This is a genomic window from Limnohabitans sp. (assembly GCF_036804465.1).
In the GTDB taxonomy this organism is placed as follows: domain Bacteria; phylum Pseudomonadota; class Gammaproteobacteria; order Burkholderiales; family Burkholderiaceae_C; genus Limnohabitans.
On record NZ_DAIRSK010000006.1, the window covers coordinates 1 to 53,734 of the forward strand.

Annotated in this window: 67 protein-coding genes and 1 tRNA gene (1 of these 68 cut by a window edge); 22 read left to right on the forward strand and 46 right to left on the reverse strand. The window is 54.8% G+C overall.

The annotated features are described in order from the left end of the window. On the forward strand, positions 1-1,029 hold a 1,029-nt coding region (locus V7Q41_RS04155), incomplete at its 5' end, for a hypothetical protein (RefSeq protein ID WP_333843164.1). Positions 1,030-1,087: 58 nt separating this feature from the next. Here V7Q41_RS04155 and V7Q41_RS04160 read toward each other — a convergent pair. Beyond that, positions 1,088-1,417, reverse strand: a complete 330-nt coding sequence (locus V7Q41_RS04160) for a helix-turn-helix domain-containing protein (protein WP_333843166.1) — start codon at positions 1,415-1,417, stop codon at positions 1,088-1,090. Between V7Q41_RS04160 and V7Q41_RS04165 the strand changes: the two genes are divergently transcribed. The 4 genes from V7Q41_RS04165 (at position 1,348) to V7Q41_RS04180 (ending at position 3,007) form a co-directional block, all read left to right on the forward strand. Then, positions 1,348-1,638 (forward strand): BrnT family toxin, encoded by a 291-nt coding sequence (locus V7Q41_RS04165; RefSeq protein ID WP_333843169.1) that lies wholly within the window; start codon positions 1,348-1,350, stop codon positions 1,636-1,638. The genes V7Q41_RS04160 and V7Q41_RS04165 overlap by 70 nt on opposite strands. Continuing rightward, the gene (locus tag V7Q41_RS04170; RefSeq protein ID WP_333843172.1) at positions 1,610-1,888 is read left to right on the forward strand and encodes a hypothetical protein; all 279 of its coding nucleotides are present in this window, start codon (positions 1,610-1,612) and stop codon (positions 1,886-1,888) included. Before V7Q41_RS04165 ends, V7Q41_RS04170 begins: the two co-directional genes overlap by 29 nt. Before the next feature lie 297 nt (positions 1,889-2,185). Beyond that, entirely contained in the window at positions 2,186-2,440 is a 255-nt protein-coding gene (locus V7Q41_RS04175; protein ID WP_333843174.1) for an antitoxin, read from the forward strand. After that, positions 2,441-3,007 (forward strand): ATP-binding cassette domain-containing protein, encoded by a 567-nt coding sequence (locus V7Q41_RS04180; RefSeq protein WP_333843177.1) that lies wholly within the window; start codon positions 2,441-2,443, stop codon positions 3,005-3,007. Here V7Q41_RS04180 and aspS read toward each other — a convergent pair. The 11 genes from aspS to V7Q41_RS04235 all read right to left on the reverse strand — a co-directional run bounded on the left by aspS (position 3,004) and on the right by V7Q41_RS04235 (position 16,144). Continuing rightward, entirely contained in the window at positions 3,004-4,815 is a 1,812-nt protein-coding gene (aspS, locus tag V7Q41_RS04185; RefSeq protein WP_333843180.1) for an aspartate--tRNA ligase, read from the reverse strand. The genes V7Q41_RS04180 and aspS overlap by 4 nt on opposite strands. 3 nt (positions 4,816-4,818) lie before the next feature. Further along, the gene (locus V7Q41_RS04190) at positions 4,819-5,454 is read right to left on the reverse strand and encodes a DUF502 domain-containing protein (protein WP_333843183.1); all 636 of its coding nucleotides are present in this window, start codon (positions 5,452-5,454) and stop codon (positions 4,819-4,821) included. Between the two features lie 29 nt (positions 5,455-5,483). Further along, positions 5,484-5,849: an FmdB family zinc ribbon protein gene (locus V7Q41_RS04195; RefSeq protein WP_333843185.1), complete on the reverse strand. Its 366-nt coding sequence runs from the start codon at positions 5,847-5,849 to the stop codon at positions 5,484-5,486. 45 nt (positions 5,850-5,894) lie between these two features. After that, positions 5,895-7,364 (reverse strand): sodium:solute symporter family protein, encoded by a 1,470-nt coding sequence (locus V7Q41_RS04200; protein WP_333843187.1) that lies wholly within the window; start codon positions 7,362-7,364, stop codon positions 5,895-5,897. Positions 7,365-7,384: 20 nt separating this feature from the next. Continuing rightward, entirely contained in the window at positions 7,385-8,953 is a 1,569-nt protein-coding gene (gene ubiB, locus V7Q41_RS04205; RefSeq protein ID WP_333843189.1) for a ubiquinone biosynthesis regulatory protein kinase UbiB, read from the reverse strand. Next, positions 8,950-9,522, reverse strand: a complete 573-nt coding sequence (locus V7Q41_RS04210; RefSeq protein WP_333843191.1) for a hypothetical protein — start codon at positions 9,520-9,522, stop codon at positions 8,950-8,952. Before V7Q41_RS04210 ends, ubiB begins: the two co-directional genes overlap by 4 nt. A gap of 60 nt (positions 9,523-9,582) precedes the next feature. Continuing rightward, the gene (locus tag V7Q41_RS04215; protein WP_333843193.1) at positions 9,583-10,533 is read right to left on the reverse strand and encodes a Tim44 domain-containing protein; all 951 of its coding nucleotides are present in this window, start codon (positions 10,531-10,533) and stop codon (positions 9,583-9,585) included. Positions 10,534-10,560: 27 nt separating this feature from the next. Further along, positions 10,561-11,292 carry a bifunctional demethylmenaquinone methyltransferase/2-methoxy-6-polyprenyl-1,4-benzoquinol methylase UbiE gene (gene ubiE, locus V7Q41_RS04220; RefSeq protein ID WP_333843195.1) on the reverse strand — a complete coding sequence of 244 codons (732 nt, stop codon included), beginning with the start codon at positions 11,290-11,292 and terminating at the stop codon, positions 10,561-10,563. Between the two features lie 13 nt (positions 11,293-11,305). After that, entirely contained in the window at positions 11,306-11,725 is a 420-nt protein-coding gene (locus tag V7Q41_RS04225) for a DUF971 domain-containing protein (RefSeq protein WP_333843197.1), read from the reverse strand. A 13-nt stretch (positions 11,726-11,738) separates the two neighbouring features. Next, a complete protein-coding gene (locus tag V7Q41_RS04230) occupies positions 11,739-15,611 on the reverse strand; it encodes an FAD/FMN-binding oxidoreductase (RefSeq protein WP_333843201.1) in 3,873 nt (1,290 codons plus the stop codon). Between the two features lie 248 nt (positions 15,612-15,859). Beyond that, complete coding sequence (locus V7Q41_RS04235) at positions 15,860-16,144, reverse strand: hypothetical protein (protein WP_333843204.1); 285 nt, start codon at positions 16,142-16,144, stop codon at positions 15,860-15,862. Positions 16,145-16,169: 25 nt separating this feature from the next. Here V7Q41_RS04235 and hemA point away from each other — a divergent pair, with 25 nt between their 5' ends. The 4 genes from hemA to grxD are packed head-to-tail and all read left to right on the forward strand — an operon-like array spanning position 16,170 to position 19,726. Further along, positions 16,170-17,429 (forward strand): glutamyl-tRNA reductase, encoded by a 1,260-nt coding sequence (gene hemA, locus V7Q41_RS04240; protein WP_333843206.1) that lies wholly within the window; start codon positions 16,170-16,172, stop codon positions 17,427-17,429. 11 nt (positions 17,430-17,440) lie between these two features. Beyond that, entirely contained in the window at positions 17,441-18,547 is a 1,107-nt protein-coding gene (gene prfA, locus V7Q41_RS04245) for a peptide chain release factor 1 (RefSeq protein WP_333843208.1), read from the forward strand. Next, complete coding sequence (gene prmC / locus V7Q41_RS04250) at positions 18,544-19,383, forward strand: peptide chain release factor N(5)-glutamine methyltransferase (RefSeq protein ID WP_333843210.1); 840 nt, start codon at positions 18,544-18,546, stop codon at positions 19,381-19,383. Before prfA ends, prmC begins: the two co-directional genes overlap by 4 nt. A gap of 25 nt (positions 19,384-19,408) precedes the next feature. Next, positions 19,409-19,726 (forward strand): Grx4 family monothiol glutaredoxin, encoded by a 318-nt coding sequence (grxD, locus tag V7Q41_RS04255; RefSeq protein WP_333843214.1) that lies wholly within the window; start codon positions 19,409-19,411, stop codon positions 19,724-19,726. Positions 19,727-19,785: 59 nt separating this feature from the next. On the opposite strand, the gene V7Q41_RS04260 is transcribed toward grxD, so the two are convergent. The 3 genes from V7Q41_RS04260 to V7Q41_RS04270 are packed head-to-tail and all read right to left on the reverse strand — an operon-like array spanning position 19,786 to position 22,729. After that, positions 19,786-20,232 carry a hypothetical protein gene (locus V7Q41_RS04260; protein WP_333843217.1) on the reverse strand — a complete coding sequence of 149 codons (447 nt, stop codon included), beginning with the start codon at positions 20,230-20,232 and terminating at the stop codon, positions 19,786-19,788. Continuing rightward, on the reverse strand, positions 20,229-20,924 hold the full coding sequence (locus V7Q41_RS04265) for a lytic transglycosylase domain-containing protein (protein WP_442918796.1): 696 nt from the start codon (positions 20,922-20,924) through the stop codon (positions 20,229-20,231). Before V7Q41_RS04265 ends, V7Q41_RS04260 begins: the two co-directional genes overlap by 4 nt. Before the next feature lie 59 nt (positions 20,925-20,983). Further along, positions 20,984-22,729 carry a proline--tRNA ligase gene (locus tag V7Q41_RS04270; RefSeq protein ID WP_333843219.1) on the reverse strand — a complete coding sequence of 582 codons (1,746 nt, stop codon included), beginning with the start codon at positions 22,727-22,729 and terminating at the stop codon, positions 20,984-20,986. 107 nt (positions 22,730-22,836) lie between these two features. Between V7Q41_RS04270 and V7Q41_RS04275 the strand changes: the two genes are divergently transcribed. Continuing rightward, positions 22,837-23,457 (forward strand): RNA pyrophosphohydrolase, encoded by a 621-nt coding sequence (locus V7Q41_RS04275; protein ID WP_333843223.1) that lies wholly within the window; start codon positions 22,837-22,839, stop codon positions 23,455-23,457. A 42-nt stretch (positions 23,458-23,499) separates the two neighbouring features. On the opposite strand, the gene proB is transcribed toward V7Q41_RS04275, so the two are convergent. From proB to rplU, 4 genes are all read right to left on the reverse strand, one after another. Further along, the gene (gene proB, locus V7Q41_RS04280; protein WP_333843226.1) at positions 23,500-24,633 is read right to left on the reverse strand and encodes a glutamate 5-kinase; all 1,134 of its coding nucleotides are present in this window, start codon (positions 24,631-24,633) and stop codon (positions 23,500-23,502) included. 6 nt (positions 24,634-24,639) lie between these two features. Continuing rightward, a complete protein-coding gene (gene cgtA / locus V7Q41_RS04285; protein WP_333843228.1) occupies positions 24,640-25,710 on the reverse strand; it encodes an Obg family GTPase CgtA in 1,071 nt (356 codons plus the stop codon). A gap of 63 nt (positions 25,711-25,773) precedes the next feature. Continuing rightward, positions 25,774-26,031: a 50S ribosomal protein L27 gene (rpmA, locus tag V7Q41_RS04290; protein WP_333843231.1), complete on the reverse strand. Its 258-nt coding sequence runs from the start codon at positions 26,029-26,031 to the stop codon at positions 25,774-25,776. Positions 26,032-26,043: 12 nt separating this feature from the next. Then, complete coding sequence (gene rplU, locus V7Q41_RS04295) at positions 26,044-26,355, reverse strand: 50S ribosomal protein L21 (protein WP_333843233.1); 312 nt, start codon at positions 26,353-26,355, stop codon at positions 26,044-26,046. A 191-nt stretch (positions 26,356-26,546) separates the two neighbouring features. Here rplU and V7Q41_RS04300 point away from each other — a divergent pair, with 191 nt between their 5' ends. Further along, positions 26,547-27,476, forward strand: coding sequence for a polyprenyl synthetase family protein (locus V7Q41_RS04300; protein WP_333843533.1), 930 nt, complete (start codon positions 26,547-26,549; stop codon positions 27,474-27,476). A 17-nt stretch (positions 27,477-27,493) separates the two neighbouring features. Then, positions 27,494-27,895, forward strand: a complete 402-nt coding sequence (locus V7Q41_RS04305) for a hypothetical protein (protein WP_333843236.1) — start codon at positions 27,494-27,496, stop codon at positions 27,893-27,895. An 18-nt stretch (positions 27,896-27,913) separates the two neighbouring features. Here the strand turns inward: V7Q41_RS04305 and V7Q41_RS04310 are convergent, their stop codons facing one another. Both V7Q41_RS04310 and V7Q41_RS04315 read right to left on the reverse strand, forming a co-directional pair. Further along, positions 27,914-28,210 (reverse strand): hypothetical protein, encoded by a 297-nt coding sequence (locus tag V7Q41_RS04310; protein ID WP_333843238.1) that lies wholly within the window; start codon positions 28,208-28,210, stop codon positions 27,914-27,916. Positions 28,211-28,264: 54 nt separating this feature from the next. Continuing rightward, a complete protein-coding gene (locus V7Q41_RS04315; RefSeq protein ID WP_333843241.1) occupies positions 28,265-28,648 on the reverse strand; it encodes an H-NS histone family protein in 384 nt (127 codons plus the stop codon). Between the two features lie 392 nt (positions 28,649-29,040). On the opposite strand from V7Q41_RS04315, the gene V7Q41_RS04320 reads away from it, so the two are divergent. The 6 genes from V7Q41_RS04320 (at position 29,041) to V7Q41_RS04345 (ending at position 33,918) form a co-directional block, all read left to right on the forward strand. Then, positions 29,041-30,237, forward strand: coding sequence for a GspE/PulE family protein (locus V7Q41_RS04320; RefSeq protein WP_333843243.1), 1,197 nt, complete (start codon positions 29,041-29,043; stop codon positions 30,235-30,237). Beyond that, positions 30,230-31,444 carry a type II secretion system F family protein gene (locus tag V7Q41_RS04325; RefSeq protein ID WP_333843246.1) on the forward strand — a complete coding sequence of 405 codons (1,215 nt, stop codon included), beginning with the start codon at positions 30,230-30,232 and terminating at the stop codon, positions 31,442-31,444. The genes V7Q41_RS04320 and V7Q41_RS04325 overlap by 8 nt, the downstream gene beginning before the upstream one ends. An 8-nt stretch (positions 31,445-31,452) precedes the next feature. After that, positions 31,453-32,256, forward strand: coding sequence for a prepilin peptidase (locus V7Q41_RS04330; protein WP_333843249.1), 804 nt, complete (start codon positions 31,453-31,455; stop codon positions 32,254-32,256). Positions 32,257-32,266: 10 nt separating this feature from the next. Next, positions 32,267-32,875: a dephospho-CoA kinase gene (gene coaE / locus V7Q41_RS04335; RefSeq protein WP_333843252.1), complete on the forward strand. Its 609-nt coding sequence runs from the start codon at positions 32,267-32,269 to the stop codon at positions 32,873-32,875. 86 nt (positions 32,876-32,961) lie between these two features. Next, the gene (gene zapD / locus V7Q41_RS04340) at positions 32,962-33,714 is read left to right on the forward strand and encodes a cell division protein ZapD (protein WP_333843255.1); all 753 of its coding nucleotides are present in this window, start codon (positions 32,962-32,964) and stop codon (positions 33,712-33,714) included. A 3-nt stretch (positions 33,715-33,717) separates the two neighbouring features. Then, positions 33,718-33,918, forward strand: a complete 201-nt coding sequence (locus tag V7Q41_RS04345) for a DNA gyrase inhibitor YacG (RefSeq protein WP_333843257.1) — start codon at positions 33,718-33,720, stop codon at positions 33,916-33,918. A 6-nt stretch (positions 33,919-33,924) separates the two neighbouring features. Here the strand turns inward: V7Q41_RS04345 and V7Q41_RS04350 are convergent, their stop codons facing one another. The 4 genes from V7Q41_RS04350 to secA are packed head-to-tail and all read right to left on the reverse strand — an operon-like array spanning position 33,925 to position 39,280. After that, complete coding sequence (locus V7Q41_RS04350; RefSeq protein WP_333843536.1) at positions 33,925-34,395, reverse strand: NUDIX domain-containing protein; 471 nt, start codon at positions 34,393-34,395, stop codon at positions 33,925-33,927. 13 nt (positions 34,396-34,408) lie between these two features. Then, complete coding sequence (locus V7Q41_RS04355; RefSeq protein ID WP_333843260.1) at positions 34,409-35,290, reverse strand: ATP-binding protein; 882 nt, start codon at positions 35,288-35,290, stop codon at positions 34,409-34,411. Then, positions 35,290-36,531 (reverse strand): bifunctional glutamate N-acetyltransferase/amino-acid acetyltransferase ArgJ, encoded by a 1,242-nt coding sequence (argJ, locus tag V7Q41_RS04360; RefSeq protein WP_333843263.1) that lies wholly within the window; start codon positions 36,529-36,531, stop codon positions 35,290-35,292. Before argJ ends, V7Q41_RS04355 begins: the two co-directional genes overlap by 1 nt. Positions 36,532-36,535: 4 nt before the next feature. Further along, complete coding sequence (secA, locus tag V7Q41_RS04365) at positions 36,536-39,280, reverse strand: preprotein translocase subunit SecA (RefSeq protein ID WP_333843266.1); 2,745 nt, start codon at positions 39,278-39,280, stop codon at positions 36,536-36,538. Positions 39,281-39,509: 229 nt separating this feature from the next. Here secA and V7Q41_RS04370 point away from each other — a divergent pair, with 229 nt between their 5' ends. Continuing rightward, positions 39,510-39,779 (forward strand): hypothetical protein, encoded by a 270-nt coding sequence (locus V7Q41_RS04370; RefSeq protein WP_442918802.1) that lies wholly within the window; start codon positions 39,510-39,512, stop codon positions 39,777-39,779. A gap of 44 nt (positions 39,780-39,823) precedes the next feature. Here the strand turns inward: V7Q41_RS04370 and V7Q41_RS04375 are convergent. From V7Q41_RS04375 to petA, 6 genes are all read right to left on the reverse strand, one after another. Beyond that, a tRNA-Thr gene (locus V7Q41_RS04375) sits at positions 39,824-39,899 on the reverse strand. A gap of 30 nt (positions 39,900-39,929) precedes the next feature. Further along, positions 39,930-40,406: a ClpXP protease specificity-enhancing factor gene (locus V7Q41_RS04380; RefSeq protein WP_333843271.1), complete on the reverse strand. Its 477-nt coding sequence runs from the start codon at positions 40,404-40,406 to the stop codon at positions 39,930-39,932. A gap of 5 nt (positions 40,407-40,411) precedes the next feature. Then, positions 40,412-41,023: a glutathione S-transferase N-terminal domain-containing protein gene (locus V7Q41_RS04385; RefSeq protein WP_333843273.1), complete on the reverse strand. Its 612-nt coding sequence runs from the start codon at positions 41,021-41,023 to the stop codon at positions 40,412-40,414. Between the two features lie 96 nt (positions 41,024-41,119). Then, entirely contained in the window at positions 41,120-41,875 is a 756-nt protein-coding gene (locus V7Q41_RS04390; RefSeq protein WP_333843275.1) for a cytochrome c1, read from the reverse strand. 20 nt (positions 41,876-41,895) lie between these two features. Further along, on the reverse strand, positions 41,896-43,305 hold the full coding sequence (locus V7Q41_RS04395; RefSeq protein ID WP_333843278.1) for a cytochrome b: 1,410 nt from the start codon (positions 43,303-43,305) through the stop codon (positions 41,896-41,898). Between the two features lie 11 nt (positions 43,306-43,316). Continuing rightward, positions 43,317-43,916: a ubiquinol-cytochrome c reductase iron-sulfur subunit gene (petA, locus tag V7Q41_RS04400; RefSeq protein WP_333843280.1), complete on the reverse strand. Its 600-nt coding sequence runs from the start codon at positions 43,914-43,916 to the stop codon at positions 43,317-43,319. A gap of 148 nt (positions 43,917-44,064) precedes the next feature. On the opposite strand from petA, the gene mscL reads away from it, so the two are divergent. Continuing rightward, positions 44,065-44,478, forward strand: coding sequence for a large conductance mechanosensitive channel protein MscL (gene mscL, locus V7Q41_RS04405; protein WP_333843283.1), 414 nt, complete (start codon positions 44,065-44,067; stop codon positions 44,476-44,478). Positions 44,479-44,492: 14 nt separating this feature from the next. Here mscL and pdxA read toward each other — a convergent pair whose 3' ends face one another. The 9 genes from pdxA to hisI are packed head-to-tail and all read right to left on the reverse strand — an operon-like array spanning position 44,493 to position 50,160. Beyond that, positions 44,493-45,551 (reverse strand): 4-hydroxythreonine-4-phosphate dehydrogenase PdxA, encoded by a 1,059-nt coding sequence (gene pdxA / locus V7Q41_RS04410; protein ID WP_333843285.1) that lies wholly within the window; start codon positions 45,549-45,551, stop codon positions 44,493-44,495. Between the two features lie 13 nt (positions 45,552-45,564). After that, positions 45,565-46,332: a Nif3-like dinuclear metal center hexameric protein gene (locus V7Q41_RS04415; RefSeq protein WP_333843288.1), complete on the reverse strand. Its 768-nt coding sequence runs from the start codon at positions 46,330-46,332 to the stop codon at positions 45,565-45,567. Positions 46,333-46,342: 10 nt separating this feature from the next. Beyond that, positions 46,343-47,488 carry a S1C family serine protease gene (locus tag V7Q41_RS04420; protein WP_333843291.1) on the reverse strand — a complete coding sequence of 382 codons (1,146 nt, stop codon included), beginning with the start codon at positions 47,486-47,488 and terminating at the stop codon, positions 46,343-46,345. Between the two features lie 18 nt (positions 47,489-47,506). After that, a complete protein-coding gene (gene tatC / locus V7Q41_RS04425) occupies positions 47,507-48,277 on the reverse strand; it encodes a twin-arginine translocase subunit TatC (RefSeq protein WP_333843294.1) in 771 nt (256 codons plus the stop codon). Then, positions 48,270-48,743, reverse strand: coding sequence for a Sec-independent protein translocase protein TatB (tatB, locus tag V7Q41_RS04430; protein WP_333843296.1), 474 nt, complete (start codon positions 48,741-48,743; stop codon positions 48,270-48,272). Before tatB ends, tatC begins: the two co-directional genes overlap by 8 nt. 19 nt (positions 48,744-48,762) lie before the next feature. Continuing rightward, positions 48,763-48,993, reverse strand: a complete 231-nt coding sequence (tatA, locus tag V7Q41_RS04435; RefSeq protein ID WP_333843298.1) for a Sec-independent protein translocase subunit TatA — start codon at positions 48,991-48,993, stop codon at positions 48,763-48,765. Positions 48,994-49,025: 32 nt separating this feature from the next. Next, the gene (locus tag V7Q41_RS04440; RefSeq protein WP_333843301.1) at positions 49,026-49,382 is read right to left on the reverse strand and encodes a histidine triad nucleotide-binding protein; all 357 of its coding nucleotides are present in this window, start codon (positions 49,380-49,382) and stop codon (positions 49,026-49,028) included. 5 nt (positions 49,383-49,387) lie between these two features. Next, entirely contained in the window at positions 49,388-49,765 is a 378-nt protein-coding gene (locus V7Q41_RS04445; RefSeq protein ID WP_333843304.1) for a phosphoribosyl-ATP diphosphatase, read from the reverse strand. A gap of 5 nt (positions 49,766-49,770) precedes the next feature. After that, positions 49,771-50,160 (reverse strand): phosphoribosyl-AMP cyclohydrolase, encoded by a 390-nt coding sequence (gene hisI, locus V7Q41_RS04450; protein WP_333843307.1) that lies wholly within the window; start codon positions 50,158-50,160, stop codon positions 49,771-49,773. 115 nt (positions 50,161-50,275) lie between these two features. On the opposite strand from hisI, the gene V7Q41_RS04455 reads away from it, so the two are divergent. Both V7Q41_RS04455 and V7Q41_RS04460 read left to right on the forward strand, forming a co-directional pair. Then, on the forward strand, positions 50,276-50,560 hold the full coding sequence (locus tag V7Q41_RS04455) for an antitoxin (RefSeq protein WP_333843310.1): 285 nt from the start codon (positions 50,276-50,278) through the stop codon (positions 50,558-50,560). A gap of 8 nt (positions 50,561-50,568) precedes the next feature. Next, complete coding sequence (locus V7Q41_RS04460) at positions 50,569-50,991, forward strand: type II toxin-antitoxin system VapC family toxin (RefSeq protein WP_333843313.1); 423 nt, start codon at positions 50,569-50,571, stop codon at positions 50,989-50,991. Here the strand turns inward: V7Q41_RS04460 and V7Q41_RS04465 are convergent. From V7Q41_RS04465 to hisA, 6 genes are all read right to left on the reverse strand, one after another. Then, positions 50,985-51,239 (reverse strand): Txe/YoeB family addiction module toxin, encoded by a 255-nt coding sequence (locus V7Q41_RS04465; RefSeq protein ID WP_333843315.1) that lies wholly within the window; start codon positions 51,237-51,239, stop codon positions 50,985-50,987. The genes V7Q41_RS04460 and V7Q41_RS04465 overlap by 7 nt on opposite strands. Next, positions 51,236-51,487: a type II toxin-antitoxin system Phd/YefM family antitoxin gene (locus tag V7Q41_RS04470; protein ID WP_333843316.1), complete on the reverse strand. Its 252-nt coding sequence runs from the start codon at positions 51,485-51,487 to the stop codon at positions 51,236-51,238. The genes V7Q41_RS04465 and V7Q41_RS04470 overlap by 4 nt, the downstream gene beginning before the upstream one ends. 71 nt (positions 51,488-51,558) lie before the next feature. Beyond that, on the reverse strand, positions 51,559-51,855 hold the full coding sequence (locus V7Q41_RS04475) for a putative quinol monooxygenase (RefSeq protein ID WP_333843320.1): 297 nt from the start codon (positions 51,853-51,855) through the stop codon (positions 51,559-51,561). An 86-nt stretch (positions 51,856-51,941) separates the two neighbouring features. After that, positions 51,942-52,742 carry an imidazole glycerol phosphate synthase subunit HisF gene (hisF, locus tag V7Q41_RS04480; protein ID WP_333843323.1) on the reverse strand — a complete coding sequence of 267 codons (801 nt, stop codon included), beginning with the start codon at positions 52,740-52,742 and terminating at the stop codon, positions 51,942-51,944. A gap of 18 nt (positions 52,743-52,760) precedes the next feature. Further along, positions 52,761-53,642 carry a D-hexose-6-phosphate mutarotase gene (locus V7Q41_RS04485; protein ID WP_333843325.1) on the reverse strand — a complete coding sequence of 294 codons (882 nt, stop codon included), beginning with the start codon at positions 53,640-53,642 and terminating at the stop codon, positions 52,761-52,763. After that, a protein-coding gene (gene hisA / locus V7Q41_RS04490) for a 1-(5-phosphoribosyl)-5-[(5-phosphoribosylamino)methylideneamino]imidazole-4-carboxamide isomerase (protein ID WP_333843330.1) crosses the window boundary here: on the reverse strand, positions 53,635-53,734 show its 3' portion. It continues 641 nt past the right edge of the window; 100 of the gene's 741 nt are visible here — the last part of the coding sequence; its start codon lies beyond the right edge, outside the window — the gene reads right to left on this strand; its stop codon occupies positions 53,635-53,637. Before hisA ends, V7Q41_RS04485 begins: the two co-directional genes overlap by 8 nt.

Genomic DNA, 53,734 nt, shown 5'->3' on the forward strand with positions numbered 1-53,734 from the left:
ATCTTATTACAGGAGTTTCAAATGCCAACAATTGAGCAAAACCAACAGGCACTTTCATCGTTGCTGGACATCTTAAAGTGGTTTAAAGAAGCGGACGCTGAAAAACTAAAAAGGTCAGACCTAGGGCCACTTTCTTTTGATGCCTTTAGTGACACGGTTACTAGAACCCTCGGTCTGTACCGTTCGCTTCTTGATTGCGATCTTTTAAATGTTTCATACGCAAAACTATCAGAGATAACTTCAGCAGGTAATGCCGCGAAGACAATTCTAGAAAACATACGGTTGTTTGAGGTCACTCAGCAAAATCCAGCAGGAGAGAGACAGTCCATCATTCAACGGCTGGTAGATCAATGGGAAGTTGACTTTGCAGCTGTAACACCCGTGCTGGCATATGCGACGAAAAGCAGTGCTGATTTTCAAAGGCTTGAACGAGAAGCACGTGGGGCGCTAAGTGAATTAAACGCATCAAAGGGCACATTCCAAAATCAAACGAATGGAATTCTTGGCCAAATGAACACAGCATTGGTGCAGGTTCAAGACGCTGCAAAAAAAGCAGGAGTTTCAAAACATACCGTGCACTTTAAAGAGGAAGCAAACACTGCAAAATTGGTAGCTCTAGCTTGGTTATCAGTTGCCGTATTACTTGCGACTGCAATTGTGTGCTACGTGATATTACATGTTGAGCCAAGATTAGTCACTTTAGTTAACCCTACTGCGATAGAACTGGTTAAGGAATCACTCCCGCGATTACTGGTTGTCTTTGTACTCAGTTTTGGAATGATTTGGGCAGCCAGGAACGTTTCCGCAAGCACTCATAACTTTGTAGTAAATCGCCATCGCCAAAACGCCCTTGCATCTTTCGAGACATTTGTGGAAGGTGCATCAGGAAAAGAAGTGAAGGATGCAGTCCTAATTCAAGCAACCAGCGCTATTTTTTCTCCGCAAGATACAGGCTATGCGAAGGGCGAACTTCCGCATCCGGTTAGTCAAGTATTTGAGGTGTTGAAGTCAGGCGCAAAAGATTCATAACTCGCAACTAATGCAAGCAGCTGTGGGAGAGGGACAGGGACAGGCAAATGCGACACCTTTATACAGCCGTCAAAGGCTCCATGCGCACCATGGCACGCACTCCCACGGCACTGGCAAAGCGTTGGACTGTTCGCATGGAAGGCATGCCCCTGGCACTTTCGATGCGTGCCACCACGCTTTGGGTCGTGCCCATGCTTGCAGCCACAACGCCCTGAGTTAGGCCTGCTTGGGTGCGTGCTGCAATCAGTTCACGGGTCAGCTCAAACTTCGTCCATACGAACGTATGGCTTTTTATATGGTTAAATGCTACGAAAAGCCATGACCGCAGCGCAATTCGAATGGGATGACAACAAGGATGCTGAAAACCAGGCCAAGCATCACGTGTCATTCATGGACGCTCAGGCGGCATTCGCTGATCCGCACCGCGTGATCGCGAAAGACTTGGCGCACAGTGAATCCGAAGAGCGCTTTTACTGCATTGGCAAAGCGGGTGGCGGCATCTTGACGGTGCGCTTTACCTTCAGGCGCAAGGTCATTCGAATCATTGGGGCAGGCTATTGGGGCAAAGGAAAGGCAATTTATGAAAAAGAAGATCGTTTACACGGATGAGCCCATGGGCGATGTTGAGGTGGTCGCAGATTTTCTGCCGTCACCTGCCGAGCTGGCGTTCCGCGAGGATGGCGTGAAGGTCACACTGTCCTTGAGCAAAAGCAGCGTGGCGTTTTTCAAGTCCGAGGCATCGAAGCACCAGACCCAGTACCAGCGCATGATCCGCCGCTTGCTGGATTCATACGTTGAAGCGCAGGGAACCGCTGCGAGCAAACCAAAACCCACCGTGCGCAAGCGCGCACCGATTTAGGTCTAATTCGGCTACTGAGGCGCGAAATTCTCGAATACCTACTTTGGTAGCTCCATTTTTTTACTTTGCAGCCAAAGCCATATTGCGTATCTAGGTGTACACAATATTTGAGTTGATGTTTCAGACTTGATGCGATGGCCTGTTTCATTACCCCATCACGGATACAGCGCTACTTGCCCTTCTTTTGCGGCGTGCGTTAGCCCTGCCACTCCCTTTACACAAGCCAACATATCCACAAAATACTTGCTGAGTGATAAGGTAGCTACGTTTTAAAAGATACAAACCAAGGAGCCCGCCATGCTCGCTACCGCCAAAGTTTTTACCCACGGCAACAGCCAGGCTATTCGCTTGCCCATGGCATTTCGCGTGGATGTCGATGAAATGTGGATTGTCCGCAACGAGGTGACGGGGGAGATCACGCTCAAGCCCAAGGACACGAAAACCTTGGGTCAGCAGCGGTTGGATGCGCTGATGGCTGCCATTACCGAAAACCCATTGCCCGACCACTTTTTGTCGGATGCCAGCCGGCAAAAAGTTGGACTATTCGCATAGATGGCGACAATCGAAGCACAAAGCCTCACCCACGGCCCCATCCACAATTTATCCTTCACTTGGCCCGCAGGGGTGAGCTGGGTGTGTGGCGACGAGGGCACGGGCAAAACCTTGCTGCTGCGCTTGCTGGCGGGCGATGTGCAGCCCACGGCGGGCCAGGTGGTGGTACCCAAAGGCGGTGTGTTTTGGGTAGACCTGCAAGACGCCGCGCACGACAACAGCACGGTGCAAGCTTGCTGGGATGCGCTGCGCGCACGCTGGCCCCACTGGAACGATGCGTTGCTGCAAGATTTAGCGCACGCACTGGATATGAATCAACACCGTGAGAAGCGCCTCAACATGCTGTCCACAGGCAGTCGCCGCAAGGTGATGGTGCTGGCGGCCCTGGCATCAGGTGCTGCGGTGACGCTGCTCGACCAACCGTTTGCCGCGCTCGACTGGGTGTCAATTCGCCAGATCAAAGATTTTTTGCAAGAGGCGGCCGAGCACCCCTCACGCGCATGGATCGTGGCTGATTTTGAAGTGCCGCACGACTTGCCGTTGGCAAGCGTGCTGAACTTAGATTAGGCCTTGACCGCGTCCACGTTGCGCAAGCGGATGTGCAGCTCGCGCAACTGCTTTTCGTCCACAGGACTTGGCGCGTGTGTGAGCAAGCACTGGGCGCGTTGGGTCTTGGGAAAGGCAATCACGTCGCGGATGGATTCGGCACCGGTCATGAGGGTGACGATGCGGTCCAAACCAAAGGCCAAGCCGCCGTGGGGCGGTGCGCCGTATTGCAGGGCGTCGAGCAAGAAGCCAAACTTGAGTTGCGCTTCTTCGGGCGTGATCTTGAGTGCATCAAACACTTTTTGCTGCACGTCGGCGCGGTGGATACGCACCGAGCCGCCGCCCATTTCCCAGCCGTTCAACACCATGTCGTAGCCCTTGGAGATGCACTTCTCGGGCGCGGTGACCATCCAGTCTTCGTGGCCGTCTTTGGGCGCGGTGAAGGGGTGGTGCACCGCGGTGTAGCGCTGGTTCTCGTCGTCGTACTCGAACATTGGGAAGTCGACCACCCACATCGGCGCCCAACGGTCTTCAAACAAGCCGTTTTTCTTGCCAAACTCGCTGTGGCCGATCTTGATGCGCAAGGCGCCAATGGCGTCGTTGACAATTTTTGCCTTGTCTGCACCAAAGAAAATCAAGTCGCCGTCTTGTGCGCCTGTGCGCTCGAGCACCGCAGCCAAAGCGGCGTCGTGGATGTTTTTGACGATGGGGCTTTGCAAACCATCACGGCCTTTGGCCAACTCATTGACGCGGATATAAGCCAAGCCTTTGGCGCCGTAGATCTTGACGAACTCGGTATAAGCGTCAATCTCGCCACGGCTGATGCCGCCGCCTTCGACCGAGCCATGGGGCACGCGCAAGGCCACCACGCGGCCGCCCAACATGTTGGCCGCGCCTGAGAACACCTTGAAGTCCACATCGCCCATCACGTCGGTCAGCTCAGTGAACTGCAGTTTCACGCGCAGGTCTGGCTTGTCTGAGCCGTAGATGTGCATGGCGTCTTGGTAGGTCATGACGGGGAACTCGCCCAAGTCCACGCCGATGGTGTGGGCAAAGACGCGCTTGATCATGCCTTGGAACATGTCGCGAATTTCTTCCTCGCTCAAGAACGAGGTTTCAATATCAATCTGGGTGAATTCAGGTTGACGGTCTGCACGCAAGTCTTCATCGCGAAAGCACTTGGTGATTTGGTAGTAACGGTCATAGCCTGCCACCATCAACAGTTGTTTGAACAACTGAGGCGATTGAGGCAAGGCAAAAAACTGCCCTTCGTGAACGCGGCTGGGCACCAAATAGTCGCGCGCGCCTTCGGGCGTGCTTTTGGTGAGCATGGGGGTTTCGATGTCAACGAAACCATTTTCATCCAAGTACTTGCGCACTTCCATGGACACTTTGTAGCGCAGCATCAGGTTGTTTTGCATGTAGGGTCGGCGCAGATCCAGCACGCGGTGGGTGAGACGGGTGGTCTCGGACAAGTTGTCATCGTCAATCTGGAACGGGGGCGTGACCGACTCGTTCAACACGATGAGCTCGTGGCACAGCACTTCAATCTTGCCGCTCTTGAGGCCCTCGTTGGTGGTGCCCTCAGGACGGGCGCGCACCAAGCCTTTGACTTGGATACAAAACTCGTTGCGCACGTTCTCAGCCACTTGGAACATCTCAGGACGGTCTGGGTCGCACACCACTTGCACGTAGCCTTCGCGGTCACGCAGATCAATGAAGATCACGCCGCCGTGGTCACGGCGACGGTTGACCCAGCCGCACAGGCTGACAGATTCGCCGATCAAGGATTCGGTCACCAGACCGCAGTAGTGGGAACGCATGGCCATTTTTTAGATTCTCTTTTCGTTGAGTGCTGGAGCGCTAGGAGACACGGCGCCCATGGAGATAACATACGTGAGCGCTTCGTCGACGCTCAAATCGAGCTCGATCACCTCGCTGCGTGGCACCAGCAAGAAAAATCCGCTGGTGGGGTTGGGGGTGGTGGGGACATAGACGCTGAGGTGTTCGCCGCTTAATTTGCTGGCCACTTCTCCGACAGGGGTACCGGTTTGAAACGCAATGGTCCACATGCCGGCATGGGGGTATTGCACCAGAAGAGCTTGGCGAAAGGCATTGCCGTTGCTGGAGAACAAGGTGTCCGATACTTTTTTGACGCTGGCGTAAATCGACTTGACGATGGGAATGTTGGTGAACAACTTGTCCCATTGACGCACCAACCATTTGCCCAGCACGTTAGAAGCCAAAGCGCCCGTGACCAGCAACACCAGCAACACCAAGATCACGCCCAAGCCTGTCATGTCACGCATCGATGTGACTGTGTCTTGTGACACCAAGGGACGGAACTTGGAAAGGGTGTCGATGAAGATGCCGTCCATGATGCCGACCAACCAAGTCAGCACCCAGACGGTGATGGCCAAGGGCGTCCAGACCAAGAGGCCTGCGAGCAGGTATTTTTTAATCGGCATGAGAGACCTTTGGGTTTTGATTTGAAGAATCAGTGGCAAGCACAACCGGTGGCACAACCGCTTGAGGCGGTCGACGAAGCGGGGCTGCTGGTGGCGCTCACAGCGTTGCTGCCAGCGCTGTCACTCGTTGTTTGAGCGGGCGATGGGCCATCGCTGCCGGTGGCTGGGGCGCTTGCGCCGGCTGCAGCGGGCTGGTCTGGGGTGCTGCTCGTGCCACCTTTGAAGTCGGTGGCGTACCAGCCAGAGCCTTTGAGCTGAAAGCCCGCGGCGGTGAGTTGCTTGGAAAACGTGGGTTTGCCGCATTCGGGGCAGTCGGTCAGTGGCGCATCTGCAATTTTCTGCAAGACGTCCTTGGCATGGCCGCAGGAACCACATTTGTAGGCGTAAATTGGCATGACGAGGAGGGTTCGGTAAAACCCTGAATTATAGGCGCGTGGGCCCTATTTCAAGGGCGCCGCGTGACCCTCGGCCGTGCCCACCAACTTGTGATGCGCGCTATGAACGTTGCGAATGACTTGCGGACCCAGGGAGCCCAGCACCATGCCTGCCAAACTGGCCAACACACCCGCCAATTGCGCTGGAAACTCGAGGCCGGCAGGGGTGAACAAAAACAGGACCCATGTGAGTAAGCCAAAAGCCAAGGCAAAGAGCGCTCCTTGGGTGGTGGCACGCTTCCAATACAGGCCGAAGGTAAGCGGTACAAAGGCGCCCACCAGCGGCACCTGATAGGCGCCCGAGACCATTTCGTAAATCGAGGTGCCTTGCATGCGAATGGCATAGCCCAACACCAAGAGGCTAAACACCAAGACGGTCACGCGCATGGCGCGCAGCTCTTGTTGGTCGGTTTGATGCGGGTGAAATTGACGCCAAATGTTTTCAGTGAAGGTCACACTGGGTGCCAACAAGGTGGCTGAAGCGCAGGACTTGATGGCCGACAGCAAGGCGCCAAAGAACAGCACCTGCATGACAAACGGCATTTGCGTCATCACCAAGGTGGGCAGCACTTTTTGTGGGTCGTCTGCGATGAGTGCCGCCGCTTGCTCGGGCATGATGATCATGGCGCTGACCACCAAAAACATGGGCACAAACGCAAACAAGATGTAGCAAATGCCGCCTATCACCGGGCCATGCGTGGCAGCTTTGAGGCTGTTGGCCGACATGACGCGTTGAAACACGTCTTGCTGCGGAATAGAGCCCAACATGATGGTGATGGCCGAGGCAAAGAAAAACAAAATGTCTTTCATGTGGGGCTCGGGCCAAAATTTGAACATGTCTTGGCTGATGGCCAAATCCAACACTTTGTCTGCCCCGCCAGCTTGATCAGAGGCAAAGACGGCAAGCACCGACAAGCCCACCACCAACACAATCATTTGAATGAAGTCGGTGATCGCGACCGACCACATGCCGCCATACAAGGTGTAGGCCAAGATGGACGCCACACCAATGACCATGCCAAGCTCCATGCTGATCACGCCATTGGACAACACATTAAACACAAGGCCCAAGGCCGTGACTTGCGCAGACACCCAACCCAAATAGCTGACCATGATGATGAGCGAACACAGCACTTCCACCACGCGGCCATAGCGCTCACGAAAGTAGTCGCTGATGGTGAGCAGGGTCATTCGGTAGAGCTTGGCGGCAAAGAACAAGCCTACAAAGATGAGGCAAAAACCTGCACCAAACGGATCCTCGACCACGCCGTTCAATCCGCTGTTCACAAACTTGGCGGGAATGCCCAGCACCGTCTCAGAACCAAACCAAGTGGCAAAGGTGGTGGTGACGATCATGGCCATCGGCAGGTGGCGGCCTGCGATGGCAAAGTCAGCTGAGTTGTGAACACGCCTGGCCGCCATTAAACCAATGGCGATGGTGACCAGTAAATAGATGAAGACGAGTGTGAGCAGCACGGGTCAACTCCGTAAAGTGGTTAAAAGAAATGATGCAGACGCACGAACACCTGCATGGCAAGTAGCCCCAATAAAAACCCAGCGCCCGTCCACATCAAGCGTTGCAACAAGCGGTTGGTACGGCGCTGCTCTTCGATGAGCAATTGCAACTCTGGGTTGGAGTTGCCTTGGCGATCCTTCAAATAATCATGCATCAAGCGGGGCAACTCGGGCAGCAGCTTGGCATAACGCGGGGCTTCGGCCAGCAGTTGTTGCCACAGCTTTTTGGGGCCCACTTGATCGATCATCCATTTTTCCAAAAAGGGTTTGGCCGTGTTCCAAAGGTCCAAATCGGGGTCCAGCTGTCGTCCCAGCCCTTCAATGTTGAGCAGCGTTTTTTGCAGCAGCACGAGCTGCGGCTGAATTTCGACATTGAAGCGGCGTGAGGTTTGAAACAAGCGCATGAGCACCAAGCCGAGAGAAATTTCTTTCAGCGGGCGGTCAAAGTAGGGTTCACACACGGCTCGCACGGCAGATTCAAGCTCATCCACCCGCGTGTCAGCAGGCACCCAGCCAGACTCCACATGCAGCTCAGCCACGCGTTTGTAGTCGCGGCGAAAGAAGGCTGTGAAGTTTTGCGCCAAATACTCTTTGTCATGCTCAGTGAGCGTGCCCACGATGCCAAAGTCCAGCGAGATGTAGCGGCCAAAAGTGGCTGGGTCCAAGCTCACTTGGATGTTGCCAGGGTGCATGTCCGCATGAAAAAAACCATCGCGAAACACTTGCGTAAAGAAAATGGTCACCCCGTCACGGGCCAGCTTGGGGATGTCCACGCCCTGCGCACGCAACAAGTCGATTTGACTGATAGGCACGCCCTTCATGCGTTCCATCACGATCACTTCCGTGTGGCAAAAGTCCCAAATCATTTCGGGAATCAACACCAGGTTGAGGCCTTCCATGTTGCGACGCAGCTGCGCAGCGTTTGCGGCTTCTCGAACGAAGTCAAGTTCGTCGTGCAGGTATTTGTCAAACTCGGCCACCACTTCGCGGGGCTTCAGACGCTTGCCATCGGCGCTGAGGCGCTCTACCCAACCCGCGAGCATGCGCATCAAGCTCAGGTCTTTGTCGATCACGTTCAACATGCCTGGTCGCAGCACCTTGACGGCCACTTCGCGCGTCAGCCCGTTGCGGTCACGGATGACAGCAAAGTGCACTTGCGCGATAGAGGCGCTGGCAACGGGCTTGTGGGTGAAGTCGACAAACACGTCTTGCAAGGGGCGGCCAAAAACCCGCTCGATGATGGCCACGGCCGCATCCGACGAAAACGGTGGTACACGCTCTTGCAGATGTGCCAACTCATCGGCGATATCGGCCGGTAGCAAATCGCGGCGGGTGGACAGCACTTGGCCGAACTTCACAAAAATGGGGCCCAGGTGCTCCAACGCTTCACGCAAACGCTGGCCGCGCGGTGCCGACAAGTCGCGCCCAATCGACACGATGCGCGCCAACAAACGCAGGCCTGGCTTTTGGAAACTGGTGAGCACCAGCTCGTCCAAGCCATAACGCAAAACGATAAAGACGATGTAGATACCCCGCATCAAACGGGTCATGATGGGGAGACTTTCGAGGCTTGTTGCTTCACAAAGCTGCGCAGCGCGTCGACCGCACGCTTGGCGTTTTGCATCAGGGTGTGGGCGGGCACGTCGCCAATGAGGCGGGCTAAGTCTTCTTCGGGATCCCATCGCACATGGTCGATGAGCCAATTGACTTCGGCAGCCAGTTGCACATCGCCTTCGATCCGAATGGTGGGTTTGTCACCTTGCAGAACAGTTTTGGCCAGCGCGAATGGCGAAGACTCATTCACACGCAAAACAAGGTCTGCAGCCTTGGTGCTGGCATCGGGGGTGATGAACTCAATCAAGCCAGCAGGGGTAAAGGCGCAGCGAAAGACTTGATCACGCCAGCACACTTGTAATTGACGGCCACGTTGGCGTTGCAAGCGATCGCGCGCAGCCGGCTCTTGCATGAGCACATGGTTGAAGAAGAGGACCGCGCGCTGCTGCACCTCGGTCACCGCCCAAGGGGGCGGGGTGAGTGACTGCGGGAAATCTGCGGGAAGTTTGGCGCGCAGCATGTTTGCTGCGTCGGCCAACCAAGAAAAAGGGGACTGTGTTGCCATAGTCCCCAATTATTCCTTGTTTGGAAGCTCCACTTAAAGCGTCCTGATTTTTTAGCAGGTTTATTGCAGGGCTTGCACCCCTGCCACCAACCAGCCCAAGCTGCCATCTTTGGGCTTGGTCATGTTCCATACTTCGCGGAAAGGTGTAGGACCAGAAGATGGCTCTTCACGGATCAAGCCTGAGAACTCCACGCTGGCCATGTAAGTGCTGCCTACATCTTCGATGCCCAACAGGTGTGCATCCAGCATGACGACTTCGGTGTGGTTGAGTTGGCCGTTGGAGGTGGCTTCGCGTTCGGCCAATTGGGTTTTGATTTCGTTCAGCATGCTGTCGGTCATCATGACACGCAAGGCGCTGATGTCAGAACGGTCCCAAGCGTTTTGCAAAGTCATGAAGTTTTGCTTGGCTGCGTTGACAAAGCCCACGGTGTCAAAGTCAGCAGGCACATCCCAAGTGGGGTTGGCACCCAAAGCAGCGCCAATCATGGAGCCGCCCGCCGCAGGCGTGAAGTTGGTTTGGGTGTCCACCGGTCTGGCTGACGAATCATTGCCCACATTTTTGGGGTTGTATTGCGGCAAGTTGGTGGGGTTAGCAGGTGCGCCCGCGCCTTCAAAGGCGAAGGGGCTGGGGTTGGCCGCTGCAGGCTGCTGGCGGCGACGCATGATCATGCCGATCACCACCATGACCACCAAGGCCAACAAGCCAAACATCATGAATTGACCAAATTCAGCGCCAAATCCCATCGAGTTGGCCAACCAAGCCAGGCCCAAACCGGCGGCCAAGCCACCGAGCATGCCGCCCATGCCACCAAAACGGCTGGGTGCAGCAGCGGGAGCTGCAGGTGCAGCGTTGGGTGTGGCGGCAGGAGCAGGCTTGGCAGCTTCACGCTGCGTCACGTTGCTGGACTGTTGGCCAGACGATTTGCCACCGCCCAAGCGTTTTGCCGCCTCGGCGTGCATGGTGGCCATTCCCATGGCGACCACAAAAAGAGCTGTCAAAAGTTTTTTCATCGCGTCATCTCCTGTTGTCACAATCATTCAGCACTTGATTCCAACATGAAGTGCGACCACGCCCGCGCTCATGTTGTGAAAGTCCACATGACCAAAGCCATTATTTTTCATAAGGGCTTTAAGCTCCTCTTGGCCGGGGTGCATGCGAATGGACTCGGCCAAATACTGATAACTAGAGGCGTCACCCGCAATCATCTGCCCCAACTTGGGCAAGATGTTGAAGGAATACCAGTCGTAGGCCTTCTCGAGCGGCTTGGCCACTTTGGAAAACTCAAGCACCAGCAGCTTGCCTTGGGGCTTGAGCACGCGGCACATTTCTTGGAGGGCCAGGTCTTTGTGCGTCATGTTGCGCAGACCAAAGGCCACGCTGACCACATCAAAGTGGTTGTCGGGGAAAGGCAGTTTTTCAGCATCACACACCACGGTGGGCAAAACCATGCCGTGGTCCAGCAAACGGTCGCGGCCCGTGCGCAACATGGCTTCATTGATGTCGGTGTGCACCACACAACCCGTGTGACCCACTTTCTTGGCAAAGGCCATGGCCAGATCACCCGTGCCGCCAGCAATGTCAAGCACTTGCGAACCCTCGCGCAAGTCAGCCACCATGACGGTGTAGCGCTTCCATACGCGGTGCAGACCTGCAGACATGAGGTCGTTCATCACGTCGTATTTGGATGCGACCGAGTCAAACACGCCACGCACGTGCTTGGCTTTTTCTTTTTCGTCGACGGTTTTGAAACCGAAATGGGTGCTGCTCATGTGCGTGATGGTATCAATGCGCGTGGGTGCTACAGCCTGCACCAGCTTTTTCGGGCATGGGGGCGTCGCGCTCGGTACCAGCGGCTTGCAAGCGGCGTTCGTAGTCAGCCCACAGTTGGTCTTGTTCAGAGCCTAAAAAATACAAATATTCCCATGTAAAGAGGCCGCTGTCGTGGCCATCGCTGAAGCTGGGCTTGATGGCGTAGTTGCCAATGGGCTCTAAACCTTCAAGGTCGACCAAGCGCTTGCCAGTTTGCAACACCTCTTGGCCAGGGCCATGGCCCTGCACTTCAGCCGAGGGACTGTAGACGCGCATCAACTCAAACGGAATACGAAAACTCGCGCCATCGGCAAAGCTCACTTCCAGCACGCGCGATGCGCCATGCACCGTGATGTCTTGGGGTGCAGGGGTGTTTTTTTGCAAACCAGCCATGAGATTTTCCTAGTTAGACCAACACGCGCTCAATGCCACCGTCATTGGCTTGGGCCACGTAGTTGGGCATCCACTGCTCGCCCAAAATCTTGCGCGCCATCTCGACCACGATGTAGTCGGCTTCGAGCAAACCGTTTTGCAAGTCATCCCCATAGCGCGTCAGGCCTTGCAAACAGCTGGGGCAGCTGGTGAGGATTTTCATGTCGCCCTTGGCTTCACCGGTCATGGCACGCAAAGCAGCTTCGTCTTTTTGCAACTCTTCTTCTTTGCGAAAGCGCACTTGGGTGGCAATGTCTGGGCGGGTCACGCCCAAAGTGCCAGACTCGCCGCAGCAGCGGCTGCTTTTGACCACCTGCTCGCCCACCAGTGACTTGACCGTTTTCATCGGGTCTTGTTGCTTCATGGGGCTGTGGCAAGGGTCATGGAACAAATAGCCCGCCTGTTGATCAACGCTGAGTTTGATGTCCTTTTCCAACAAGTATTCGTGGATGTCGACAATGCGGCAGCCAGGAAAAATCTTGTCAAACTCGTAGCCTTGCAACTGGTCAAAACACGTGCCACAGCTCACCACCACGGTTTTGATGTCGAGGTAGTTGAGCGTGTTGGCCACGCGGTGGAACAACACGCGGTTGTCGGTGATGATTTTGTCGGCCTTGTCGAACTGGCCCGAGCCTTTTTGCGGATAGCCGCAACACAAGTAGCCAGGGGGCAGCACGGTTTGTACGCCCGCGTGCCACAACATGGCTTGCGTGGCCAAGCCCACTTGGCTGAACAAACGTTCAGAGCCGCAACCAGGGAAATAGAACACGGCTTCCGTCTCAGACGTGGTGGTTTTGGGGTCGCGGATGATGGGCACGTAGTCGTTGTTCTCGATGTCGAGCAAGGCACGCGCCGTTTTCTTGGGCAAGTTGCCCGGCATCTTTTTGTTGATGAAGTGAATCACCTGTTCTTTGATGGGCGCCGTGCCCACAGTGGCAGGAGGTGCCTTGGTTTGTTTGCGCGCCACAACCTTGAGCACATCGTGCGCGATGCGTTGCAACTTCATGCCCACGCCGACCATGGCGCCACGGGCGAACTTGATGGTCTCGGGGTTGGTGGCGTTGAGCATGAACATCGCCGCAGCATTGCCAGGACGGAAGGATTTTTGGCCCATCTTGCGCAACAGGTTGCGCATGTTCATGGTGACGTCACCAAAGTCAATCTTGACGGGGCAAGGCGTGTAGCACTTGTGGCACACCGTACAGTGGTCAGCCACGTCTTCAAACTCTTGCCAGTGCTTGATGGACACACCACGGCGTGTTTGCTCTTCGTACAAGAAGGCTTCGACCAACAATGAGGTGGCCAATATTTTGTCGCGGGGGCTATAGAGCAAATTGGCGCGGGGCACATGGGTGGCACACACGGGTTTGCACTTGCCGCAGCGCAAACAGTCTTTCACGCTACTGGCAATTGCACCTATTTCGCTTTGTTGCATGATGAGTGATTCGTGGCTCATCAAGCCAAAGCTCGGCGTGTAGGCTTGGCTGAGGTCAGCGTGGCGCAAGGACAGGTCGGCGTCTTGGTTGCGCAACAAATGGCCTTTGTTGAAACGGCCTTGTGGGTCGACCTTGGCTTTGTAGTCTGCGAAAGGCTGCAACTCAGCATCCGTCAAAAAGCCCATTTTGGTGATGCCAATGCCGTGTTCGCCAGAGATGACACCATCGAGTGAGCGCGCCAGCACCATGATGCGCGCCACCACTTCATGCGCGGTTTGCAGCATGGCGTAGTTGTCACTGTTGACTGGAATGTTGGTGTGCACGTTGCCGTCACCGGCGTGCATGTGCAGGGCCACCCAGACGCGGCCTTTGAGCACGCGTTGGTGAATGGCGTTGCATTCGTCCAAGATGGGCGTGAGTTGCGCACCCGTGAAAATGTTTTGCAACACCGCACGAATTTGTGTTTTCCAACTTGCACGCAATGTGTGATCTTGCAACTGCGGAAACAACGCATCGCAGTCGTTGAGCCACTGTTGCCACAACCCACGCACCTCGGCCACGAGGGAGCGCGCTTGTTGCACACGGTCTTCTAGCAACTCGGGGGTGGAAATATCGGCTGCGTCGTCTGACTTGCCTAGGGGCAAATTGCCTTTGGCGAGGAAGTCGTCGAGTGCATCGCACAACGCCAATTTGTTGCGCAGGCTCAACTCAATGTTGATGCGGTCAATGCCATCGGTGTACTCGGCCATGCGGGGCAAGGGAATCACCACATCTTCGTTGATTTTGAAGGCGTTGGTGTGGCGACTGATGGCCGCGGTGCGCTTGCGGTCAAGCCAAAACTTTTTGCGCGCCTCAGGGCTGACCGCCACAAAACATTCGCCGCTGCGGGTGTTGGCCATGCGCGAGACTTCGGAGGTGACGCGAGCCACCTCGTCTGCATCGTCACCAGCAATATCGCCCACCAACAACATCTTGGGCAAGCCGCCGCGTTTGCTTTTGGTCGCGTAGCCGACAGCGCGCAAATACCGATCGTCTAGATGCTCAAGTCCCGCCAGCAAAACGCCGCTGCGTTTTTGCTCAGCAAACATGTAGTCTTTGATTTCCACAATGCTGGGCACCGCGTCTTTGGCGTTGCCAAAAAACTCCATGCACACCGTGCGCGTGTGGGCTGGCATGCGGTGCAACACCCAACGCGCGCTGGTGATCAAGCCGTCGCAACCTTCTTTTTGAATGCCGGGCAGACCGCTCAAGAACTTGTCGGTCACGTCTTTGCCCAAGCCAGCTTTGCGAAAGGATTGGCCGGGAATGTCCAAACGCTCTTGGCGGATGAAGGTTTTGCCGTCTGCTTGGTAGTAGTTCAGCTCGAAGCTGGCCACCTCGGCATCATGGATCTTGCCAAGGTTGTGGTCGACACGAATGACATCAAGCCACTCAGCATCTGGGGTGACCATGCGCCAGCTGGCTAAGTTGTCAAGGGCTGTGCCCCACAACACGGCTTTTTTGCCGCCCGCGTTCATGGCAATGTTGCCGCCAATGCAAGAGGCTTCGGCGGACGTCGGGTCCACCGCAAATACAAAACCGCCGCGCTCGGCCGCATCGGCCACGCGCTGGGTGACCACACCGGCTTCGGTGTAAATCGTGGGGACTTTGTGGGCCACGCCTGGCAAGTCGACCATTTCGACCTCGGTCAATGCTTCGAGCTTTTCGGTGTTGATGACCGCGCTCTTCCAAGTGAGCGGAATCGCACCACCTGTATAGCCCGTGCCGCCGCCGCGTGGGACGATGGTCAGGCCTAAATCGATACAGCCTTTGACCAAGCCCGCCATTTCGGCTTCGGTGTCAGGGGTCAACACGACAAAGGGGTATTCCACGCGCCAGTCGGTGGCGTCGGTGACATGGCTCACGCGTGAGAGGCCATCAAACTTGATGTTGTCTTGGGCGGTGTGCTTTTTGAGCAAACGCGCAGTTTTTTTGCGCAATGCAGCAATCGCATCAAATTGAGTGCTGAAATTTGCCACCGCATGACTGGCAGCCTCTAACAACTGACCCACCATGACATCGCGCTCGGTGTCTGTATCTGGGATGCGGCGCTGTTGCACTTCGCCTAAGCGGTGATGCAAAGCCTCGACCAACAAAAGGCGACGCTTGGGCGAGTCGAGCAAATCGTCTTGCAAATATGGGTTGCGCTGCACCACCCAGATGTCGCCCAACACCTCGTACAACATGCGCGCCGAGCGACCCGTGCGGCGCTCTTGACGCAAACGCAGCAGCAGCTCCCATGCCTCAGTGCCCAGCAAACGCAGCACGATTTCTCGGTCAGAGAATGAGGTGTAGTTGTAGGGGATTTCGCGCAGTCGCGGACTTTCTTCAGCCGTGGCGAGCAAGTGGTTGAGCGAGGTTGGAGCATTCATGGTGTGGTGTGCGCGCTGAGGCGCGTGGGGCGCGAATCGAGCAGCCGATTTTACCGCAGGGGGCTTGGGGCTTGGGTGCTAGGGGCTTAGAGCACTTACTGGGGTTGGGGGTGAACGACATCGACTTTTAAGGTTATTCGACAACCCAAAGCTCAAGGTGAGTTGCCTGTGTGCGTGTTGAGCGACATTCTGAGCGTAGCGAAGAGGAGCCAACGTGCATACAGGCAGCACGCCTTGAGCGCTTCACATCAACGCTGCCAGCCCTTACACATCAACCACTGGGCCGTGCCGCAGGCAATCACCAAGGCCGAATAGGTGGCCATTTTTCCGTCGACGCCCCACAAAATTAAGCCGCCTACTAAGACAGCTGTACCCAAAACACCGCTCACCACGGTTTGTTTCATCAGGCTCCAACTGGCCAGAGGCAGCCACCAGCGGGCGCTCAGGCGGGCCACCAGCACGCAAAACAGGGCCACAGCCCATGCGGGTGCAATGAAGTTAAAAGTATGAATGATTTGTTCTAGAGCGCCCATGTGAGTAAATTTTATAATGTGCGTTATGGCAGTCTGGGCTTTGGGCCTCAATCACACAACAGCCCCGCTTGATTTGCGGGGCCGTTTTACTTTTGCGGTCGATCACATGGGTCCGACCCTCGCGACGCTGCGCCATTCTTTTGCACCCAACAGCGAGGTGGCCATTCTCTCGACTTGCAACCGCACAGAGATTTACTGCGCGGGCAGCGAAGCCCAGATGCAGCAGACCATCACTTGGCTGGCTCAATCGGGCGGCGTGTCGCCAGAGGTCTTGAAAGATCACACCTACGCGCTGCTAGAAGCTGATGCAGCGCGTCACGCTTTTCGTGTGGCCAGCGGCCTTGATTCGATGGTGCTGGGCGAGCCCCAAATTTTGGGCCAGATGAAAGATGCGGTGCGTGCTGCCTCTGAAGCCGGCGCACTCGGCACCACGCTCAACCAACTGTTCCAACGCTCGTTTGCGGTGGCCAAAGAGGTGCGCAGCGCCACGGAGATTGGGGCCCACTCCATCAGCATGGCCGCTGCGGCTGTGCGATTGGCGGGCCAACTGTTTGAAGACTTGAGCGAAACCCGCGTGCTGTTTGTGGGTGCGGGTGAAATGATTGAGCTGTGCGCCACACACTTTGCAGCCAAGAACCCCAAAAAAATGGCGATTGCCAATCGCACGCTGGAACGGGGCGAAAAACTAGCCGCCCAATTCAGCGGCGAGGTCATGCGATTGGCCGACTTGCCGCAACGCTTGCATGGGTTTGATGTGATCATCAGTTGCACCGCCAGCACCCTGCCCTTGATTGGCTTGGGCGCAGTCAAGCAAGCACTTAAACAACGCAAACACCGCCCCATGTTCATGGTCGACTTGGCTGTGCCGCGCGACATTGAGCCCGAAGTCAAGTCGCTCCAAGACGTCTATCTCTACACCGTGGATGATTTGTCGGACGTGGTGCAAACTGGTCAAGCGCACCGCCAAGCGGCCGTGGCGCAAGCCGAGGCCATCATCGACGCGGGTGTGCAAAGCTTTGAGCATTGGATGGATCAGCGCACCAACGTGCCGTTGATTCAACAACTCAACGCGCAAGCTGAAGAATGGCGCAGCGCTGAGGTGGCCCGCGCGCGCAAGTCACTCGCCAAAGGCGACGATGTAGATGCCGTGCTAGAAACCTTGTCCCGCAGCCTGACCCAAAAAATGTTGCACGGCGCGATGGCCGAATTGCATGCGGGTGACACCGAGTCACGCGAACGCGCACGCCACGCGATTGAACATTTCTTTTTGCGCGGCAACCGTTAGGCGCTGACCCCATGAAAGACTTTCTGCGCGCTCAGCTGCAGCGCCACACCCAACGTTTGCATGAACTCGATTTCTTGCTGTCGCGTGAAGACATCATGAAAGACATGACCCAGTTCTTGGCCCTGTCACGCGAGCACACCGAGGTCACTGCCACCGCCGGCCGCTATGTTCGCTACCAACAACGAGAAGCCGATGTGCAAGCTGCTCTGCAGATGCTGCAAGACCTTGGCAACGACGCTGACATGCGCGCCATGGCCCAAGAAGAGATGGCAAGCGCCCAAGCCGAACTGCAGCAACTCGAAGCCGAGCTGCAACGCATGCTGCTGCCCAAAGACCCAGACGATGGACGCCCTGCGTTCATCGAAATTCGCGCGGGCACGGGCGGCGATGAGTCGGCGCTGTTTGCGGCCGACTTGCTGCGCATGTACATGCGCTACGCGGAGCGCCAAGGTTGGCGCACTGAAATCGTGAGCGAATCACCCAGCGAGCTGGGTGGCTACAAAGAAGTGGTGGTGCGCATGGACGGCGGCTCAAGCGGCGACGGGGTGTATGGCTGGCTCAAATTTGAGTCGGGCGGCCACCGCGTGCAGCGCGTGCCCGCCACCGAAACGCAAGGACGCATTCACACCAGCGCCTGCACCGTGGCGGTGCTGCCAGAGCCAGACGAGGCAGAGGCCATCAAAATCAACCCGTCCGACTTGCGCATCGACACCTACCGTGCCAGCGGTGCGGGTGGCCAGCACATCAATAAAACTGACTCTGCAGTGCGCATCACTCACTTGCCCACGGGCATCGTGGCGGAGTGCCAAGACGGTCGCAGCCAACACAGCAACAAAGCACAAGCACTGAAGGTGCTGACTGCCCGCATTCAAGAAAAAGACCGCTCCGAGCGTGCCGCCAAAGATGCCGCCATGCGCAAGGGCCTGATTGGCAGCGGCGACCGCAGCGACCGCATACGCACCTACAACTTTGCGCAAGGGCGCTGGAGTGACCACCGCATCAACCTCACGCTGTACAAACTCAACTTCATCATGGAAGGTGATTTGAGCGAGGCCATGCAAGCCTTGAAGCACGCCCATGAGGCCGAGCAACTGGCCGCACTTCAAGGCAACACATGAGCGCACTGACTGTCTCACGAGCCGCTGCGCAGGCACAAGCTTTGGGCCTGCCACGCCTAGAGGCGCAAATCCTGTTGTTGCACGCCATGGGTCGCTCTGGGCATGACCGCGCATGGTTACTGGCGCATGGCGATGACCCTCTAGAAGATGAGGTGCAAACCATTTTCAACAGCCATGTGCAGCGCCGCCTCGACACCGAGCCGGTGGCTTACATCACAGGTCAAAAAGAGTTTTATGGTTTGACTTTTCAGATCGACAAACGCGTGCTTGACCCACGCGCTGACACCGAGACCTTGGTGGAGTGGTCCTTATCTTGCCTGGCCGATACGCCCAAACCGCAGGTGGTAGACCTTGGCACAGGCAGCGGTGTCATTGCATTGGCACTGAAACATGCGCGACCCGATGCCGCCGTGTGGGCAGTAGATGCCAGCGCTGAGGCATTGCTTGTGGCGACTGCAAATGCCCAACACTTGGGGCTGTCTGTGGATTTTCACCACGGTTCGTGGTTTGCACCGCTGAGTGGCCGCACCTTTGACGCCATCGTGTCCAACCCGCCTTATGTGGCCAGCAGTGATGTGCACCTGCAAGCATTGAAATACGAGCCGTTATCGGCGCTAGACTCAGGCACTGACGGCTTGGACGACATTCGTCTCATCGTTCGCGAAGCCACGCACCACCTTCAACCCAATGGTTGGCTGCTGTTCGAACACGGCTACGACCAAGCCCATGCCGTGCAAACCTTGCTAGCCAACCAAGGCTTTGTGAATGTACAAAGCCGTCCTGACCTTGCGGGCATCTTGCGTTGCACAGGTGGACAATGGCCAACAGTGAAATAATTAACTTTTGATTTGGAGAGAACCCATGAGCGACACACAACAACGCATTGACGAACTCGTAAAGGGCAACGACGTGTTGCTGTTCATGAAGGGCAGTGCCAGCTTTCCCATGTGTGGCTTTTCGGGCCGTGCCATACAAGTGTTGAAGTCGTGCGGTGTAGAGCCCAAAGCCATCAAAACCGTGAATGTGCTGGATGATGCCGAGATTCGTGACGGCATCAAGGAATACAGCAACTGGCCTACCATTCCTCAGCTCTACATCAAAGGCGAGTTCATTGGCGGCTCCGACATCATGATGGAAATGTACGAGTCGGGTGAATTACAAAAAGTCATCAACGGTTGATGCCTTGCGGGCTACGTACACGCCCCATCGAATGAAGCCCGTTTTTATAGCGGGCTTTTTTATTGCACAAGCACTGGAACTGCTGTTGGCTCGGGGTTGGGCGCAGGTGCAGGTGAAGACACGGGCACGGGCACCAGCAATTGGTCGGTTGTGCATTTGGGATTGCCGTAGCGCTGCACGCACAAATTGGTCGAACACGTTGCAATCGCCATGTTGCGCACAACTTCGTTTTGATCGACCACCACCACCTCTTGATAATTGATGAATTCCGGACGTGTGATGGGATTACAAATGGTGCGCATGTGGTTGCCCTCTTGGCGGGTGAAGCAGTTGCGCATACCGGTTGCGACATGGACAACACGTTGGCGGGTTTGTAACACTTGCGCGTTTTGTACGGGATAGTCGGCCCAAGCGGCCGGTGCGCACTCTTGCTCAACCGCACGGTAAGCTTTGGTGGCACAGCCCGATAACACCAGTGCCGCCACGATCAGAATCCACTGCTTCATTGCCACCCCTTTTGCGCCGCCAACACAGCATTTGGATATTGCATCTGACCCCGGCTGCCGTTGTAGCGACCCAGTGCCAAGATCAAGTCACCATTCTCAACGTTTAAGTAGTGCCGCAAGATGACGCAACCAAAGCGTAAATTGGTTTGCGCTCCAAACAGCACACTGGCATCTCCCTCAGCCAGCACACGTGTCCAAAATGGCATGACCTGCATGAAACCGCGCGCACCCGCGCTGCTGATGGCGAATTTACGAAAACCACTCTCGACTTGAATGAGGCCCAAGACAAGAGCAGGTTCAAGGCCAGCGCGCTGGCTTTCGTACCAAACGGTTTGCAAAAATTCTCTGCGCAAATGTGCGTTGGCCAATTCATGCGCCAGCAAATCAGGGCCGGCAATGGTTTGATTTGGCGCTGAGGGGTTGGTTTTGCGGCGTTGCATGTATTTTTCTAAACGCACTTCGGTTTGTCCCAGCCATTGCTGAAAAGCGTTGCTAGCCTTTTCGTCAGCATGCACCAAAGTCGGTGGGCCCGACGGATGCACAGCGGCAGTGAGTGCGGTTCTCACGGAGTCCATCAGTGGCTCTTCGCGTTGGTTGCCTGCGTGGGTCACGGGAATGCACAAAACACACAGAAAAAATAAAGCCGCCGTTTGTCGCACATGGCGTCCAAAAAGGGGGTCTGCTTTTCGCATCAGGTACTCAACACCCACCCTGCCACTCAGGCACCAACGGGCGTAAGCACGGGGTTGCATCACAAACCGAGCTTGGCCTTCAGATGCGCCAGCACATCGGCCACTGCCACTTTGGTGGACTCGGCATCACGGCGGTGTTGGTACTCGACCACGCCGTCTTTCAAACCTTTGTCGCCAATGGTCACGCGGTGGGGCACACCGATCAGTTCCCAATCGGCAAACATTGCACCGGGGCGCTCGCCGCGGTCGTCCAAGATGACGTCCACACCTAAGCCCATCAATTCTTCGTAAAGTTTGAAAGCTGCAGCCTTGACATCATCGCTTCGGTCCATGTTGACAGGGCAAATCACAGCTGTGAATGGCGCAATCGCATCTGGCCAAATCATGCCGCGCGCGTCGTGGTTTTGTTCAATGGCAGCTGCGGGCAAGCGCGTAATGCCTATGCCGTAGCAGCCCATTTCCATGAATTGGGGTTTTCCGTTCACATCCAAGAATGTGGCGTTCATGGCTTGGCTGTATTTGGTGCCAAGGTAGAACACATGGCCCACTTCGATGCCGCGCTCGATGGCCAATACGCCTAGCCCGTCCGGTGACGCGTCACCGGCCACGACGTTGCGAATATCGGCCACCACATCGGGTTCGTCCAGATCCCGGCCAAAGTTGACGCCGCACATGTGGAAGTCCACTTCGTTGGCGCCACAAATCCAATTGCTCATGACCGCCACATCGCGGTCAGCCACGATTTTCAAAGGTCTTTTTAAGTTGACGGGACCGAGGTAACCAGGCTTGCACCCAAAGTGATCGTCGATTTCTTGCGTGGTGGCAAAGCGAAAGCCGCCTTCAAAGCCAGGCAACTTGCCCACTTTGACTTCGTTCATGTCGTGATCGCCACGCAAGAGCAGCAACCACACCTGTGACTTGACGACTTCGCCTGTGTCGTTGAGCGTGTCGGTGGCCAACACCAATGACTTGACGGTGGTGTTCAAGGGCAGCTTCAACCAAGCCGCCACGTCTTCGCAGGTGCTCTTGTCAGGCGTGGCAGTTTTGGTCATCGCCTGCGTGGCTGCAACGCGTGTTTGCGTTGGGGCCAAGGACTCGGCTTTTTCAATATTGGCAGCATAGGTGCTGCTTGGGCAATACACGATGGCGTCTTCGCCGGTGGCGGCGATGACTTGAAACTCTTCGCTCAAGTCGCCACCAATCGCGCCGCTGTCCGCGGCGACGGCTCGGTAGGTCAAACCAAAGCGATCAAAAATCCTGCGATAGGTGTCGGCCATGACTTGGTAGCTTTGCTTGGCCGAGACTTGGTCACGGTCAAAGCTGTAGGCATCCTTCATGATGAATTCGCGACCACGCATCAAACCAAAACGGGGGCGACGCTCGTCACGGAATTTGGTTTGAATTTGGTAGAAATTTTTAGGCAGCTGCTTGTAGCTGCGGATTTCTTGGCGCGCAATGTCAGTCACCACCTCTTCGCTGGTGGGCTGCACCACAAAGTCGCGGCCATGGCGGTCTTTGACACGCATGAGCTCTGGGCCCATCTTGTCGAAGCGTCCGGTCTCTTGCCACAGCTCAGCGGGTTGCACCACGGGCATGGTCAGCTCGATGGCACCCGCCTTGTTCATTTCCTCGCGAACGATGGCCTCGACTTTGCGAATCACACGCAGCCCCATAGGCATATAGTTGTAAATACCAGCGCCTAGTTTTTTGATCAAGCCGCCACGCGTCATCAATTGATGGCTCACCACCTCGGCGTCTGTTGGGGCTTCTTTGAGGGTGGAAATCAGAAATTGGGAGGCTTTCATGCGGGTAATCGAATCGTCAAATGAGTGAGGAAATTAGGGCAAGTTCTAAGTGAATTGCTGCAGCTCTGTGCATAATCGACTCAGTTTAAAAAATTTGAGGTTTGATTATGCTTGACCGAGAAGGGTTCAGACCCAACGTCGGCATCATCTTGCTCAACCAGAAAAATCAGGTTTTTTGGGGTAAACGCATACGCACCCACAGCTGGCAGTTTCCACAAGGCGGCATTGACCGTGGCGAAACGCCAGAGCAGGCCATGATTCGTGAATTGCACGAAGAAGTGGGGCTCAAACAAGAGCATGTGCGCATCGTTGCCCGTACCCGTGATTGGTTGCGCTATGAGGTGCCAGACCGGTTCATCCGCCGAGATGCGCGCGGTTTTTACAAAGGCCAAAAGCAAATTTGGTTTTTGCTGCAAATGGCGGCTCCCGACCACCATTTGAATTTACGCGCCACCGACCATCCAGAGTTTGACGCTTGGCGTTGGAACGATTACTGGGTGCCACTGGATGCGGTGGTGGAATTCAAACGCGGTGTCTACGAAATGGCGTTGACAGAGCTGTCACGTTTTTTACCGCGCAAAGACATGCGTGGGCGCTTTTCGCGTGGCGGCCCCTTCCACACTGGGGCTGAGAGCGCAGCCATGCCCAAGCAATTTGGTGCGGTCATGCAAATGGAGTTGCCGCCCGGCGCTACGTTTGATCCGGACCCACAGGCGGGATTGCGCTGAGGTCCACGCACACATGCAAACGCCCACCAAGGTGGGCGTTTTTTATTTGCTCAGCACCATGTTGTCGCGGTGCACCATTTCTGGCTCAGCCGCGTAGCCAAGCAATTGAGTCATTTGAGCTGAAGGTTTTCGACACAGCAACCGCGCTTCAGCGGCGGCATAGTTGGCCAAACCACGGGCTACTTCTTGGCCTTGCTCATCCAAAATAGCAATCACCTCGCCACGTGAAAAATCGCCGTCCACGGTCGTCATGCCGATGGGCAAAAGACTGGAGCCATCGCCCTTGAGCTTGTTGGCCGCACCTTCGTCGATGGTGACTGAGCCCCGCAATTGGAGGTGATCAGCCATCCACTGTTTGCGGGCTTGCTGCTTTTGCGTTTGTGCCACCAGCAGGGTGCCAATGGCCTCACCTTGGGTCAGTCGTACCAAAGCATCGGGCTCACGCCCCCAAGCGATGACGGTCGATGCGCCAGAACCTGCGGCACGTTTAGCGGCCAAGATTTTGGTGATCATGCCGCCTTTGCCCAGGCTAGATCCTGCGCCTGTGGCCATGTCTTCGAGCTTGGCGTCACCCGCACGCGCCTCATGCACCAGGGTAGCCGTCGGGTCGCGGCGCGGGTCAGCGGTATACAAACCTTTTTGGTCAGTCAAGATGATGAGGGCATCCGCCTCCACCAAATTGGCGACCAAAGCACCCAAGGTGTCGTTGTCGCCAAACTTGATTTCGTCGTTGACAACGGTGTCGTTTTCATTGATGACAGGCAACACGCCATGCGAGAGCAGGGTCAACAAGGTAGAACGGGCATTCAAATACCGCTCACGGTCTGCGAGGTCAGCATGTGTGAGCAAGACTTGGGCCGAACCTAAACCGTTTTCGCGCAACTTGGTTTCATACATTTGTGCCAAGCCCATTTGTCCTACTGCGGCTGCGGCTTGCAACTCGTGCAACTCATGGGGGCGCGTGGTCCAGCCCAAGCGCTTCATGCCTTCGGCAATCGCACCGCTGGACACCATGATGACCTCACGGCCATCGCGCACCAAAGCGCTGAGCTGACGGCACCACTCGCCAATGGCTTGTTCATCCAAGCCGCGGCCTTCGTTGGTGACCAAACTCGAGCCGACCTTGACAACGATGCGGCGTGCATCGCGCAACACGGTGGAGGTGGAGTGATTCATGGCTGCTTATTCGGCTGAAGGCTCAACAAAGCGTGGGTCAATGTATTCTGGCGGCTGCTCAGCCACTTGTTGTGCTTTGATGTGTTTGTAAATGTCTTTGATCAAGTGTTCGCAACCCTCGCGGGTCAGCGCGGAGATTTGGAACACAGGGCCTTTGTATTTCATGCGCTTGACAAAGTCAGCCACCAGAGCTTCTCGATCAGCGGCAGCAACCATGTCAAGCTTGTTGAGCACGATCCAACGAGGCTTGTCGAACAAAGCTTTGTCGTATTTTTTCAGTTCGTTGACGATTGCCTTGGCTTGCGCCACAGGGTCCACCCCTTCATCGAACGGTGCAATGTCGACAAGATGCAGCAGCAAACGCGTGCGTTGCAAGTGCCGCAAGAACTGATGGCCCAAGCCTGCACCCTCAGAAGCGCCCTCGATCAAACCAGGCACATCGGCCACCACAAAGCTTTGCTCTGCGGCCACACGCACCACGCCTAAGTTTGGGTGCAAGGTGGTGAAGGGGTAGTCGGCAATCTTGGGGCGGGCGTTAGAAATGGCAGAGATCAAGGTTGACTTACCTGCGTTGGGCATGCCAAGCAAGCCAACGTCAGCCAAAACTTTTAACTCGAGCTTGAGTTCGCGTTTTTCACCAAGCCACCCTGGTGTTTTTTGACGAGGCGCACGGTTGATCGCGCTCTTGAAGCGCATGTTGCCAAAGCCACCGTCACCGCCTTTGGCAATGGTGATGACTTCACCCGGCACCAGCAGCTCAAACAAAACGTCACCCGTTTCAACGTCGGTGATGATGGTGCCCACGGGCATTTTCAAGGTGATGTCTTCGCCTGCATGGCCGAACATGTCGGAGCCCATACCGTGTTGGCCACGTTTGGCCTCGTGGCGACGTGCATAGCGAAAGTCGACCAAGGTGTTGAGGTTGGGATCAGCCACCGCAAACACATGGCCGCCGCGTCCACCATCGCCTCCGTTGGGGCCGCCAAACTCTTTGTATTTTTCATGACGGAACGAGACGCAGCCGTTCCCCCCATCACCAGCGGCGATGTCGATATAGGCTTCGTCTACGAATTTCATGGGTGTCTTAAAGTAGTAAAGCCCCGACAAGTCGGGGCTTTGTCACACATCAGTTTGAAAAAATCAAACCGGTGTGATGTTGACCATGTGCTTGTTCAAAGCGCCTTTAACGCCGAACGACACGTGGCCGTCAACCAAGGCAAACAATGTGTGGTCTTTGCCCACGCCGACGTTGACGCCAGGGTGGAACTTGGTGCCACGTTGACGCACGATGATCGCGCCAGCAGAGATCAACTCCCCGCCGAAAGCTTTCACACCGAGCATTTTGGGGTTGGAATCGCGCCCGTTTCGCGTAGAGCCGCCGCCTTTTTTCTGTGCCATGTCAAATGCTCCTTAGCCGTTGATGGAAGCAATCTGCAATTCTGTGAATTGCTGACGGTGCCCTTGGCGTTTTTGGTAATGCTTGCGACGACGCATTTTGAAAATGCGCACTTTGTCGTGCTTACCGTGAGACAAAACTGTCACTGTGACAGTTGCACCGGACACCAAGGGTGTGCCGACCTTGAGTTCAGCGCCGTTACCGACTGCCAACACTTGGTCGAACACAATCTCTTGGCCTACGTCCGCAGCAATCTGTTCTACTTTAATTTTTTCGCCAGCAGCAACACGATACTGTTTGCCACCGGTTTTTATGACCGCGTACATGTGAGACCTCTAGATAAGAATCTATTTGGATATCTACGGACGAATTTCCGCAGAGCCAAAAATTATAGCAGCGATCGCGCCAAGGCGCTCATCCCTATAATCTGGCCACGTTTCAACGCTTTTCCCTTCTCTTATATAGCCGCACCTTGCTCACCCAAGCCTCTAACCCACTAGCACTCATCGCTGCCGATATGGCAGAGGTTGACCGTGTGATCGCACAACGCTTGGACTCAGGTGTGCCTTTGGTGGGCACTGTGTCGCAGTACATCATCTCAGCGGGTGGCAAGCGCATTCGACCTGCTTTGCTCTTACTCATGGCGGGCGCATTGGGTTACACCCTTCCCCAGCGCCACAACCTCGCTGCGGTGGTGGAGTTCATCCACACCGCCACTTTGTTGCACGACGATGTGGTGGACGAATCCACCTTGCGCCGTGGTCGCCCAACCGCCAACGAGTCGTTTGGCAACCCTGCGAGCGTATTGGTGGGCGATTTTTTGTACTCACGCGCCTTCCAAATGATGGTGGATTCGGGTGAGATGCGCGTCATGGAAGTGCTGGCCGAAGCCACCAACGTCATTGCCGAAGGCGAAGTGCTGCAGCTGATGAACATGCATGACGCCTCGCTGGACGAAGCTGGCTATTTGCGCGTCATTCGCTCCAAAACCGCCAAACTCTTCGAAGCCAGCACTCGCTTGGCCGCCATATTGTCCAAATCCTCGCCACAAGTCGAAGCCGCTTGCGCTGACTATGGCCAAGCGCTTGGCACAGCCTTTCAAGTGATTGACGATGTGCTCGACTATGACGGCGATGCCAAAGAACTCGGCAAAAACCTCGGTGATGATTTGCGCGAAGGCAAAAGTACCTTGCCACTCATCATTGCCATGCAAAGAGGCACGCCCGCACAACGCCAAACCATCCAAAGCGCCATTGAAAACGGGGAAATGCTGGCCTTGACCGAAATCATTGGAATTGTGCGCAGCACAGGCGCATTGGATGCCACTCGCGCCGCAGCCAACGCAGAAGCCAAAAGAGCAATCGCCGCACTTAGTGCCTTGCCAGACAGCCCTTACCGCGATGCCATGCATGCCCTGGCTGCGCAATTGTTGGACCGACGCAATTAATCTTTTAAAGCCATCGCATGCACGATCTTGATAAACCTTATACCGACAGCAGTCAACAATGGGATATTGCTTGTGAGTGCTTCAAAGCGGAATTTAAATTTGATCCGAGCGAGATTGTCACCATTGACACCATCCGTGAGATGTTTGCCGAAATCGTAGACGATCATGCGCTGTCGCAAAACGCTGCCATCTCGCTGATGTTTGCTCTGTATTTCTTAGGCTACCTCACGCTGCTTGAAATCATGAAAGCAAAAGACGAGACCTTTGAAATTGGCGACATGAGCGATTTCTATTTAATTCTAGACCGGGCAGACCAATGGGCACACCAAGCGGCAGATGCCGCTAAATTAGCAGATGCTGCCGCGCCAATTATTCAAGCCACGCAGCAAATCATGCATACATTACAGCTGTCACGTTAAGAAATATCCCAACGGATATTATTCTTCAACCAATTTACATGGCATGCGAATCCGCTTTTCGGCACGTCTTTCTTCGCAATAGCGCATGGCGCGGCGCTCTCCCTCTGCCGACATTTTGATATGAATAGAGCATCTAAACGCCATCTTTTCGCCATCAGAATGGCTGTCAAAAGCAGCAGCGCAGTGGCTGTTTTGATTCATTTCCGGTTTGAGCTCTTTCCATACTGAACGAAGTGGGTCGGGTAACTCACTGAGAGGGATTGTGGGGTAGTTGCCAATCGGTTTGGCCATTGCAGCAAAACCAATGAATGCCAAGGCACAAAACAAGTATCTGAAGGAATGCATGATTGAGCCTCAGCAACACCTAAATTAAGCAGCGTCCATCGCGGGCGCAATCAAAGCCGTGTCAAGCGTGCCTGCAGCCTTCAGAGCTTGCACCCAGGTTGGAGAAACACCACGGCCAGTCCATGTCTGTTCTGGGTTGGCTGGGTTGCTGTATTTGGGCGCTACTTTCTTGCCAGCCAATGCACCTTTTTTAGCAGCCTTAGGGGTCTTGGCCAGTTTAGTAGGCTTGCCCGAGTTCATGGCTTTGGCAATGTCAGCAGCTGACAAGCCCGATTCTTTAGCCATAGCGACAATTTGAGCCAATACTTTTTCATGTGACTTTGATTTCAAAGCCTGCTCTTTTTTGTCTAAAAGCTCGCGCTGTTTACGAATAGAAGCGAGTTGATTTGCAACAGTGGTACGTGCCATAAGAAATATTCCTTGTTCATATTTTTCGATAGACCCGTATTTTAAACACACTCGAGGTGAATAAGGTGTTTGGTGCAGGCTTTTATTGATTTGATCTGAATTTAATATTCAATAAAAGCATTGGCAAGGGTTAAAGCCAGTGCGTCCATCACGCTTTCTAGCAGTGAAAGTTACAGCGACGCCTTGTTTCATAGGGCTACTTTGGTTATTCCCTTGGTGGATTTATTGTAATTTTTGATATTTAAAGCTCTGATTTATGTTTTTTTATTGGTTTTATAGTTTTAGAGAATATATAGGTGACGAATAAAAGACCCTTTGTTTTGTAACACCCACTCTCACCTAAACAGCACAGAGCATCCAAGAATCCGCCATCCATCCTCATAGGAATTTGCATGGCGACGTCTCCTGATTCAGCCGTTAAAACACTTGACGACTTGTTGCACCAAGCCTTGGCACAAGGCGCTTCAGATGTGCACTTTGAAAGCGGGGAAGATTTCTTTCGCACACGGTTTCGTATCGACGGTTTGCTTCGCGTGGCAGCTACACCGGCACTGACACTCAAAGATGCTGTCTTGTCGCGGCTCAAAGTCTTGGCACGCATGGACATTGCCGAAAAGCGTGTGCCACAAGACGGGCGAATTCAATATCCCTATCTTCACCAACTGATTGATTTACGGGTGAGCTCATTGCCCACGCTGCATGGTGAAAAAATTGTGGTGCGTATTTTAAATTTCAGCCGCGAGCGCCCAGGCTTGGCTGCTCTTGGCTACGAACCCGACGACCGCGCCAAGCTGGTTCAAGCATTGGGGCAACCGCACGGCTTGATTCTCATGACAGGACCTACGGGGTCAGGCAAAACTTTGTCTCTTTATAGCTGCCTTGAACTACTCAATCGCGCTGAGGTGAATATTTCAACTGTAGAAGACCCGTCTGAAATTCACTTACCTGGCGCAAATCAAGTCAACATCAATGAACGTGCAGGCTTGACATTTGCAACCACGCTGCGCGCACTGTTGCGACAAGACCCTGACGTGATCATGGTGGGTGAAATTCGCGACTTGGAGACTGCAGAGATCGCCATTCAGGCTGCCCAAACTGGTCACTTGGTTTTATCGACGCTCCACACCAATGATGCACCGGGCACCTTGGCACGCCTTCGTCACATGGGGGTGGCGGCTTTCAATGTGGCGGCGAGCGTGAGTTTGATTACCGCCCAGCGCTTGGTTCGCCGCTTGTGCGAGCTGTGCAAACAGCCCATGAATGCGACAGAAATTGACTTTTTTTTCAGCCAACTGAACTTGCAAGATCAACACGTCATTCCATCCCACATACACGCGCATGCAACGCCTCACAAAGCGATTGGCTGCGAGGCGTGCGACAAAGGCTACAAGGGTCGCATCGGGCTGTACCAGGTGATGCCTATCAGCGACGCTATGCAAACCCTCATCATGCGCGACAGCGATACGCAAGCGCTTGCCAATCAAGCTGCATTGGATGGCGTACGCACCCTTCGCCAAGCGGGCTGGCTCAAAGCGCTTCAAGGCATCACATCGCTTGAAGAAGTGATGGCGTTGACTCACCGTGGCTAAGCGCCGCTTTGCCTGGCGTGGGGTTGACCGCCAAGGTGCGATTCAGCAAGGTGTGCTTGAGGCGCACACCCAAGAAAGCGTGATCGCCCAACTGAAACAACAACGTATTCGTGTCACACGAATTCAGCGTCAATTTGATCCACCAAGTTGGCTTCAGTTCAACAAACCAGCCCGCTTGACTGCGCGAAACATCACTGAATTCACACGCCAACTTGCCACGCTGTTGCAAGCCGGCGTGCCCTTGTTGCAATCCTTTGACATTTTGGATCGCGGCCAGAGCAACGCCGCATTGAAACCCCTCATCCGCGACCTTCGCAGCCAAGTTGAAGGCGGGGCTGCGTTGAACCAAGCCTTGCGACAACATGGCGCATTTGATTCACTTTATTGCAACCTTGTCGCTGTGGGGGAGCTGGCAGGGATGCTCGACATCATGCTGGAGCGCTTGGCACACCACCTAGAAAAGTCAGAGGCCTTGCGCGCCACCATCCGCTCCGCTCTGATTTATCCCAGCGCTGTGCTGAGCATCGCCGTCCTTGTATTGGTGCTGATCTTGGTGTTTGTGGTGCCCGCCTTTCAAAACATCTTTGCTTCTTTTGGTGCTGAGCTGCCCTGGCTGACACGGGGTGTGATCGCACTCAGTGAAGGCATTGCGCACGATGGATTGTGGATTTTGGCGCTGATCGTTTTTGCGGTTTGGTGGCTGAGGCGACAAGTGCAGCAGCGTATCCGCTGGCGGCGAACCTTGCACCGACAGCTGCTTCGCCTTCCACTTGCTGGTCCGCTCACGCGTCATGCATGTACGGCCAGATGGACACGCACGCTGGCCACCCTGTTTGCCGCTGGTGTGCCGTTGACCGAAGCGCTCGACGCGGTAGAAGGTGTGACTGATCATTTACTTTTTCAAGCAGCCACGCAAAACATTCAAGCGCAACTCATCCAAGGCCAGGCCTTGTCTCGCGCACTTGACCATACCGAGGGTTTATTTCCGCCCATGGTGGTGCAAATGTGCGCGATTGGCGAGGAATCAGGTGCACTCGACCACATGCTGGAGAAAACGGCTGAGCATTACGAGCAAGAAGTTCACAACACAGTCGCCCGACTGTCTACACTCTTAGAACCTTTCATCATGGTGGTGTTAGGTGTTCTGATTGGCGGCTTGGTGATGGCTTTGTATCTTCCAATTTTTCAACTAGGTCAAGTGATATGACTTGGCACATGGCCCTTGTTTTCGGCTTGGGTTTGCTGATTGGCAGTTGTGTGAATGTATTGATCCACCGTTTGCCGCGCATGATCATGGCCGAACCCACAACGCCAGAACATGCCCAGCGCTACAACCTGTGCTGGCCCGCCTCGCACTGCCCGCACTGCCATACCCCACTCAAGGTGTGGCACAACATTCCCTTGCTCAGCTTTGCTTGGCTCAAGGGGCGCTGCAATTTCTGTCAACATGAGATCAGTGCGCAATACCCTTTGGTCGAGTTCACCACTGGCCTGATTTGGTTGCTCAGTGTTTGGCATTGGGGCTTGAATGTCACCGGTTTTTGTTGGGCTGGCTTTACTACCGTGTTGCTGGCTTTGTCTGTGATCGACTACCAAACCACCCTGCTCCCCGATGACCTGACACTTGGCTTGTTGTGGGGCGGCCTCCTGGCCAGCACCTTGGGTTGGCTGCCATTGCCTTTGCATCAAGCTGTTTGGGGGGCTGTCATTGGCTACACCTTCCTGTGGACGGTGGCTGCGGCTTTTGAACGCGTCACGGGCAAACAAGGGATGGGCGCGGGCGACTTCAAACTGCTCGCAGCCCTTGGTGCTTGGCTGGGGCCATTGGCCTTGTTGCCTGTGATCATGCTGGCCAGCCTGAGCGGTGCAGCTGTTGGACTGATTCTCAAGTGCTCACATCGATTACGTGACGATGGTTACCTGCCTTTTGGTCCATTCCTAGCCATTGCGGGTCATTTGGTTGCAGTGATCGGAATCAACGACATTTCGCTGTGGTTAGGCTGGTCATTTTTTGAATAGACTCAGTTTCATGACCATCAGGCATACCCCACTTCGCATTGGTTTGACAGGCGGCATTGGCAGCGGCAAAAGCACCGTCAGCCAAATGCTCCAGGACCGAGGCGCGGCGGTGATGGATGCTGACGCCATTTCTTTGAGCTTAACTGCACCGCATGGTGCCGCCATGGCAACGATCGCGCGCACCTTTGGCGCTGCTTTTGTCAACGCCGACGGGGCCCTCAACCGCGAACACATGCGGGCCCATGTGTTTAGCCAACCCAAGGCCAAAAAAACCTTGGAGGCCATCATCCATCCCTTGGTGGCTCAAGAAACCGAGCGGCAAGCCCAAGCCGCGCTCCATGCTGGCTACCGCACCTTGGTTTTTGATATTCCGCTACTCGTTGAGGCGGGTACGCGCTGGAGAACTCAGGTTGATCGCATTTTGGTAATTGATTGCTTGGTAGAAACCCAAATTCAACGCGTGATGGCACGCAGTGGGTTAAGCGCAGAGGCTGTTCAAAAAATCATCGCGGCACAATCGACCCGTCCCAACAAATTAGCGGCGGCAGATTGGGTAATTTTCAACGACGGGATCCCAATAGAAACCTTGCGCGAAGCAGTCGCCCAACTGCCTATTTGACGGCGCCAGCCAGATGAAAACCTATGCTGGTGGAGGTATGATCACTCATAATTATTGTCCCCTTCCACAACTGATCAGTCTTTCGCGTGATTCTTTACGAACATCCCTTCAACGAACGTGTGCGGACATATCTGCGTTTGGAGCATTTGTTTCAGCGGTTCGAAGAGCTCACCACACGTGATCATCCTGTGGACAACCATTTCGCGCTGACAACCTTGTTTGAATTGGTAGACGCTGGTGGGCGCACCGACCTGAAGTCAGATGTGCTCAAAGATTTAGAGCGTCACAAGCAACAGTTCAATTCATTGCGTGGCAACCCTTCAGTGTCAGAAACTGCATTGCAACAGTTGCTGGACAATATTGATGGATGTCAGAGTGGGCTCAGCGGTCCAATGGGGAAAATTGGCCAAAATATCTCGGACAACGAATGGCTGTCAGCCTTGCGCAACCGCGTGGCAATTCCTGGCGGCACTTGTTGTTTTGACTTACCTGCTTACCACGCATGGCAAAAACAAAGCCCAGATCTTCGCCGTGCAGACATCTTGCGTTGGTTTGAGGTTTTCCTACCCATGAAAGCCTCCGTCAACCTGCTGCTATCGCTCATGCGCGACACAGGTACCTCACAAAAAATGATGGCCATAGGCGGTCAGTTCCAACAATCACTGGCTCAAGGCAAGTTTCAGCTGATGCGCGTGGCAATGGACCCCGCTTTGGGCTTTATCCCAGAAACCAGCGGCAATCGCTTGATGATTTGGGTACGCATGATGCGCCAAGACGGCGATGGGCGTTTGCAGCACAGCACCGACGATGTGCCTTTTGAAATGGCTCTCTGCGTCTAGACCATGGCTGACTCTGCGGTTCGGATTGTTGTTTGCCCGCATTGCGCAGGTCCTAGCCGCTACGAAACGGCCAATGTGTACCGGCCGTTTTGCAGCGAGCGCTGTCGCAACTTTGACTTAGGCGCTTGGGCCAATGAAGAACATCGACTGCCTGATCAAACCCCGCAAGACGACGCTGACTTCGAGAACTCGCCGTTGCAGTAAATGGTTTTACTCAGTTGAAGCGCTGTGGGTGTGACCTTCAAAACCGCGCTCCTTTGCAAACCACTGCAGCACGGGTATTGTTCCTGGCAGCACGGGTTGCACCGTCACGGGTAACTGCTGCCATGCGAACATTTGCGACTCCATCATTGTCAACTCACCTGTCCAATGCGTGACCTTGCAAAAGTTCAGTTGGACCAAGGCATGCGGGTAGTCAATGCGTTCAACTTTCCATAATGTGCAGTCTTGGAAGGCAATGCCAATTTCCTCTTGCAACTCACGACGTAAGGCCTCTTCAACCGTTTCGCCCGGCTCAAGCTTGCCGCCTGGAAATTCCCAATATCCTGCGTAGGCTTTGCCTGCGGGGCGGCTGGTGAGCAAAAAAGAACCGTCGTCACGCACCAAGACCCCGACCGCCACTTGCACCAAACTGCGGTCCAGTGAACGTGCTTGGTCGGCATCGACCACGCGCACATCCATCTTGGTCATCGTCTCACGCGGCGTGTTTGCCCGCAAAGTCGCGAGCAAACTGATAAGCGACACGACCACTGCGCGAAGCGCGCTCCAAGGCCCACACCAGGGCTTGTGGTCTGGCAGCTTCAATCTCCTGAGGCTTAAAACCAAACGATGAAAGCCACTGCGCCACAATGACCAAGTACTCGTCCTGACTGAACGGGTAAAAACTCACCCACAAACCAAAGCGCTCGGACAACGAAATTTTCTCTTCCACCCCTTCACCCGGATGCACTTCGCCATCGTCGGTGTGCGTGTAAGTCAGATTTTCCTTCATGTACTCGGGCAGTAAATGGCGTCTGTTGCTGGTGGCGTAGATCAGCACATTAGGTGTTGCTGCCGCAATCGAACCATCCAAGGTGGACTTGAGCGCTTTGTAGCCAGACTCACCGTCTTCAAAACTCAAGTCATCACAAAAGATCATGAACTTTTCAGGGCGTTCTGAGACCAACTCGATGATGTCAGGCAAATCCACCAAGTCGTCTTTGTCTACCTCAATCAAACGCAAACCTTTCGAGCTGTACTCGTTCAAACATGCTTTGATGAGTGACGACTTGCCTGTGCCACGCGCCCCTGTCAGCAACACGTTGTTGGCAGGCAAGCCATTGACAAACTGCTCGGTGTTGCGTTGGATCTTTTCTTTCTGACCATCGATTTCTTGCAAGTCAGCCAAGCCCAGTTTGGCCACATGACGCACAGGCTCTAAGCCGCCGCGCCCACTGCTTCGTTTGCGGTAACGAAAGGCGACGCTGGCAGACCAGTCAGGTTCGACCATGGGTTGAGGCAGCACCAGTTCAATTCGTGCAAGCAAAGCCTCGGCGCGTTGCACCAAGCGTTCAAGCGAGTGAAGAGCGTCTGTCATCAGCTGCGGTAGTCGGCGTTGATGCTGACGTAGTCATGGCTGAGATCACAGGTCCAGACGGTGTCTCTGGCAGTGCCGCGGCCTAAGACCACGCGGACGGTGATTTCTGATTGCTTCATCACGCGTTGACCTTCCTCTTCACTGTAGGCGGGGTGACGGCCACCTTGAATAGCCACATGCACATCGTCCAAATACAAATCAATACCCGTTTGGTCTAGGTCAGCAATGCCCGCATAACCAACCGCAGCCAATATTCGACCTAAATTGGGATCGCTGGCAAAGAAAGCAGTTTTCACCAAGGGCGAATGCGCAATGGCGTAGGCCACTTGACGACACTCAGCACTGTTTTTTCCACCCTCCACTTGGATGGTGATGAACTTTGTGGCGCCTTCGCCATCGCGCACGATGGCTTGCGCCAATTGACGCGCCACTTGCAACATCGCTTGCAACAAGGCTTGGCCATCCACACTTTGCAAGCTGGTGATGGCTGCATGCTGCGCCTTGTTTGTGGCGATGACCACAAACGAATCATTGGTCGAAGTGTCCCCATCCACAGTCACTCGGTTGAACGACCCCTCGGCCAAGGCCATGGAGAGTTCTTTCATCAACTCAGGAGCAACGCATGCGTCGGTTGCTACATAGCCCAACATCGTGGCCATGTTGGGACGAATCATGCCTGCGCCTTTGCTGATCCCCGTCACGCTGACCGTGGCGCTGCCAATCTGCACTTGCGCACTTGCTGCCTTGGGCACGGTGTCAGTGGTCATGATGCCTTCAGCTGCATCCACCCACTGTTGGGCACTGCCCACATGACCCGCTGCCGCAATGGCCGATGGCAAGCCCGCAATGATGCGCTCATGCGGCAGTGGCTCCATGATGACGCCTGTAGAAAACGGCAACACCTGGTGGGGCGAAATATGCAAGGCATCAGCCAAAGCCACGCAGGTTTGTTGCGCACGTTTGAGACCTTCTTCGCCCGTGCCCGCATTGGCGTTACCCGTATTGATGACCATGGCGCGAATGCCTGGGCCCGCATTTAAATGCGCGCGGCAAATCTGAACAGGCGCAGCACAAAAACGGTTTTGCGTGAACACGCCGCTCACTGATGCGCCCTCGTCAATCAAGACAACGGTCAAGTCTTTGCGCCCCGCCTTGCGAATGCCCGCTTGGGTGACACCGATGCGCACGCCAGCAATGGGATGCAAGTCTGCAAGGCTTGGTGGGTTCAGGTGGACAGCCATTTTTTTAAGCCAACTTTCCGTGACAAAACTTGTATTTTTTTCCGCTACCGCAAGGGCAGGGCTCATTGCGGCCCACAGCGGCTATTGCTGAAGCTACCGTGGCTTGGTCTGCCGTGGTCACGGCTTGACCGGACTCGTCAGGAGCGGTGTAGGTGACGTTGAGCAAGTTTTCTGCGCGATCTTCTAACTCGGATGCGGCTTGAGAGATTTGCTCGGTGGATTCAATCTTTACCGTCATCAACACGCGGGTGACTTCGTGCTTGACCAAGTCAAGCAATTGACCAAACAACTCAAAAGCTTCGCGCTTGTATTCTTGCTTGGGTTGCTTTTGCGCATAGCCGCGCAAATGAATACCTTGGCGTAAATAATCCAAGGCGGACAAATGCTCACGCCAATGGCTGTCAATGTTTTGCAACAAAACCACGCGCATGAACGGTGTGAATTGCTCTGTGCCCACGCGGTCCAATTTCATTTGGAATGTCGCATGTGCAGCCGCCACCACTTGCTCTACGATTTCATCATCGGTGATGGCTGTCGCTTGCTCAACTGTTGCTTGCAATGGCAATTCAATCAGCCACTCTTGCAGCAAGGCGCGCTCCAAGCCCGCAATATCCCATTGCTCTTCCACCGACTCTTGGGGCACGTATTGACGGACCAAATCGGTGAAGCTGCCTTCACGTAAATTGGAGATTTGGGCAGTCAAATCAGTCGCATCAAGGATGTCGTTGCGCTGTTGATAAATCACACGGCGTTGGTCGTTAGACACATCGTCGTATTCCAAAAGTTGTTTGCGAATGTCAAAGTTTCGTGCTTCAACTTTGCGCTGAGCACTTTCAATGCTGCGCGTAACAATGCCCGCTTCAATGGCTTCGCCCTCTGGCATCTTCAAACGGTCCATGATGGACTTGACGCGCTCGCCTGCAAAGATGCGCATCAGCGAGTCATCCAAGCTCAAATAAAAGCGTGAGGAACCTGGGTCACCTTGACGGCCTGATCGGCCACGCAGCTGGTTATCAATGCGCCGTGATTCGTGACGCTCTGTGGCGATGATGCGCAAGCCACCTAAAGACTTCACTTGCTCATGGTCTTTGGTCCATTGCACCCGCAAAGCATCAATTTGTTTTTGCTTTGCCGCCGCATCTAACAACTCGTTGGCCTCCACCAGCGCAATGTCTTTTTCAACATTACCGCCCAGCACGATGTCGGTCCCACGACCGGCCATGTTGGTGGCGATGGTGATCATCTTGGCGCGACCTGCTTGCGCAATGATGGTGGCCTCACTGGCATGTTGCTTGGCGTTGAGTACTTGGTGCGGCAACTTGGCCTTTTCCAACATCTCGGCAATCAACTCAGAGTTTTCAATCGACGTGGTGCCCACCAACACGGGTTGGCCGCGCTCGTAACAGGCACGAATGTCATCAATGGCCGCCACATACTTTTCAGCGGTGGTTTTGTAAACGCGGTCCAACTGGTCATCGCGCTTGCTGACGCGGTTAGGTGGAATGACCACCGTTTCCAAGCCGTAAATTTCTTGGAACTCGTAGGCTTCGGTGTCGGCTGTACCCGTCATGCCACCCAGCTTGGCATATAAGCGGAAATAATTTTGAAAAGTGATGGAGGCAAGCGTTTGGTTTTCAGCTTGAATCTCCACACCCTCCTTGGCTTCCACGGCTTGGTGAAGACCGTCGCTCCAACGACGTCCAGACATCAGTCGTCCAGTGAACTCATCCACAATCACAATTTCACCGTTTTGAACCACATAGTGCTGGTCACGGTGATAGAGATGGCTGGCCCTTAAGGCAGCATACAAGTGATGCATCAGGCTGATATTGGAAGGGTCGTAGAGCGAGGCGCCTTCGGCCAGCAAACCATTGGCGCTCAAGAGCCGCTCTGCATTTTCATGGCCTTGCTCCGTCATGAACACTTGGTGTGATTTCTCGTCCACAGTGAAGTCGCCTGGGGTGATGATGCCCTCACCCGTGCGTGGGTCCTCTTCACCGACTTGGCGCGTGAGTGCAGGCACGATCCGGTTGATCGCCACATACAACTGGGTGAAGTCTTCAGCTTGGCCACTGATGATCAGGGGTGTTCGCGCCTCGTCGATCAAAATGGAGTCCACTTCGTCCACGATGGCGAAGTTGAGTTTGCGCTGAACTCGGTCTGCAGCTTCATAGACCATGTTGTCGCGCAAATAGTCAAAGCCATACTCGTTGTTGGTGCCGTAGGTGATGTCAGCGCGGTAAGCCGCTTGCTTTTCCTCGCGCGTCATCTGTGGCAAGTTAACGCCGACAGACAAACCCAACCAGTTGTAGAGGCGTGACATCCACTGGGCATCTCGACTCGCCAAGTAGTCATTGACGGTGACCACATGGACACCTTGCCCTGTGAGCGCATTGAGGTACACGGGCAGTGTGGCTGTCAACGTCTTGCCTTCACCCGTGCCCATTTCTGAAATCTTGCCTTGGTGCAAAGAGATGCCACCTAACAACTGCACATCAAAGTGACGCATTTTCATGACGCGTTTAGAAGCCTCACGCACCACGGCATAGGCCTCAGGCAGCAATGTTTCTAAGGATTCGCCTTGAGCGACTCTTAACTTGAATTCTTCGGTCTTGCGCTGCAAGACCTCATCGCTGAGCTTTTCCAAAGAAAGCTCCAACGCATTGATTTGTGCAACAGTTTTGCGGTATTGCTTGAGTAGGCGCTCATTGCGGCTACCGAAAATTTGAGTCAGGAAAGATAGAGCCATGCGAGCACTGCGGGGGTCTTGTTTTCACTTGAACACAAGGGTCGCAAAATCCTTTTTGAAAGGCTGGTTAGAAGCTGCTGATTTTAACCGTCAGCCGCCCCATAATTGAGAGATGGCCACACCTTCTAAGCCTCATCCAAGTACCCTTGCCGCTTACCGCGCACTGGGCTACAGCACACCGCCCAAAGCCAAGGTCTTTGGCCGTGGCAAATCGCAATCCTTAGAACAAATTGTTGATTCAGCGCCAACTTTGGCCCATTTTTCCGCCATCGCACGCGACACACAAAAACGACTCCAAGCCATCGCCCCCTTGCTGCCTGTGTCACTGCGGTCGCTCATTCAATCGGGGGGTGTCGACGGCGATGCGTGGTGCTTGCTGGTCCCCAACAGCGCTGTGGCCGCCAAATTGCGGCAAACACTGCCAGCTTTGTGCGCCCATTTACGTAGCAAAGGTTGGGATGTGAACACGATCCGTGTGAAAGTGAAATCACCCAGCTGAATGAGAAAAACCCGCCAGACCAAGGTCATAACGGGTTTTAATTTTGGTGCCGCTTGTCGGAATCGAACTGACGACCTACCGCTTACAAGGCGGGTGCTCTACCAACTGAGCTAAAGCGGCGCAGGCAAAATTCTAACCCAACTTTACACGCTACTTGACGCGTTTGAGTGCTGGACGGCCACTGGGCGTCGTCGGTGTGGGCGGGTCTGCCTCTGGTCCATCTTTGGTGTGCAATGTTTCTACCGCACTCAATGCTGGACGAACAGGCGGCATTTTTTTAGGTGCCGTCATCGCCTCAGAAGAGGTACCCATGGGGAACGACATACCCTGCCCATTTTCTTTTGCATAAATCGCCATCACACGGTTGATCGGGATGATGATTTCGCGCGGAACACCACCAAAGCGCGCTTTGAATTCAATGAACTCATTGCCCAGCGTCAGCCCAGCAGTAGCGTCGTAACCCAAATTCAACACAATCTCGTTGTTCTTGACGTACTCCATTGGCACTTGTACTGTCTCGTCCACGAAGATGGCTGCGTAAGGCGTGAAGCCGCTGTCTGTGCACCACTCGTGCATGGCACGCAGCAGGTATGGCCTAGTGGAGGATGCATCAGGTGAGTTCAACATAAAAGTTACTTGCGCATGACCTTTTCAGATGGCGTCAATGCTTCGATGTAAGCAGGACGTGAAAAGATACGTTCAGCATATTTGAGCAAAGGTGCTGCATTTTTTGACAAGTCAATGCCGTAGTGATCCAAGCGCCACAAGAGCGGTGCGATGGCGACATCAAGCATCGAAAAGTTATCACCCAACATGTATTTGTTTTTCAAAAACACGGGCGCCAATTGCGTCAAACGGTCACGGATGTGAGCGCGTGATTTCTCCAAGGCTTTGTCGTTGGCTTTAGCAGCACGTGACTCCAGAGTGGTCACGTGTGTGAACAATTCTTTTTCAAAGTTCAACAAGAACAACCGCACGCGCGCACGCTCCACAGGATCACCGGGCATCAACTGTGGATGCGGGAAACGTTCATCGATGTATTCGTTGATGATGTTTGACTCATACAAAATCAAATCGCGCTCAACCAAAATGGGCACTTGGCCATAAGGGTTCATCACGTTGATGTCTTCTGGCTTGTTGTAAAGATCAACATCGCGAATTTCAAAATCCATGCCTTTTTCAAACAAGACAAAACGGCAGCGATGTGAGTAGGGACACGTAGTTCCCGAATAAAGCACCATCATGATGGGCGGCTCCTAAAAATCAAAAAGAGTGGCAGGCTAGCCTGTCACTCCGTGAGGTAGCAACAGGCACAGGGCCTGCTGCCGAATTGACGCAGATTATTTGATGTCTTTCCAGAAAGCCGCATTCAAGCGCCATGCAATGACTGTGAAAATAACCAAGAAAAGCATCACCCACACACCGATGCGCACCCGTGTGTTTTGTGATGGTTCAGCCATCCATTGCAGATAACCAACGAGGTCGCCTATTGCCTGGTCATATTCCAACGAAGACATCTTGCCTGGCTTGATCTGTTCCCAGCCTTTGAAAACATCCACTTGGTGGCCATGCTCTTCATGCGAGACAAACACAGGACGGCGATCGCCTTGCATCTCCCACAAGACATGAGGCATGCCCACATTTGGGAACGCCAAGTTGTTCCAACCTGTCGCTTTGGTTTCGTCGCGGTAGAAGGTGCGCATGTAGGTGTAGAGGTAATCTGCACCAGTTCCGTTGTGGCCAGCACGCGAGCGTGCGATCAAAGTCAAGTCAGGTGGCGTTGCCCCAAACCATTCTTTGGCCTGCTTGGGATCAATGTTGGACTTCATGGTGTCACCAACTTTTTCAGTTGTGAACAACAAATTGTCTTTGATCTGTTGCTCAGTCAAACCAATGTCTTGCAAACGGTTGTAGCGCATGAATGCGGCAGAGTGGCAGTTCAAACAATGGTTGACGAAAATTTTGGCGCCATTTTGCAAAGCCGCCAGATCGTTGGTTTTATTGGGTGCTTTGTCCCAAGCAATGCCGTCGCCAGCTGCTTGAATGCCAGTGACAACACCGAGGGCCAATGCCAAGCTGAGAATAATTTTTTTCATTGTGATGTTTCCCGCAAATCTCAGTGAGGCTTGAAAATGATGCGATCAGGCAATGGCTTGGTTTGCCCCATACGACTCCAAATTGGCATCAACAAGAAGAAACCGAAATAAAACAAGGTGCCCACTTGAGAAACCCGCTCGCCAATAGCCGATGGTGGTTGAACACCCAAATAAGCCAACACGATGAAGTTCACCACAAACACGCCGTACATATAAACGTGCCAATCAGGACGGTAGCGGATCGACTTGACCTCGCAATTGTCCAACCATGGCAAGAAGAACAAGATGATCACTGCACCACCCATGACCAACACGCCCCAGAATTTGGCATCGATGGTCAGCATGCTCAATGACACCAACACTGCCGCACCGACCACGCCAGCTTTGACTAACTTAGGCAATTGGGTTCGCACCGCGCCAAAGTAAGCGCCAGCCAAAACGCAAGCGATCAGGACGTAAATCATTTCAGGCGTGACAGCACGCAACATCGAATAAAACGGCGTGAAGTACCACACAGGGGCAATGTGCAGCGGCGTCTTCAGCGGATCTGCAGGGATGAAGTTGTTGTATTCGAGAAAGTAGCCACCGAACTCAGGTGCAAAGAAGATGATGGCGCTGAACACCAACAAGAAGCCGCTCACACCCAAGATGTCATGAACGGTGTAGTAAGGATGGAAAGGAATGCCATCCAAAGGGTTGCCATTGGCATCTTTGGGCGCGTTCGGACCTTTGATCTCCACCCCGTCTGGGTTGTTGGAGCCCACTTCGTGCAAGGCAATGATGTGCGCCACCACCAAGCCCAACAGGACCAATGGCACAGCAATCACATGAAAGCTGAAAAAGCGGTTCAAGGTTGCGTCGCCCACCACATAGTCACCACGAATCAGCAAAGCAAGGTCGGGGCCGACGAATGGCACAGCAGCAAACAAATTCACAATCACTTGGGCGCCCCAGTAGGACATTTGGCCCCAAGGCAACAAATAACCCATGAAGGCTTCTGCCATCAAACACAAGAAAATGGCGCAACCAAATACCCAAACCAACTCGCGAGGCTTGCGGTAAGACCCGTAAATCAAACCACGGTACATGTGCAAGTAAACCACGACGAAGAAGGCTGATGCGCCCGTGGAATGCATGTAGCGAATCAACCAACCCCAGGGCACATCACGCATGATGTACTCCACAGACGCAAATGCCAAATTGGCATCTGGCTTGTAATGCATGACGAGGAAGATCCCCGTCACGATTTGTATGACCAGCACCAACAGAGACAAAGCACCGAAGAAATAAAAGAAGTTGAAGTTCTTGGGTGCGTAGTACTCAGAGAGGTGCTCTTTGTACAACTTGGAAGCTGGGAAACGGTTGTCAACCCAGTTCAGTAGTTTTTCGCCAGCGCTGGCGTTAGGGGAAACTTCTTTAAATTCAGCCATGGTGTGTCCTATCAGGCTTTCTTGTCTTCACCGATCAACAACTTGGTGTCGGAGAGGTACATGTGTGGCGGGATTTCTAGGTTGTCTGGGGCAGGCTTGTTTTTGAACACGCGGCCGGCAACATCAAACGTGGAACCGTGACATGGGCACAAAAAGCCTCCATGCCAATCGTCGGGCAATGAGGGTTGAGCGCCAGTTTGGAACTTGTCAGAAGGTGAGCAACCCAAGTGGGTGCAAATACCGACTGCGACAAACACCTCAGGCTTGATGGAGCGCGCCTGGTTGCGGGCGTAGGCGGGGGTGAATTCGTCGGGCTTGCGCTCTGACTTGGGGTCAGCCAACTGGGATTCGGTGAGGTTCAGAGATTCAAGCTGTTCAGGCGTGCGCTTGACGATCCAAACCGGCTTGCCGCGCCACTCAACCGTTAACTTTTCACCAGGCTTCAAGCCTGAAATGTCAACTTCAACGGCAGCACCTGCGGCCTTGGCGCGCTCGGAGGGCTGAAAAGTACTCACAAAAGGCACAGCGACTGCTATGCCACCGACTGCACCGGCGCATGTGGAAGCAATTAGCCACGTGCGTTTACTGGTGTCTACTGGGGTGTCACTCATGGATTTCCTCAAACAATCATCACTGGTTTGGCTAACCACGCATTGTAGCTGACCGCTAAGTCCCCAGACTTATTTGACCTTCTTTCGAATTCAACCTCCGCACACAGGACCTTAGTTAGAATACTTTATATTTAATAAGGAGACAGAGATGTTGAAGGAATTCACAGGGTTTGCATTACGCGGCAATGTCATTGACTTGGCAGTTGGCGTCATCATTGGCGCCGCATTTGGAAAAATCGTCGATTCGGCTGTGGGCGACCTGATCATGCCAATCGTGGCAGCTTTTATCGGCCACATGGACTTTTCAAACCTGTTCATCGCTCTAGGCCCTACCCCTGCAGGGATGACCATGACACTGGACGCTATGAAAAAAGCAGGGATTCCTGTGTTTGCCTATGGCAACTTCATCACCGTGGCGGTGAATTTTTTAATTCTGGCTTTCGTGATTTTCTTATTGATCAAGCAGATCAGCAAACTCAAAGCCAATGAGGCACCCAAGGTGGAAGCACCAAAAGAAGAAATCTTGTTGTTGCGCGATATCCGTGACAGTCTTAAAAAGTAAGCTGTTTCTTCAGTTCACCGGCGCATGGATCGCGCCATGGCCACAGACGCGATCAAACTAGAGGCATTGGCCTTTGCCGTGCCCGCTAAATCGAAAGCAGTGCCATGGTCTGGGCTGGTGCGCACAAAAGGCAGACCCAGCGTGACGTTGACGCCCTGCTCTACGCCAAGGTACTTGACTGGGATCAGGCCTTGGTCGTGGTACATCGCAATCACCACATCAAACTCGCCCGGCTTGCCGTTTGCCGCACGTGCGCGCATGAACACCGTGTCTGGCGCAAATGGACCGCTCACCTGCAGACCTTCAGCTCGCGCTTGTTGCAAGGCTGGAATGATGACGTCTAGCTCTTCGCGCCCCATCAAACCGCCCTCGCCTGCATGCGGGTTTAGCCCAGCCACGGCCATGTGTGGCTGACGGCCTGTAGCGGCAAGCTCAGCGGCATGGGTGATGCGCAGAGTTTGCAAAATGTTGGCCACGGTCACCGCCTCAATGGCATGGCGCAATGAGACATGAATGCTGACCAGCACCGTTTTTAGTTCGGGACTGACCAGCATCATGCGCACAGGCAGGTCTTGCACTGCCACACCCGTATAGGCCGCAGCACACGCTTGCAGCATTTCTGTGTGCCCTGGAAAAGGCACATTCGCGGCCGAGAGCGCTTCTTTGTGCAAGGGTGCTGTCACCAAAGCGGACACTTCGCCACGCAAAGCAGCATGAGCTGCCCACACCACACAGTCAGCCGCTTGCTTGCCTGCATTGGCGCTGATCTGGCCCCATGCAGGCAGTTGATCGGCCGTCATGGGCTGATCAACTTGCAATACGGGAATGGTCCATGGTGCTTTGACCAGGGCAGCTTGCTGCACATCGCGCACAAGTTGCATGCGCATCTGGGGTTCGTGGTATTCACACTGGGCTACCAGCAATGCCGCGCGTTGCATCACCGCCAAGTCACCCACCACCACACAAGCTTGCAGCTGCTCGGGCGCGTCGCGAAAGGCTTTGACGATTATTTCTGGGCCAATCCCTGCAGCATCGCCCTGCGTCAAGGCAACAGGTTTGAAATCATTAGCCATGCTCACGTCACTATCATGCGGGATTGTCAATCTCAATGAACTGATGCGTGATGCCCAATTGCGTTGCCACATAAGCCGCAGCAGCTGGCGCGCCATAGCGCTCGGTGGCGTGATGACCGCACGCCAAAAAAGCCACGCCAGTTTCGCGGGCCAAATGCGCTTGAGGCTCAGAAATTTCGCCAGTGATAAAGGCATCCACACCTGCAGCAACGGCCGCTTCAAAATAGCTTTGTGCACCACCCGTGCACCATGCCACTTGGCGAATTTCGCGAGCCGGCGTTTGCACCACCAAGGGCTCACGATGCAAAACTTGTGACACCGCCGCTGCCAACGCCTGGGCATTGTCAAAAGCTTGACCATCGGCACGCGTGCCCCATAAGCCTAAATTTTGCTCGCCAAACGTACCTTGAACTTGCAAACCCAAACGCCTGCCCAGCTGGGCGTTGTTGCCCACTTCAGGGTGCGCATCCAGCGGCAAGTGGTAGGCCAACACATTGATGTTGTGGGCTAGTAGCAATTGCAAGCGCTGTTTCATCCAACCCGTGACCGTGCCGTCTTGACCGCGCCAAAACAATCCGTGATGCACAAAAATCGCATCGGCTTTGGCGTCAATCGCAGCCTCAATCAGTGCACGGCTCGCGGTCACGCCCGACACAATATGGCCAATGCTGTCTGTGCCCTCCACTTGCAAGCCATTGGGCCCGTAGTCTTTGAAGCGGGAGGGCTGCAACAAATCATTGCAAGCTAGCAACAAGGCTTGGCGCGAGACGTTTTGACTCATCGATGGGTCCTCATTTTTGCAACTTTGGCTTGGGCCGTTGGGAGGGGGTGACATCGAGGATGAGGTTTTGGTTGCGGCGGACCACTTCCAATTTGGCACTCTTGCCGGGCGTGAGCGAAGCAATTTGGGTCAACAAATCGCCCACATTTTTCACAGGCTGACCCGACACTTTCCACAGCAAGTCACCTGGGCGCAAACCCGCATTGGCCGCTGGCCCGTTTTGCAACACGCCTGTGACGATGACGCCTTCGGTTTGCTTCAAGCCAAATGTCTCGGCCAGTTCAGGGGTGAGTTCCATCGGCTCAATGCCCACCCAACCGCGCACCACTTGGCCATCGCGCACGATGCCTTCCAACACCTGGCGCGCCGTGGACACCGGAATGGCAAAGCCTATGCCCATGTTGCCGCCCGAGCGCGAGTAGATGGCGGTGTTGATGCCAATCAGGTGGCCATTCACATCCACCAAAGCACCGCCCGAGTTGCCGGGGTTGATGGCCGCATCGGTTTGGATGAAGTTCTCAAAGGTGTTGATGCCCAGTTGGTTGCGACCCAAGGCAGACACAATGCCGCTGGTCACGGTTTGGCCCACGCCAAATGGGTTACCAATGGCCAGCACACGGTCGCCCACTTGCGCGGCATCTGAATTGCCCAAGGTGATGACTGGCAAACGCTCCAGCTTGATGCGCAAAATGGCCAGGTCAGTATCGGGGTCAGTGCCAATGACTTGCGCCACGACACGACGGCTGTCGCTGAGCGTGACCTCAATTTCTTTCGCACCTTCAATCACATGGTTGTTCGTGAGCACGTAGCCCTCGGGGCTCACGATGACGCCACTGCCCAAGCCTTGCTGAGGCGCATCATCTTCGCGGTCACCGTAAAAAAAACGAAACCACGGATCGTTTTGAAAGGGATGTGCAGGTGCGTTGGCTTGTGTGGTGGCAATGCTCACCACAGCAGGTGACGCCACCTTGGCGGCAGAACTCAGGCTGCCGGGCATGGGCACGCCCACAGGGTGGGGCGCAGCCTCGAGCAAGGTCACCCCACTGATGTGAGATGTGCGAAGTTTGAGCCACTCGGGCTTTAAGGTGGTCAGCACAAACCAAATGGCCACCAACACGGTGACCACTTGGGAGAACAACAACCATTGACGTTTCATGGTGTGTTTGCGCAGCGCCTACTCGGCGTCCGGCGCTTTGGTGTGTTTAAGAAACAGTTGCGCAGCCCAAATGCCTATCTCGTACAAGATGCACATGGGAATAGCCAACGCCAGCTGCGACACCACATCGGGCGGTGTCACGATGGCCGCAATGATGAAGGCCAACACAATAAAGTAGGAGCGAAACTCTTTGAGCTTTTCGATGGTCACCACATTCATGCGGGCCAACACAATCACCACAATGGGCACCTCAAACGCCAAACCAAAGGCGATGAACATGCTGATGACAAAGCTCAGATACGCTTCAATGTCTGGTGCAGCGGTGATGCTTTTGGGCGCAAAGCTTTGGATAAATTTGAACACTTGTCCAAACACAAAGAAATAGCAAAACGCCACGCCAATCATGAACAGCAAGGTGCTAGACACCACCAGGGGCATGACCAACTTCTTCTCATGCGAATACAAGCCAGGCGCAATGAATGCCCATGCTTGGTACAACACCACGGGCAACGCCAGCAAGAATGCAGTCATCAACATGATCTTGAGGGGCACCAAGAACGGCGAGATCACCGATGTGGCAATCAGCGTGGCACCTGCTGGAAGCTGGGCCACCAACGGCGCTGCAAGCAAGTCATACAGCTCTGCAGGGCCAGGGTAGAGGGCCAGCGCAGCACCAGCCACCATCACCGCAATTGTGGCCTTGACCAAGCGGTCACGCAGCTCAATCAAGTGCTGCACAAACGGCTGCTCGGTGCCCGCCAGCTCGTCTTTGGGGGTGGTGTCAGACATGTTCAGAACGCTTCACAGGACGAAAACGCGCCACGCGGGCAGCGCCAGATTGCGCTTTGGTGCGCACACCTTGACGCGCTTTGTACCAATGCGGTGTTGAGCCGCGTTTGAGACGCCATTTTTTGCCTGGATTTTCATACGTCGGCGGCGGCGGGGCCAGCGGTACATAAGGCTCAGACGAGAAGCCCGCCGTGGTTTCGGCCCAGTCTTTCTCAAAGTCTGCGCTCGCGGTGTGCACCGATTGCTCCACATCGCGGGCGGCCGTCTCCATCGACTCTTTCATCTTCTTGAGCTCGTCGAGCTCCATCGTGCGATTGACCTCGGCTTTGACGTCAGAGACATAACGCTTGGCTTTGCCAAGCATCGAGCCAAGTGTGCGCGCCACGCCGGGCAGCTTTTCGGGCCCGATGACGACCAGCGCCACCGCACTGACTACCGCAATTTTGGAAAAATCAAGATCAAACAAAACAGGCGATCATCAGCAATTAAGACTTGTTTTTGACTTCAACGTCAATGGTGTTTTTGTCAGCAGTCACAGCGGCAGCGGGTGCAGCTGGCTTGTCTTCGGCAGGTGCTGTGCCGTCTTTCATGCCGTCTTTGAAGCCTTTGACAGCGCCGCCCAAATCACCGCCTAAGTTGCGCAGCTTCTTCGTTCCGAACACCATGATGACGATGACCAACACGATCAACCAATGCCAAATTGAAAACGAACCCATGAGTAACTCCTAAATGATTGTGTGAATTCTAATCAGCCGCGTAGCCACGGGCGCGGACCACCCATGACATGCCAGTGCATGTGGTGCACCTCTTGCCCGCCCTCAGTGCCTGTGTTGGTCACGAGGCGAAATCCCCCTTCGGGGTAAGGTCTTGCACCTTCTTGCAACGCCAGCTTGGGGGCCAACAACATCATGCGACCCAGCAAGCCCTCGTGCTCGGGCGTGGTGTGCGCCACCGACGGAATGTGCAACTTGGGGATGATCAAAAAGTGCACAGGCGCCCAGGGATTGATGTCGTGGAACGCGAAAATTTCGTCGTCCTCGTACACCTTGCGCGAGGGAATTTGGCCCGCGATGATTTTGCAAAAAATGCAGTTGTCGTCTGTCATGTCCATCACTCCCCTGCTGCTTCTCGGTCTTGCGCTTTGCGCAAGGCTTTCTCTTCTAGCCCGCTCAAACCTTCACGGCGCGCCAACTCGTCCACCACATCGGAGGGCTTTAGGCCATAGTGCGCCAGGGCAATCATGCTGTGAAACCACAGATCAGCCACTTCGTACACCAGCTTGGCTGGGTCACCGCCGTGGTCCACATCTTTGGCGGCCATCACGGTCTCAGTGGCTTCTTCGCCGATCTTTTTTAAGAAAGCATCCGGTCCTTTGTGCAGCAAGCGCGAGACGTAGCTCTTCTCGGGGTCGCCACCATTGGCGGGCTTGCGGCTTTCAATCACATCGGCCAGACGTTGTAAGGTGTCTAAATTATGGGTGGAACGCATGGTGTTCACTTGTAAATGGATTCGGGGTCTTTCAGCACAGGCTCGCAAGCGTGCCACGCTTGCCCTTCAAGGCGCTGGTAGAAGCAACTATGGCGGCCAGTATGGCAGGCAATGCCGGGCTCGTGCCCTTCTTGCGTCACCTTGAGCAACACCACGTCGTTGTCGCAGTCGATGCGAATGTCGTGCACCGTTTGCACATGGCCCGACTCCTCGCCCTTGAACCACAGCTTGTTGCGAGAGCGGCTGAAATACACCGCCCGCTTGAGCTCAGCCGTTTTTTGCAAAGCCTCGCGGTTCATCCAGGCGAACATCAGCACGTCGCCGCTGTCTTTTTCTTGGGCGATGACGGGCACCAGGCCTTTGTCGTCCCATTTGATTTGATCGAGCCAGTTCATAGTAGGGTGATCTTACCCAGTAGGGCAAGTCCAGCTAGGTAACTACTGATGCAAACATAAAACCTGCCTTCATGGGATATACTTTGGTATCTACCATTTTCAATGGAGGCCCTTCATGTCTCAAACCGCCAAACTGTTCGTGAATGGCCGCAGTCAAGCGGTCAGGCTGCCAGCTGCATACCGATTTGACACCCACGAAGTCTTCATCCGCAAAGACCCCGTGACAGGTGATGTCATCCTCTCGCGCCGCCCCGATGACTGGAATGGGTTCTTAGCGGCCACAAAAAACGCACAAGTACCAGATGACTTTTTAAGCCCCGCCGAACGACTGACGCAAGGCCACACTCACACCCAAGAGCGCGACCCATTTGAATCGGTGTCAGCACCCATCGGAGACTGAGCCTGCACATGACACCGCTCTACCTGCTGGACACCAACACGGTCAGCTACCTCATCAAACGCCACCCACAAGTGACTCAGCACTTGCTGGCTGTGCCCATGCACAGCGTTTGCATATCAGCCATCACTGCGGGTGAGCTGGCATTTGGGCTTGCCAAACGCCCTGAAGCCGCCGCACTCAAAACTGCAGTGGACGAGTTTTTGCGCCGAGTACAAGTACTTGCTTGGGACGCTGCTGTGGCTCAAACTTACGGCACACTTCGCGCACAGTTACAAAGTCAGGGCACATCTTTGGCTGCGCTGGATATGCAAATTGCTGCGCATGCGGTGCACATGAATGCCACGCTGATCAGCAGTGACAAGGCTTTCTCTAAAGTAGCGCATTTACAAACGGAAGACTGGTCTTTGCTTGCAAGTGATCTCACTCAGTAGTGAAACCTCAGTTGGGCGATTTCCAACTGATCACCCGTCACGCGGTACACCATGCGGTGTTCATCATTGATTCGGCGTGACCAAAAGCCTGAGAACGCATGTTTTAAGGGCTCGGGCTTGCCGATGCCCGTGAACGGGTCTCGCGCTGTGGCCTCAATCAGCTTGTTGATCCGGTCCACCATCTTGCGATCTTGCTTTTGCCAGTGGAGGTCATCCTCCCAGGCCAACTCCGCAAAAACCAGCTTCACTTGATCAACTCGCGCTCAACAGCCTGCCCCGCATTGAGCTGAGCAATAGACGCCAGCAAGCGTCGAGCATTGGCGGGTGTGCGCAGCAAATAGGCGGTTTCTTCTAGTGCTTTGTAATCGTCGAGTGAGAGCATCACCACCGATTGATCGCCATTGCGGGTGATGATCAACGGCTCGTGATCCTCACACACACGGTCCATCACACCTGCCAAATTGGCGCGTGCAGTGCTGTAAGTCATGGCGTCCATGGCGACCTCAATATGTACAAAAATTGGTACGCCTATAACGATTCATGAACCAAAACGCAACGCAAGCCACATCAAACCTGAACCTGATTCATCTTCACCACCACCGATGGTTTGGCGCGAAAGATTGGATTTAATCGATCCGCCTCGACCATATGAGGCGCTAGATCGTGCGCATCTAGCGCGGCCTGTGAGGCCCAATGCTCAACCAGCACAAACTTGTTCTCATCGCTGGCATCGGCAAACAAGTCGTATTGCAAACATCCTGGTTCAGCGAGGACCAGCGGCTTGAGTCTTTGATAGGCATCTAGTTGTTGTTGTCGCTTGCCGGGTTGTACCTCGATCAGAACGAGAAGATGGACGGCTGGCATAGTAGGTTTCTTTTCTCCAAGAGGAGTAAAGAATAATCTAATAGTTTTAATAAATACGTTTTCTAACTATCTATTTCAAGCGTATATCAAAGCCGAACAGGAATCCCCCGCTCCCGCATCCGCTCTTTAGCCTGCTGGACGGTGTACTCACCATAGTGAAAGATGCTCGCCGCCAACACCGCATCTGCGCCGCCTATGCTCACGCCGTCGGCCAAGTGGTCCAGGTTGCCCACACCGCCAGAGGCAATCACGGGCACGGGCACGGCGTCGCTGACGGCTCGGGTGAGCGCCAAGTCAAAGCCGCTCTTGGTGCCGTCGCGGTCCATGCTGGTAAGCAAGATTTCACCTGCGCCGAAGTCGGCCATCTGCTTGGCCCAAGCCACAGCGTCCAGGCCAACATTTTTGCGGCCACCGTGGCTGAACACATCCCAGCCGGGGCCGACAGGCAAGCCGTTTGCACCCATGCGTTGTTCGTCTTCCGCCGTGCGGCGTTTGGCGTCGATGGCCACCACGATGCACTGTGCGCCGTATTTGGCCGAGGCATCGCGAATGACTTGAGGGTTGGCAATGGCCGCAGAGTTAAAGCTCACTTTGTCAGCGCCAGCGTTGAGCATGCGGCGCACGTCGTCAACGGTGCGCACACCGCCGCCCACGGTGAGGGGGATGAACACTTGGCTGGCTACGGCTTCGATGATGTGCAGGATCACGTCGCGCCCGTCGCTGGTGGCGGTGATATCAAGGAAGGTGAGCTCGTCCGCGCCTTGGTCGTTGTAGCGTGCCGCGATTTCCACAGGGTCGCCTGCGTCGCGCAGCTCAACAAAGTTGACGCCTTTGACGACGCGGCCGCCGGTCACGTCGAGGCAAGGAATGATGCGCTTAGCCAGCATAGAGGTCCAAAAAGTTCTTCAAGAAACGGTCAACCGCTGCCAGCCCACCCATTGGCCGCCCGCGGGAATCGAGACGGGGTCAAACACCTGCGCGGCTTCCACGCACAACATGCGCGCAAAGCCGTGAGGGGGCATGTCGGCCAGTGCGGCGCATTTGCCCTCGCCTGGGTTCCACACCACTGAGTTGGCCCATGAGGGGCTTTGTTCAATTTGCACGGTGCCAGTGCCGTCTTGCAAGTGCAGCGGGTGTGGCGCTGCTTCGTACACGCGGTCAAACTCACCATCAAAGTACAGCACCTCGTCGGCCACGCCATGCACATCGGCCACGGCGTTCCACTCGGGGCGGCCGCCTAGGCCACGCAACTCGGTCAGGTCGATGTCGTCCACCGCGAGATAGGTGTGCAGTGCGCCGGTGAAGTGCAGTTCATTTTGCGCTTCGGTGTTGTTGACGGTGAGCGTGAGGCTCAGCTGACCCGGCGTCAACGCGACGCGCAGCACAGCCACAAAGGCTTGTTGCCAAATAGCCAAGGTGTCGGGGTTGGCGCTGAGGGTGAAGGCGATGTGGGCGGCTTCACCGCTAACCACTGCCGCAACCCCCAGCGCTGCATCGTCAACTTGCCAAACCATGTTGCGGGCAAAACCATGCTTGGGCAAGGTGCCGCGTTGGTTGAACTGGGGAAAGCACACGGGCACACCGCCGCGGATGGCGGATGTGCCATCCCACAGGTTGTTGGGGCTGAGATACAAACGCTCGCGGCCTTGGCTGACCCAAGACAACACATGCGCGCCTTGCAGGGCCACCAACACGGTGTCGCCGCAAGGCAAGGTCAGGCGCTGGCAGGCTTGACCGCGGTAAAGCTCGCCGCAGGCAGCGCTGCTGGCGGCTGAGGCATTAGCCATTGAGCTCGTCAGCACGGGCTTGGGCTTTTTCAAAGTCCAAATCGCCGCTGTAGATGGCGCGCCCGCAAATCACACCTTCCACGCCCTCGCCT

Excerpts from the sequence above, each read along its gene's own strand:
- V7Q41_RS04165 (WP_333843169.1), top strand. The coding sequence starts at position 1,348 with ATGACCGCAGCGCAATTCGAATGGGATGACAACAAGGATGCTGAAAAC.
- V7Q41_RS04160 (WP_333843166.1), bottom strand. The coding sequence starts at position 1,417 with ATGACACGTGATGCTTGGCCTGGTTTTCAGCATCCTTGTTGTCATCCC.
- V7Q41_RS04170 (WP_333843172.1), top strand. The coding sequence starts at position 1,610 with ATGAAAAAGAAGATCGTTTACACGGATGAGCCCATGGGCGATGTTGAG.
- V7Q41_RS04175 (WP_333843174.1), top strand. The coding sequence starts at position 2,186 with ATGCTCGCTACCGCCAAAGTTTTTACCCACGGCAACAGCCAGGCTATT.
- V7Q41_RS04180 (WP_333843177.1), top strand. The coding sequence starts at position 2,441 with ATGGCGACAATCGAAGCACAAAGCCTCACCCACGGCCCCATCCACAAT.
- aspS (WP_333843180.1), bottom strand. The coding sequence starts at position 4,815 with ATGGCCATGCGTTCCCACTACTGCGGTCTGGTGACCGAATCCTTGATC.
- V7Q41_RS04190 (WP_333843183.1), bottom strand. The coding sequence starts at position 5,454 with ATGCCGATTAAAAAATACCTGCTCGCAGGCCTCTTGGTCTGGACGCCC.
- V7Q41_RS04195 (WP_333843185.1), bottom strand. The coding sequence starts at position 5,849 with ATGCCAATTTACGCCTACAAATGTGGTTCCTGCGGCCATGCCAAGGAC.
- ubiB (WP_333843189.1), bottom strand. The coding sequence starts at position 8,953 with ATGACCCGTTTGATGCGGGGTATCTACATCGTCTTTATCGTTTTGCGT.
- V7Q41_RS04210 (WP_333843191.1), bottom strand. The coding sequence starts at position 9,522 with ATGGCAACACAGTCCCCTTTTTCTTGGTTGGCCGACGCAGCAAACATG.
- V7Q41_RS04215 (WP_333843193.1), bottom strand. The coding sequence starts at position 10,533 with ATGAAAAAACTTTTGACAGCTCTTTTTGTGGTCGCCATGGGAATGGCC.
- ubiE (WP_333843195.1), bottom strand. The coding sequence starts at position 11,292 with ATGAGCAGCACCCATTTCGGTTTCAAAACCGTCGACGAAAAAGAAAAA.
- V7Q41_RS04225 (WP_333843197.1), bottom strand. The coding sequence starts at position 11,725 with ATGGCTGGTTTGCAAAAAAACACCCCTGCACCCCAAGACATCACGGTG.
- V7Q41_RS04230 (WP_333843201.1), bottom strand. The coding sequence starts at position 15,611 with ATGAATGCTCCAACCTCGCTCAACCACTTGCTCGCCACGGCTGAAGAA.
- V7Q41_RS04235 (WP_333843204.1), bottom strand. The coding sequence starts at position 16,144 with ATGGGCGCTCTAGAACAAATCATTCATACTTTTAACTTCATTGCACCC.
- hemA (WP_333843206.1), top strand. The coding sequence starts at position 16,170 with ATGGCAGTCTGGGCTTTGGGCCTCAATCACACAACAGCCCCGCTTGAT.
- prfA (WP_333843208.1), top strand. The coding sequence starts at position 17,441 with ATGAAAGACTTTCTGCGCGCTCAGCTGCAGCGCCACACCCAACGTTTG.
- prmC (WP_333843210.1), top strand. The coding sequence starts at position 18,544 with ATGAGCGCACTGACTGTCTCACGAGCCGCTGCGCAGGCACAAGCTTTG.
- grxD (WP_333843214.1), top strand. The coding sequence starts at position 19,409 with ATGAGCGACACACAACAACGCATTGACGAACTCGTAAAGGGCAACGAC.
- V7Q41_RS04260 (WP_333843217.1), bottom strand. The coding sequence starts at position 20,232 with ATGAAGCAGTGGATTCTGATCGTGGCGGCACTGGTGTTATCGGGCTGT.
- V7Q41_RS04265 (WP_442918796.1), bottom strand. The coding sequence starts at position 20,924 with ATGCGAAAAGCAGACCCCCTTTTTGGACGCCATGTGCGACAAACGGCG.
- V7Q41_RS04270 (WP_333843219.1), bottom strand. The coding sequence starts at position 22,729 with ATGAAAGCCTCCCAATTTCTGATTTCCACCCTCAAAGAAGCCCCAACA.
- V7Q41_RS04275 (WP_333843223.1), top strand. The coding sequence starts at position 22,837 with ATGCTTGACCGAGAAGGGTTCAGACCCAACGTCGGCATCATCTTGCTC.
- proB (WP_333843226.1), bottom strand. The coding sequence starts at position 24,633 with ATGAATCACTCCACCTCCACCGTGTTGCGCGATGCACGCCGCATCGTT.
- cgtA (WP_333843228.1), bottom strand. The coding sequence starts at position 25,710 with ATGAAATTCGTAGACGAAGCCTATATCGACATCGCCGCTGGTGATGGG.
- rpmA (WP_333843231.1), bottom strand. The coding sequence starts at position 26,031 with ATGGCACAGAAAAAAGGCGGCGGCTCTACGCGAAACGGGCGCGATTCC.
- rplU (WP_333843233.1), bottom strand. The coding sequence starts at position 26,355 with ATGTACGCGGTCATAAAAACCGGTGGCAAACAGTATCGTGTTGCTGCT.
- V7Q41_RS04300 (WP_333843533.1), top strand. The coding sequence starts at position 26,547 with ATGGCAGAGGTTGACCGTGTGATCGCACAACGCTTGGACTCAGGTGTG.
- V7Q41_RS04305 (WP_333843236.1), top strand. The coding sequence starts at position 27,494 with ATGCACGATCTTGATAAACCTTATACCGACAGCAGTCAACAATGGGAT.
- V7Q41_RS04315 (WP_333843241.1), bottom strand. The coding sequence starts at position 28,648 with ATGGCACGTACCACTGTTGCAAATCAACTCGCTTCTATTCGTAAACAG.
- V7Q41_RS04320 (WP_333843243.1), top strand. The coding sequence starts at position 29,041 with ATGGCGACGTCTCCTGATTCAGCCGTTAAAACACTTGACGACTTGTTG.
- V7Q41_RS04330 (WP_333843249.1), top strand. The coding sequence starts at position 31,453 with ATGGCCCTTGTTTTCGGCTTGGGTTTGCTGATTGGCAGTTGTGTGAAT.
- coaE (WP_333843252.1), top strand. The coding sequence starts at position 32,267 with ATGACCATCAGGCATACCCCACTTCGCATTGGTTTGACAGGCGGCATT.
- V7Q41_RS04345 (WP_333843257.1), top strand. The coding sequence starts at position 33,718 with ATGGCTGACTCTGCGGTTCGGATTGTTGTTTGCCCGCATTGCGCAGGT.
- V7Q41_RS04350 (WP_333843536.1), bottom strand. The coding sequence starts at position 34,395 with ATGGATGTGCGCGTGGTCGATGCCGACCAAGCACGTTCACTGGACCGC.
- V7Q41_RS04355 (WP_333843260.1), bottom strand. The coding sequence starts at position 35,290 with ATGACAGACGCTCTTCACTCGCTTGAACGCTTGGTGCAACGCGCCGAG.
- argJ (WP_333843263.1), bottom strand. The coding sequence starts at position 36,531 with ATGGCTGTCCACCTGAACCCACCAAGCCTTGCAGACTTGCATCCCATT.
- secA (WP_333843266.1), bottom strand. The coding sequence starts at position 39,280 with ATGGCTCTATCTTTCCTGACTCAAATTTTCGGTAGCCGCAATGAGCGC.
- V7Q41_RS04380 (WP_333843271.1), bottom strand. The coding sequence starts at position 40,406 with ATGTTGAACTCACCTGATGCATCCTCCACTAGGCCATACCTGCTGCGT.
- V7Q41_RS04385 (WP_333843273.1), bottom strand. The coding sequence starts at position 41,023 with ATGATGGTGCTTTATTCGGGAACTACGTGTCCCTACTCACATCGCTGC.
- V7Q41_RS04390 (WP_333843275.1), bottom strand. The coding sequence starts at position 41,875 with ATGAAAAAAATTATTCTCAGCTTGGCATTGGCCCTCGGTGTTGTCACT.
- V7Q41_RS04395 (WP_333843278.1), bottom strand. The coding sequence starts at position 43,305 with ATGGCTGAATTTAAAGAAGTTTCCCCTAACGCCAGCGCTGGCGAAAAA.
- petA (WP_333843280.1), bottom strand. The coding sequence starts at position 43,916 with ATGAGTGACACCCCAGTAGACACCAGTAAACGCACGTGGCTAATTGCT.
- mscL (WP_333843283.1), top strand. The coding sequence starts at position 44,065 with ATGTTGAAGGAATTCACAGGGTTTGCATTACGCGGCAATGTCATTGAC.
- pdxA (WP_333843285.1), bottom strand. The coding sequence starts at position 45,551 with ATGGCTAATGATTTCAAACCTGTTGCCTTGACGCAGGGCGATGCTGCA.
- V7Q41_RS04415 (WP_333843288.1), bottom strand. The coding sequence starts at position 46,332 with ATGAGTCAAAACGTCTCGCGCCAAGCCTTGTTGCTAGCTTGCAATGAT.
- V7Q41_RS04420 (WP_333843291.1), bottom strand. The coding sequence starts at position 47,488 with ATGAAACGTCAATGGTTGTTGTTCTCCCAAGTGGTCACCGTGTTGGTG.
- tatC (WP_333843294.1), bottom strand. The coding sequence starts at position 48,277 with ATGTCTGACACCACCCCCAAAGACGAGCTGGCGGGCACCGAGCAGCCG.
- tatA (WP_333843298.1), bottom strand. The coding sequence starts at position 48,993 with ATGGGTTCGTTTTCAATTTGGCATTGGTTGATCGTGTTGGTCATCGTC.
- V7Q41_RS04440 (WP_333843301.1), bottom strand. The coding sequence starts at position 49,382 with ATGACAGACGACAACTGCATTTTTTGCAAAATCATCGCGGGCCAAATT.
- V7Q41_RS04445 (WP_333843304.1), bottom strand. The coding sequence starts at position 49,765 with ATGCGTTCCACCCATAATTTAGACACCTTACAACGTCTGGCCGATGTG.
- hisI (WP_333843307.1), bottom strand. The coding sequence starts at position 50,160 with ATGAACTGGCTCGATCAAATCAAATGGGACGACAAAGGCCTGGTGCCC.
- V7Q41_RS04455 (WP_333843310.1), top strand. The coding sequence starts at position 50,276 with ATGTCTCAAACCGCCAAACTGTTCGTGAATGGCCGCAGTCAAGCGGTC.
- V7Q41_RS04460 (WP_333843313.1), top strand. The coding sequence starts at position 50,569 with ATGACACCGCTCTACCTGCTGGACACCAACACGGTCAGCTACCTCATC.
- V7Q41_RS04470 (WP_333843316.1), bottom strand. The coding sequence starts at position 51,487 with ATGGACGCCATGACTTACAGCACTGCACGCGCCAATTTGGCAGGTGTG.
- V7Q41_RS04475 (WP_333843320.1), bottom strand. The coding sequence starts at position 51,855 with ATGCCAGCCGTCCATCTTCTCGTTCTGATCGAGGTACAACCCGGCAAG.
- hisF (WP_333843323.1), bottom strand. The coding sequence starts at position 52,742 with ATGCTGGCTAAGCGCATCATTCCTTGCCTCGACGTGACCGGCGGCCGC.
- V7Q41_RS04485 (WP_333843325.1), bottom strand. The coding sequence starts at position 53,642 with ATGGCTAATGCCTCAGCCGCCAGCAGCGCTGCCTGCGGCGAGCTTTAC.